This window comes from Bradyrhizobium sp. HKCCYLS3070 (assembly GCF_051167575.1).
GTDB lineage: Bacteria > Pseudomonadota > Alphaproteobacteria > Rhizobiales > Xanthobacteraceae > Bradyrhizobium.
In genome coordinates, this window is sequence record NZ_JBNPTI010000002.1 from 396764 (window position 1) to 454434 (window position 57671).

Below are 57671 nucleotides of genomic sequence, written 5' to 3' on the forward strand. Positions count from 1 at the left end.
CCAATGGCCGAGCTTGTAGTGCTGTCGCTCCAGCAGATGATGCAGAGCGAGCGTCTGCGCACCACGGTCGGGGCCGGCCTTATAGGCCGCGATCCCCTGGGCAATGACGTCGGCCGCGCCGGGAATGGCCTTGAGGGCCGCCTTGAACGCCGGCGCTTCCTTGCGGTTCGGATGGCGCAAGCCGCGATAGCGCGACGCCAGGTCGAGAATCGCCTTGCCGGCCTCGCTGCTCTCCTCACCGGCCTCCTTGACGATGATGCGCAATACCTCGCCGTAGCGCTCCGGCGCGATCGGCAACCGATGCTCGAAGTACCAGCAGGAGAACGAGCCTTCGTCCGGGTCATAGCGCAGCTCGATGTCGCCATGTTCGAGCGCGTGGCCGTAGGAGGTGCCGATGATCGGCAGCAGCACGCCGCCGCGCGCGCGGTACGGCAACTGGTCCCAGTCGATGTCGAACGAGGCGGCGTGCGGCGAAGCCTGGCCCCATTCGAGCACGTCGAGCCACCACGGATTGTCGTCGAAATGCACGCCGACATGGTTCGGCACGAAGTCGAGGATGAGGCCGAGATCGTACTGCTTCAGCGCCGCGCTCAGTTTCGCAAAGCCGTCCTCGCCGCCGAGCTCGGGATTGAGCTTGGAATGATCGGTGATGTCGTAGCCATGCGTCGAGCCCTTCCGCGCCGTCATGAAGGGCGAAGCGTAGACGTGGCTGATGCCCAGCGCCTTCAGATATGGCAAGACGCGTGCGGCCGATTCGAAGTTGAAATCACCCGTGAGCTGCAGGCGATAGGTCGCGAGGGGAATGGCCGGAGGCATGCTATCCCCCGATGCTCCAGAACACCGACCACGGCGGCAGGCGGTCTCCAGGCGTGTCGCCCCAGATCGGGGTGCCCGGGACGCCGGTCGGCGAAGCCGCGAGCTCCTTGTCGGAGACGTTGGCAAGCAGATTTAGCCGGCTGCCATCGCCCATCAGCCAATGCGCGCTCAGGCGACCGTCATCGGTCACGTCCGCCTCGCCGAATTTCGCTCCCGGAAGCCGCGGCGCAACCTCCTTGTGACGCACCGCAAGGAGCGCGCGCACCAGCGCGAGACGCTCGCGCCCCGGCGACTCATTGCGGGAGTCCCAGTCGATGATTGCGGACTGGAAGGTTTCGATGTCGAGCGGATCGGGAACCTCGTCGCCATATTTGGCGTACGCCCACTCGTACTCCCTGCGGCGTCCGTTGCGCACGGCATGCGCGAGGTCGCCCTGGAAGTCGCAGAAGAACGGGAACGGCTGCTTCGAGCCCCATTCCTCGCCCATGTACAGCATCGGGACGGTGGGCGCGAGCAGCGTCACCGCGAGTGCCGCCGCGATCCCTTCCGGCGACGCCAGCGCCTCCAGGCGGTCGCCGAACACGCGGTTGCCGATCTGGTCGTGGTTCTGCAGGAAGTTGACGAACGCGCCGGGGGCCAGATGACCGCTCGGCTCGCCCCGCGGATCGCCGCCCCAGAATGCCGCGGGTTCGCCTTGGTAGACGAAGCCGGAGGCGAGCGCGCGAGCGAGATCGCGGCGCGGCGCCTGCTGGTAGTCGCCGTAATAGCCGCCGCTCTCGCCGGTCAGGATCACGTGCCAGGCGTGATGATAGTCGTCGTTCCACTGCGCGCGAAATTTGCCGCGCGGCGGCTCCTCTGCGGAATCCAACATGCTGGCGCGGTTGTCGCCGTTTTCGAGCACGAGATGGATGTGCCGCCCGGTTGCTTCGACCAGCTTGCCCACGGCGGCACTGAGATCGTGCAGCATCGGAATCTCACCCTCGTTGGACAGGATGTGATTCACGGCGTCGAAGCGCAGGCCGTCGAAGCGATAGTCCGTCAGCCAATGCAACGCGTTCTGAATCGCGAAGGCGCGCACTTCGGAGAGCCGGTAGTCGATTGCGCTGCCCCACGGCGTATGCGCGTCGGTGAAGAAGGTCGGCGCATAGCGGCCGATGTAGTTTCCCTCCGGGCCGAAGTGATTGTAGACGACGTCGAGAAACACCATGATGCCACGCAGATGCGCCTCGTCGATCAGCGCGCGCAGATCATCGGGACGCCCATAGACGCTGTCCGGCGCGTAGAGCAGCACGCCGTCATAGCCCCAGTTGCGGGAGCCGGCGAAGTCCGCCAGCGGCATCAGTTCGAGCGCGGTGATGCCGGTTTCAACGAGATGATCGAGCTTGTCGATCATTGCGCGGTAGGTGCCTTCCGTCGTGAAGGTGCCGACATGGCTTTCGAGGAACACGGCATCCTGCCATGGACGACCGCGCCAGTTTTCGGAGCGCCAGGTGTAGGCACGGTGGTCGATGATTTCGCTCGGGCCGGAGACATCCTCCGGCTGGAAATCCGAGCCGGGATCTGGAACGTCGAGCTCATCGTCAATACGGAACTTATACCGCGTGCCGGCGCCGGCGCCGGCGACGTCGAGCGAATACCAACCGCCATCCCCGCGTTGCATCTCATGCTTGACGTCGAGGATCAGATCGACGCGCCTGGCGGCGGGCGCCCACAGCCGGAACGTCGTGCCGTCCTGCGTGAGCCGAGGTCCGAATTGACGGCCGTTCATGACTGGCCCGCATACGCCAGCACGGAGCGGGACGGGGCCTTGAGGTCCGCACCGGACGCGAAATCGATCGGCGTCTGCTGGGCTTCGGTGGTGTTCAGGACCTGTTGCCACGTCTTGTACTCGGCAAGCTTGGGCAATTTGAATCCGATCTCTTCGGGGGCCGCGTTCAGAACGATAAAGATCGGAGCCTGTTCCTGTTCCACCGGAGCGAGCACATAGGCGAGAAATCGTCCGTCGGGAAAGGTCCAGTCGGTTTGCGTCATCTCCTCCGCCGAAGGCGTCAGCCACAGCACGCCGAAGCTGCCGTCCGGGCGGCGGCCATCGAGCCAGCGGCGTGCGCGAATCTGGCCGAAGCGGCGGCGCAGCTCGGTCATGTGCGCGATGAAGTCGATGAGATCATCGCCCTCGCGGCCCATGCCGCTCCAGTCCACCCAGCCGACCTCGTTGTCCTGGCAATAGGCGTTGTTGTTGCCATGCTGCGAGTTGCCGACCTCGTCGCCTGCGAGCAGCAGCGGCAGGCCCTGTGCGAGGAACAGACAGGCGAGCTGGTTCTTGCGCGACTGCCGCCGCAGCGCCGTGATCGTCACGTCGTCGGTCGGCCCCTCATGACCGAAATTGTTGCTGTGGTTGTCGTTGGAGCCGTCGCGATTGTCCTCGCCGTTCGCTTCATTGTGCTTGCTGTTGTAGCTGAAGAGATCGGCCAGCGTGAACCCGTCATGGACGGTGACGTGATTAACGCTGGCGCGCTGGGTGCGGCCGTCATGGTTGAAGATGTCGGACGAGCCGGTCATGCGGCTCGACACCTCGCCGATCAGGCTGCCTTCGCCACTCCAGTAGCGACGCATGGCGCTACGATAGCGGTCGTTCCATTCGGACCATTGCGAGGGGAATGCGCCGACCTGATAGCCGCCGAGACCGACGTCCCAGGGCTCAGCGACCAGCTTGACGCTCGCCAGCACCGGGTCCTGGCGGATCGCGGTGAGAAAGCCGCTGCGCCGGTCGAAGCCGTGCTTCTCGCGCGCCAGGGTGGTGGCAAGGTCGAAGCGGAAGCCGTCGACGTGGCAGACCTCGACCCAGTAGCGCAGCGAGTCCATCACCATCTGGAGCACACGCGGATGCGTCAGGTTAACGGACGAGCCGCAGCCGGTGAAATCGTCGTAGAAGCGCGGATTGTCGGGCTTCAGCCAGTAGTAGGACGCGTTGTCGATGCCGCGATAGCACAGGGTGGGTCCGAGATGGTTGCCCTCGGCGGTATGGTTGTAGACGACGTCGAGCATGACCTCTATGCCGGCATCGTGCAGCCTTGCCACCGTCGTCCGGAAGGCATCGAGCGGATTGTCCTGCGCGTAGCGAAGCTCCGGCGCGAAGAACGAGATCGTGTTGTAGCCCCAGTAGTTGACCAGCTTCTTCTCGACCAGCATGCGGTCGTCGATGAAGGCGTGGATGGGAAGCAGCTCGATCGTCGTGACGCCGAGCCGCTTCAGATGCTTGATCATCGCCGGCGACGACAGCCCGCCATAGGTGCCGCGCAGATTGGGTGGGACGTCGTCGCGCTTGTTGGTCAGGCCCTTGACATGGGCCTCGTAGATGATCGTGTCCTCCCACGGGATCTGCGGCCGCATTTCGCGCCGGCCCCAGTTGAAGGTCTCGTCGATGACGACAGCCTTGGGCATGCCGCGGGCGTTGTCGCGCCGGTCGAACGAGAGATCCTCGCGCGGCGAGCCGGCGCGGTAGGCGAAATGGGCGTCGCTCCAGACCAGCCGGCCGGCGAGCCGCTTGGCATAGGGGTCGAGCAGCAGCTTGTTGGCATTGAAGCGGTGGCCCTGCTCCGGCTCGTAAGGACCGTAGACACGGTAGCCATAGAGCTGCCCCGGCGAGACATCGTTGAGATAGCCGTGCCAGACATCCTCCGTCCGCTCCGGCAGTTCGATGCGCTCGATCTCGCGCCGGCCCTGGCTGTCGAACAGGCAGAGCTCGACCTTCTCGGCATTGGCGGAGAACAGGGCAAAATTGGTCCCCCGTCCGTCCCAGGTTGCTCCGAGACGGGCGTGGCTTCCAGCGGCCAGGCGCATTGCGTCAGGCTTCCGGGAGGAGAAATACCGCTGCCATGGGCGGGAGGATGAGGTTGAGCTGGTGTTCTTCAGAGGCATGGACCTGGCCGACGTTGCCGACATTGCTGCCGCCATAATGCAGGGAGTCGGAATTGAAAGCTTCCCTCCATCTGCCGCCGAACGGCACGCGGACCCGGTAATTGTAATACACGTTGGGCGAAAAGTTCACGACCACGACGCAGCGCGCGTGCTCATCGAAGCCCTTGCGCACCCAGGCGAAGACGTTTCGGTCGGAGTCGTCGGTCATCAACCACTCGAAGCCGTCCGGCTCGCAGTCCCGCTCATGCAGCGCCGGCACGTTGCGGTAGAGGTGGTTGAGGTCGCGGATCAGGGCCTGGATGCCGGCATATTTGGCGTCGCCGAGCAGATGCCAGTCGAGCGAGGTATCGTGATTCCACTCGCGCTCCTGGGCGAGCTCGCAGCCCATGAACAGGAGCTTCTTGCCGGGATGCCCGAACATGAAGCTGTAATACGCACGCAGGTTGGCAAAACGCTGCCAGTCGTCGCCCGGCATCCGGCCAAGGATGGAGCGCTTGCCGTGCACGACCTCGTCATGCGACAGCGGCAGGATGAAGTTTTCCGAAAAGGCGTAGTGCAGGCCGAACAGGATCTCGCCGTGGTGATATTTGCGGTGGATCGGGTCCTTGCTGATGTAGCGCAAGGTGTCGTGCATCCAGCCCATGTTCCACTTGTAGCCGAAACCGAGCCCGCCCATGTCGACCGGGCGAGACACCTGCGGCCACGCCGTGGATTCCTCGGCAGCCGTCGTCGCCTGCGGGAAATGGCCGAACACGTCGATATTGGTCCGGCGCAGAAACTCGATGGCCTCGAGGTTCTCGCGCCCGCCATATTTGTTCGGAATCCAGCCGCCGGACGGACGGCTGTAGTCGAGATAGAGCATCGAGGCGACGGCATCGACGCGCAGACCGTCGATGCCGTAGCGCTCCAGCCAGAACAGCGCGTTCGAGCGCAGGAAATTGGCGACTTCGGTGCGGCCGTAATTGTAGATCAGCGTGCCCCAGTCGAGATGCCGGCCCTGCATCGGGTTGGCGTGCTCGTACAGCGCGGTGCCGTCGAAATGGCCTAGGCCGTGCGGGTCATCCGGGAAATGGCCTGGCACCCAGTCGAGCCACACCGCGAGGCCCTCGCGGTGGCACGCATCAACCAGCGCACAGAAGTCCTCAGGACTGCCGAAGCGGCTGGTCGGCGCGAATAGGCCGGTCGGCTGATAGCCCCAGGAGCCGTCGAACGGGTGCTCGCTGACCGGCAGGAATTCGATGTGCGTGAAGCCCATGTCGCGTGCATAGGCCGGCAGTTGCTCGGCGAGTTCGCGATATGTCAGCCACTGGTTATTGTCCTTGCGCCGCCACGAGCCGAGATGCACCTCATAGATCGAGACCGGCCTGTTCAGCTTGTTGATGTCATGCGGCGCCGGCCGAGGTCGCGGCAGGCTGGACTCGTCGACCACGATCGATGCGGTCTTGGGACGCATCTCGGCCGCGAAGGCCATCGGGTCCGATTTCAGCGGCAGGTGCTCGCCCTGCGGGCCGATGATGTCGAACTTGTAGTGGTCGCCGGCCCTGGCGCGGGGAATGAACAGCTCCCAGTAGCCGTTGCCGCGGACGCGCATCGGGTGGCGCCGCGCATTCCAGAAGTTGAAATCGCCGACCACGCTGACGCGACGCGCGTTCGGCGCGAGCACGACGAAGCCGACGCCGTCGACGCCGTCGAGCACCATTGGATGCGCGCCGAGCTTGTCGTAGAGCCGCTCATGATTGCCTTCGCCGAGCAGATGCAGGTCGAAGTCGCTCAGGATCGGCAGGAAACGATAAGGATCTTCGAGGTCGGTGACGTGGTCGCCGAATGTCGCCCGAAGCCGATAGCGCTGCAGCGACGGCATGGTCCCGGTGAACAGGCCGGCATCATGGATGCGCGTCAGCGCGGCGACGTCGCCGTGCTCGCCGACCACCTCGACGCGGGAGGCCTCGGGCAGGAACGCGCGCACGACCGTCCGCCCGTCGACATTGTGCTGACCGAGATAGCGAAACGGGTCGGCATGCCGACCTTCGATGATCGCAAACGCCTCGGGAGAAAGATGGGTCATGAGGACTCGCTGGCTGATGCTGGCTCGGACAGGACGCGAAGCAGGTTGCTCAATGCGATGCGCAACCAGTCCGGCCGGTGAGCCAGATCATATTCGAGCGCTCCGAGGGCTTTTTCCAGCATGAAAAAGTTAAGGAGCGCCTCCGCCGTATGCGGATCGTCCGGCCAGAGGCGCTGACTGGCCTTGATCTCGCGATAGCCAGCCAAGAAGGCGGTCGCTGCCTGGTCGCGCCATTCCGACAGCGCGGCGGCGATACGGCCGTGATCGTCCTGGCTCGCCCTCAGGGCGCGCTCCTGGGCGACGCGGACCGAGCAATCGATCGAGCGCAGGAAGCCTGCGATGTCGCGCGCCGGCGGCGCCTTGCGCCGACGCTCCGCAAGCGGCTGCTCCTCGTCACCGTCGAAGTCGATGATGAAAATATCGTCTTTGACGATGAGGATCTGGCCGAGATGGAAATCGCCATGCAGCCGGATGTCGCAGCCGCCGATATGGTGCGGGATCAGGCTGCTGAGGCGCTCCGACAGCTCGCCGCGCCTGGCGAGCACCTGGTCGACCAGCCCTCGTTCCGGATCCTTGAGGTGATCGCGGCGCTCGCTCAGGCCCGTGAGGATCCGGTCAGCCTGGCCGCGCAGCCGGTCGATCCAGTGATCGAGATGATCTGCGTTCGTGGGCTCGGGCGCGAAATCGACGATGTCGCTGCGCGAGGCGAGCGCCGCATGCAACTCGCCGACGCGACGGCCTGCCTGCGCCATGTAGCGCAGATAGGGCGACAGCTCCTCGCTCTGCCGCTCGTCGCCGCTCGCGGCGAACACGCGCTGGTCGTCGACGTAGCGATCGAGATAGGCGGCGCTGACGGTCCAGCCGTCGCCCTGGTTCTCGACGAAGCCGTGGACGCAGCCGACGGTCTGCCGCTCGCCCTCCTGGATCACCTCGATACTCCCGAGCAGCGGCGGGACATTGGCGAAGCCCACCGCCTCCGTGAGGAATCGGCCGATCTCGATCTCCGGATGCGGGCCGGCCTCCAGCTCGCGGCGGATCTTGATGAAGAACTCGTTGTTGACGACCGCCTTGCTGCTGCAGCGGTCGGTTTCGACCACGCGCACCTGCTCGGATTCGCGGATTGGCTTGTCCGGAAACCGCGGCGTCGGCCGGAATTCGAGGCGCACACCGTTTTCCTCGACCGTCAGCGATTGCTTCAGATTGTGCAGGAGCAGCGCGAGAAAGATCGGGCTGGTCGCCGCATCGAGCAGCGTTCCCTCGCGGGCGCCCTGGCGCACGGCGGCGAAGGCCTGCGGATTGTAGCGATCGCGATCGAAGCGGACCCATTCGATCTGCATCGGCAGCAGATAGCGCAGCCTGTCGTCGCGCTCCGCGGCCTTGAAGAAGATCAGCCAGGGCCGGTTGTCGCCGATGTCGCAGAACGGGATCGCCGAGGTCAGGGTCGGATGGATCGCGTCCGCCGAGCGCTCGGGGTACCATCGCGCGCGCGCCAGATGCCCGGGCAGAACGTCGCGTTCGAACACGCTGCGGGTGCGGGCCAGCGATACCCAGGTCGAGCCGAGCGGCACGACCAGCGTCTCGAACTCCGGCACCGCGCGCTGGATGATGGGCTCCGACTTCTCGCGCTCCTTGAGCTGGAACCAGTAGAATCCGTAGGGCGCGAGCGTGATCATGTATGGCAGCTCGCCGATCGCGGGAAAGCGCGAGCGGCCGAGCATCTCGATCGGGACGCGATCCTTGAACGGCGAGAGATCGAGCTCGGTCGCCTGCGCCGAGCGCGACAGGTTGGCGACGCAGAGGATGACCTCGTCCTTGTACTGGCGGACGTAGGCCAGAACCGACCGGTTGGCCGGGCGGATGAAGGTCATGGTGCCCCTGCCGAAGGCCAGCGTCGACTTGCGCATCGAGATCAGCTTCTTGGTGGCGTTCAAAAGCGACGACAGGCTGCGCGACTGCGCCTCGACATTGACCGCCTCGTAGCCGTACACCGGGTCCATGATCATCGGCGCGTAGAGCCGCGCCGGGTCGGCGCGCGAGAAGCCCCCATTGCGGTCGGGCGTCCATTGCATCGGCGTTCGTACGCCGTTGCGGTCGCCGAGATAGATGTTGTCACCCATCCCGATCTCGTCGCCGTAATAGATGATCGGCGTGCCGGGGAACGACATCAGCAGCGAGTTCATCAGCTCGATCTTGCGCCGGTCGTTGTCCATCAGCGGCGCGAGGCGGCGGCGGATGCCGACATTGATGCGTGCGCGCGGATCGTTGGCGTAGGTCGACCACAGATAGTCGCGCTCGACGTCGGTCACCATCTCCAACGTCAGCTCGTCATGGTTGCGCAGGAACAGCGCCCATTGGCAGGTCGCGGGGATGTCGGGCGTCTGGCGAAGGATGTCGGTGATCGGGAAGCGGTCCTCCTGGGCGATCGCCATGTAGATGCGCGGCATCAGCGGGAAGTGATAGGCCATATGGCATTCGTCGCCCTGGCCGAAATATTCCTGAACGTCCTCCGGCCACTGATTGGCTTCCGCCAGCAGCAGCTTGTCCTTGGCGTAATTGTCGAGCTCGACACGCAGGCGCTTGATGATCGCATGCGTCTCCGGGAGGTTTTCGTTGTTGGTGCCGTCGCGCTCGCAGAGGTAGGGGATGGCGTCAAGCCGGAAGCCGTCGACGCCGGCATCGAGCCAGCGTTTCATCACCTGGATGATCGCGTTGACCACGCGCGGATTGTCGAAATTGAGGTCCGGCTGGTGCGAGAAGAAGCGGTGCCAGTAGAACTGGCCGGCCTCCGGATCCCAGGTCCAGTTGGACTTCTCGGTATCGGTGAAGATGATTCGGGTGCCGAGATATTTCTGGTCGGTGTCGCTCCAGACGTACCAGTTGCGGGCGCTGGAGCCGGGCGGGCTGCGCCGGGCGCGCTTGAACCAGTGATGCTGGTCGGAGGTGTGGTTGACGACGAGTTCGGTGATCACCCGCAGGCCGCGCCGCTTGGCTTCCTGGATGAAGCGCTTGAACTCCTTCATCGTCCCGAAATCGGGATTGATGCTGCCGTAGTCGGCGATGTCGTAGCCGTCGTCGCGGCCGGGCGAGGGGTAGAACGGCAACAGCCACAGCGTGGTGACGCCGAGGTCCTGCAGATAGTCCAGCTTGTCGGTCAGGCCGGCGAAGTCGCCGACGCCGTCATTGTTGCTGTCGGCGAACGCCTTGACGTGCAGCTGATAGATGATCGCGTCCTTGTACCAGAGACCGTCGCCGTCGGGCTCGGTCTGCAGGCTGGGCGAATCCAGGGATGACATCAGGTTCATGAGGCCCTCACCTAGGAGAGAGGATGATGATGCGGCTGCGATCGGAGGCGTCTCGAAAGATGTCTCGGCCTCGACAGATGCGGCTCTCCTCAAAAGAGGGCAGAATAGGGGAGAAAGCGTCTTTGAGGGCGACGCTCTCGAACGTGTGCGCAAATTTGTTCACGGTGATGCCATTGACAATAAAACGGCGTCCCGGTTCGCTAGAAACCGAGACGACCCCAATTACAAAGCCGCAAGGCTCGTTTTGTTCCCCGGGGAACGACGGCCTTGCCGCGGCGTTAGGGGCTTATCCTCTTGCCGTCCCACAACAATTTTACGACGTACGACTTCCCGTTACGTCCAGATCGCGTGCCGAATGGATCTCTACAGCGAAGCCCATAGTCTCGGAATCCTGACAGAATTCTACGATGGTCAGGGGCACCGTCGTGTGACCGACGAAGCGGCCCTCAAGATCATCGTGGAGGCCTTTCCCCGGCCCACGCCGCATCGGCTGCTGAGCGATGCGGTGGTGATTCGCTCCGGGCAGCCCGCGCGCAGCCGCCTGACCGAGGCGGCGAAGCTGCCGGTCAGGTGGACCATCAGGCGTGGCGACGCTGAGATCGCGAAGGGAGACGCCGGCGAGGCCCTGGTCGAGTGGCCGGGTGATCTGCCGGTCGGCAGCTACCGCCTCGAGCTGGCGGATGCGTCGTCGTACCGCGAGGAGCTGCCGCTGCTCGTCGCACCGGCGAAGGCCTTCGCCGGTGATTTCGACCGTGTCTGGCTGCTGGCGGTGCAGCTCTACGGCATTCGATCCGGCCGCAACTGGGGCATGGGCGATTTCACCGACCTTGCCAATCTCATCACGCTTTGCGCCGAACTCGGCGCCGATGGCGTCGGCCTCAATCCGTTGCACGCGCTGTTCGACGATCGGCCGGGCGATTTCAGCCCTTATGCGCCGAACAGCCGGCTGTTCCTGAATGCGCTCTATGTCGATGTCGAGCAGGCCCCGGGCTTCGCGAAGGGGCCCGGCAGCAAGGTGCTGGAGCCGCTGCGGCAGGCCGAGCTGGTGGACTACAAGGGTGTGGCGGCGTTGAAATGGCCGGCCCTGCGTGCCGCCTTCGACGCTTTCATGGCTGCGCCCGACGCCGCGGCCGCTGCGGAGTTCAAGGCCTATCGGGCCGAGCGTGGCGAGCTGCTGGCCCGCTTCACCTGCTTCGAGGTGTTGCGGCATCGCTTCCAGAAGCCCTGGTGGGACTGGCCCGAGGAGTGGCGGCAGCCCGATGCTGCGCGCTGCGCGGCGCTGCTCAGCGGCCCCGACCGGAGGGAGGCCGAGTTCATCGCCTATGTGCAATGGCTCGCCGAGCGACAATTGCGCCATTGCCGGGATCTCGCGCATCGGCTGGGAATGAAGGTCGGCTTGTATCTCGACGTCGCGGTCGGCGTTCAATCCGACGGCTTCGATGCCTGGAACGAGCAGGGCGCCATTTCGCGCACGCTCTCGGTTGGGGCGCCCCCCGATCCCTTGAACACGGTCGGGCAGAACTGGGGGCTCGCCGGGTTCAACGCGCCCGGACTGGCGCTGAAGAATTTCGAGCCGTTCCGGGAGATGGTTCGGGCGTCGATGCGGCATGCCGGCGCGATCCGGCTCGACCATGTGCTCGGTTTGAAGCGACTCTATCTGGTGCCGCACGGATTTCCGGCCAAGCAGGGCGCGTACGTGCAGATGCCGTTCGAGGCGCTGTTGGCCGCGACCGTCATCGAGAGCGTCGCCAATGAATGCATCGTCATCGGCGAGGATCTCGGCACCGTGCCGGAGGGCTTTCGCGAACAGATGGCCGATTGGGGATTGTGGTCCTACAAGGTGATGATCTTCGAACGCGACGACAACGGCCGCTTCCGCGATGTCGACTTCTATCCGCCGAACGCGCTGGTGACGCTGAATACCCACGACCTCTCGACCTACGCCGGCTGGCGCTCGTTCGGCGATCTCAAGACCAAACGCGGGCTGGGCATCGATCCCGGTGAAAGCGACCAGGATCGCTGGGATGCGTTGGGGCTCTGGGACGAGGTGCTCCGCCAACACGGCATTCAAGCCAACGACGTCCACTCAGCGATCGCCTTCCTGTCGCGGACGCGGTCCCGGCTGCTGGTGATTTCCCTGGAGGATCTGCTGGAGGTGGTCGATCAGCCCAATATTCCCGGCACGATCGACGAGCATCCGAACTGGCGCCGCAAGATGCCGATCAAGCTCGAGGACATCGCCGGTGCGACCAGCGTCGCGGCGTTGAAGGCGGCGACCGCCGAACGGATCAGCCCGGCCGGCGTTTAGAACGGGGGGATTGCTGGGGGGCAGTTGCACGCGGATGCCAAATGTCCTGCAGGATCGAAGACTACGCCCTGATTGGCGATTGTGAGACGGCTGCCCTGGTGAGCCGGAACGGGTCGATCGACTGGCTGTGCTGGCCGGCGTTCGATTCCGACGCCTGTTTCGCCGGCCTGCTGGGTGATCGCAGCCACGGCCGCTGGCTGATCGAGCCGCGCGGCGTCGTCCGATCGACGTCTCGACGTTATCGCGGCGACAGCCTCATCCTTGAGACACGATACGAAACTGCGACCGGCACCGTCGAGATGATCGATTTCATGCCGCCGCGGGGCAGGGCCTCCGATGTCGTTCGGCTGGTCCGCGGCGTCTCCGGCCGGGTCGCCATGCGGATGGAGCTGATCATCCGCTTCGGGTTCGGCATCGAGATTCCCTGGGTCAAGCGTTCCGAGGATCGCTCCGCGCTGCTCGCCATCTGCGGCCAGGACATGGCGGTGCTGCATACGCCCGTCGCGACCCGCGGCGCGGACATGACCACGGTGGCGGAGTTCGAGGTCGCTGCCGGCGAAACCGTGCCTTTCGTGCTCACCTACGGTCCGTCGCATCTGCCGGCGCCCAAGGCGATCGATCCGGATCAGGCGCTGGATGACACCGAAACGTTCTGGGCCGACTGGTCGCGGCGCTGCACCCATCAGGGCGAGCATCGCGCACTCGTGATGCGCTCGCTGATCACCTTGAAGGCGCTCACCTACGCGCCGACCGGCGGCATCGTCGCGGCGCCGACCACCTCGCTGCCGGAGAAGCTCGGCGGCCGGCGCAACTGGGACTACCGATTCTGCTGGCTGCGTGACGCGACGTTCACGCTGCTCGCGTTGATGAACTCAGGCTACACCGAGGAAGCGCTGGCCTGGCACAACTGGCTGCTGCGCGCCGCGGCGGGCGCTCCCGCCTACATGCAGATCATGTATGGCATCATGGGCCAGCGGCGGCTGATGGAGTGGGAGGCCGAGTGGCTGCCGGGCTACGAGGGTGCCCAGCCGGTGCGGATCGGCAATGCCGCGCATGCGCAGCTCCAGCTCGACGTCTACGGCGAGCTGATGGATGCCTTCCATCAGGCCCGCATGACCAAGCTCAAGCTGGACGACGGCACCTGGGACCTGGAATGCGCGGTGCTCGACCATCTCACCGACGTCTGGGACCAGCCCGACCACGGCATCTGGGAACGCCGCGGCGATGGCCGTCACTACGTGTTCTCCAAGGTGATGACCTGGGTGGCGTTCGATCGCGCGATCAAGAGCGCGGAGAAATTCGGGTTCAAGGCGCCGCTGGAGCGCTGGCGGCGGCTGCGCGAGACGATTCATCGCGATGTCTGCGCCAAGGGCTACGACGAAAGCCTCGGCAGCTTCGTCGAGTCCTATGGCTCGCGGCTGCTCGATGCCAGCCTGCTGCTGTTGCCGGCGGTCGGCTTCCTGCCGTGCTCCGATTCGCGCATTCGCGGCACGGTCGACGCGATCGAGGAGCATCTGCTGCGGGACGGCTTCGTGCTCCGGCACGATCCGCGCGAGGTCCCGCCGGACGAGCAGCAGCCGATCGAAGGCGCGTTCCTGGCCTGCACGCTGTGGCTGGCCGACGCCCATGTCCTGGCGGGCGATACGGAGAAGGCCGAGACGCTGTTCCGCCGCGTGGTGAACATCGCCAACGACGTTGGACTGCTGGCCGAAGAATACGACACCGAGGCACGGCGGCAGACCGGCAACTTTCCCCAGGCGCTGACCCATATCGCGCTGATCAACACGGCGCAAAATCTGAGCAGCGCCAAGAAGGCCAGCGACAAACCCGCAAGGCAGCGGTCGGGAGCCTGAGCTGCCGCGCGTCAGCTTGCGGATGAGCCTTGCGCGTTTTCCGCCAGGATCATCTCCATGGCATTGGCAAAGCCTTCGTCCTGATTGGACGTGGTGATGCGCTTGGCCTTGCTCTTCACCTCGTCGCTGGCATTGCCCATGGCGATCGACAATCCGCTCACCTCGAACATCGCGACATCATTGTGCATGTCGCCGATGGTCGCGACCTGGTCGAGCGGAACGCCGAGCCGCTTGGCCATCGCCGTGACGAAGGTGCCCTTGTTGCGCCCGGGCGGAGTGATGTCGAGATAGTAGCTCTGCGAGCGGACCGCCGTCGCCTCGGTCCCCAGCGTCTGCTGCATCTGGCTCTCGCAGTGCGCCAGCAGCTCGAAATCGCTGCTGGCGCCGACGATCTTGCAGGCGTTCGACAGATAGGGGGAGAAATCGTCGACGATCGTCGGCTCCGCGCGTATCGCGCGCCGCTCGTTCGGGACGTATTCGCCGTCCGGATTGCGCGTCAGCCAGGCATCATTGGTGAAGACCCAGATGTCGACCCTGGATTGTTGGAGAAGATCGACGCAGCGCGCGGCGGCGGCGGGCGGGATCAGGCTCTGCTCGAGCGGGCGCATATCGGCGTCGATGATCGAGCTGCCGTTGAACGGGCCGACCGGAAGGCTGATCTGCAGCGGCTCGATCAGAAAGCGCATTCCGATCGCTGGGCGGCTCGAGGTGAGCGTGAAGGCGACGCCACATTCGTGCAGCCGTCGCGCCACCTTCGCGGCCCGCTCGGTCAGAACCTTGTCCTTGGTCAGCAGCGTGCCGTCGACGTCGGATACGACGAGAGCGATGCGGGTCATGAGCCCTTCCTGTTCGCGGGTCAGGCGCAGCCCCGACCGGCGTGAAGCTGTTGCATGATGTCGTCCACGATCGCCGCGACTGGCGCGTCGACCGAGACTGTAATGGGACGCTCGGCGGCGTCAGGTGGTTCCAGGGTGGCGAATTGGCTGGCGAGCAGGCCCGGCGGCATGAAGTGCCCCTTGCGATGGCTCATCCGTCTGCCGATCAGCTCCTGACTGCCTTGGAGATAGACCATGCGGACATCGTTACAGCCGCCGACCAGGATATCGCGATAGGCCTTCTTGAGTGCAGAGCAGGCGATGATGATGTGCTGGCCCGCAGTACGGCAACGCGCGATCTCCTGGGCAATCGCCTGCAGCCAGGGCCAGCGATCCTCGTCCGTGAGCGGGTGGCCGGCGCTCATCTTGGCGACGTTTGCGGGCGGGTGAAAGCTGTCGCCATCCTCGAAGCGCCAGCCGAGGCGTTGCCCCAATGTTTTCCCGATCGTGCTCTTGCCGGAGCCGGACACGCCCATGATGACGAGCGCATGGGGCAGGTCAGATGTCGCCACTTCGCCCCTCCGGCCAGGCCTCGCTGTCGATGAGCAGGATCGTCTCCCGATTTGAGCGGGCGCGATTGGCCGGCAGGTCCTCACCGGCCAGCACCCGCGTCATGATCGCGCGCTTGTCGGTACCGGCGATCTCAAACAGCATGGTTCGGCAGGAGGCGAGCGCAGGCAAGGTCAGGCTGATCCGCGGCACGAAGGGAGCGACGTGAGCCTTGTCGACGCCGACGACCCAGCGATCGGCGACATCAACGGCGGGAAAACCGGGGAATAGCGACGCGACATGGCCGTCGGGGCCGATGCCGAGCAGCACAAGGTCGAACAGCGGCCGCGCGGGGGCGAGCCGCCCGGCGCCGTAGAACGCTTCCAGCGTGCGCTGATAGTCGCGGGCACTGGCCTCCGGGTCCGACCTATCGGTCGCGATCGGGTGGATGTTGGCGGCCGGCGCGCAGGCATCGAGGAACGCGTGGCGGGCCATGGTCATGTTGTGCAGGGGATCTCCGGCCGGAACATAGCGCTCGTCGCCGATGAACCAGTGCACGCGCGGCCATGCAATCCGCTCGCGATAGGCGTCCGTCGCCAGCAGCTGATAAAGCTGCCTCGGGCTCGATCCCCCGGTGAGGCAGACGGCTATGGTCCCCGGATTTGCGTCGATGCGGGCCAGGAGATGTTCGGCCGCGACCCTCGCCATCGTCGCCTGGTCCGCGACTCGCACGAGTTTGCGGTTCTGCGGCCCGACCACGGCTAAACCAGCTTGCGCCAGCTGCGGCCGTCGCGGGCCAGGAGATCGGCCGCCGCCTCAGGTCCCTCGCTGCCGGCCGCGTAGGAATGCAGGCCATCGCGGCCGGCCTTCTTCCACGCCCCGATGAACGGCTCGACGGCCTTCCAGCCGGCCTCGACGCTGTCGGCGCGCTGGAACAGGATGTTGTCGCCGATCATGCAGTCATAGATCAGCGTCTCGTAGCCGGTGGCGGGCTCGGCCTGGAAATAGTCCTTGTAATTGAACTTCATCTGCACGCCATCGGTGCGGATGGTGGGGCCGGGCACCTTGGTGTTGAACTGCAGCGTGATGCTCTGGGTCGGCTCGATGCCGATGACCAGATAGTTCTCGGCCAAGGTCTCGATCGGCGTGCAACTGAACATCGCGAACGGCGCCTGGCGGAACTTGATCGCGACCTCGGTGCGCTTGGCGCCGAGCGCCTTGCCGGTGCGCAGATAGAACGGAACGCCGGCCCAGCGCCAATTGTCGATCGTGAGCTTGAAGGCGGCATAGGTCTCGGTGGTGCTGTTGGGGCGGACGTCCTTGCTCCTCAGATAGTCGGGCAGCTCGGCGTCGCCGATCATGCCAGCCGTGTACTGGCCGCGCACCGAATTGAGCAGCGCCTCCCGTTCGCTCAACGGCTGGATCGCCGACAGCACCTCCGCCTTCTCGGAGCGGACGGTATGCGCATCGAACCGTGCCGGCGGCTCCATCGCCACCAGCGACAGCAATTGGAAGAGATGGTTGGGGACCATGTCGCGCAGCGCGCCGGTCGCGTCGTAGAAGCTGCCGCGCGTGCCGACGCCGAGCTTCTCCTCGACGGTGATCTGCACGTGGTCGATGTGATGCCTGTTCCAGATCGGCTCGAACATGCCATTGGCGAAACGCAGCACCAGGATGTTCTGCACCGTCTCCTTGCCGAGGTAATGATCGATCCGGTAGATCTGGTGCTCGGTCACGAGCTGCAGAAGCTCGTCGTTCAGCTTCTTGGCCGAGGCGAGGTCGGTGCCGAACGGCTTTTCCACCACGAGGCGGCGCCAAGCCTTGCCGTCCTCGCGCAGCAACCCGACGCGCCCGAGCTGTTGCGCGATCGGCGCAAAGGCGCTCGGCGGCGTCGCGAGATAGAACAGCCGATTGCCGTGGGTCTCCCGCGCGGCTTCCAGCTTTTCCAGCTTCGCCTTCAACTGATCGAAGCTTTCCGGCTCCTTCGGATCGGCCTCGATCGCAGTCACGCATTGCAACAGGCGCTGCGCGATCTCATCCTCGATCGGGCGTGTGGCGTATTTGCGTAGGCCTTCCATGAGATTGTCGCGCAGTTGCTCGCTCGACATGCCCTTGCGGGCAATGCCGACGATGCAGAACCTGTCCGGCAGCAGATGATTGGCCGCGAGATTGTAAAGCGATGGCAAGACGAGCCGATGGGTCAGATCGCCGGTCACACCGAAGATCACGAAGGCGCAAGCGTCAGGCTTCTGATGTTGCGGCTGGTGCGGATGCAGCGGGGTCACGCGCGGTCGTCCCTGGGCTTGACGATCTCGGGCGCGCTCTGGCGCGCCGGGTCTGGGTGCTGTTCAGGCTCCTTGTGCCCGCCAAAGCCTTCGCGCATCGCCGAGAGAATCTTTTCCGCGAAGGTGTGCTCCTGGCGCGAGCGGAAACGGGCGAACAAGGCGGCGGTCAACACCTCGGCCGGCACCGCTTCGTCGATCGCCGCATTCACGGTCCAGCGGCCCTCGCCGGAATCCTCGACATAGCCGGAATATTTCTCCAGACCGGGCTGCCGCGCGAGCGCGCTGGCGGTGAGGTCGAGCAGCCAGGACGGAATGACGCTGCCGCGGCGCCACACCTCGGCGATGTCAGCGAGATCGAAGTCGAAGCGATGCGCCTCGGGCAGCGCCGCGCTGTTCGCATTCCTGAGGATGTCGAAGCCCTCGGCATAGGCCTGCATCAGGCCATATTCGATGCCGTTGTGGATCATCTTGACGAAATGGCCGGCGCCAGTCGGCCCCGCATGGATGTAGCCCTGTTCGACGCGCGGGTCGCGGCCGTCACGGCCCGGTGTGCGCGGGATGTCGCCGATGCCTGGCGCTAGCGTCGCGAAGATCGGATCGAGCCGGTCGACGACCGGCTTGTCGCCGCCGATCATCATGCAGTAGCCGCGGTCGAGGCCCCAGACTCCGCCGGAGGTGCCGACGTCGACGTAGTGCAGACCGCGCTCCTTGAGCGCCTTGCCGCGGCGGACGTCGTCCTGCCAGAAACTGTTGCCGCCGTCGATGACGACGTCGTCTCGGCTCATCAGCTTGGTGAGCTGCTCGACGGTGGCTTCCGTGATCTTGCCGGCCGGCAGCATGACCCAGGCGTGCCGCGGGAGGGCGAGTTTGCCGACGAACTCCTCGAGGCTCGCGGCGCCGGTGGCGCCCTCGGAAACCAGCGCGGCGACGGCCTTTGCGTCGCGATCATAGACCACGCAGGCGTGTCCGGCGCGCATCAGGCGGCGCACGATGTTGCCGCCCATCCGCCCGAGACCGATCATTCCCAATTGCATCGACGATGCCCTTCCTAGCTCAGCGCTTCACTGATCGCGCTGTCGAGCATCTTCAGGCCCGATTTCAGATTGCCCTTGAGATGGACCCGAAGAGCCCTACGCCCGCGCTCGGTGAGTACGTCGAAGTCGCCGCGCGCCTGCGCCGCCTTGATCACGCCGAAGCTCGCCTTCTGCCCGGGGATCGGCAGATCCTGGGCATCGTCGGCCGTGATCTGGAGAAACACGCCGCTGTCCGGGCCGCCCTTGTAGGCCTGGCCGGTCGAGTGCAGGAAGCGCGGACCGAACTCGGCGCAGGTGGCGAGGTGCTTGGCATCGCGCAGCCTCAGCCGGATCCGCTGCAGCGTGTCGATATTGCCTGCGTTGCGGTCGATATAGCCGAGCAGGGCGATGTAGTCGCCGTCGCCGGCGCGGCCGAGATGCGCCTTCAGCCAGGACGCGAGCGTGCCGTCGGCGCCATGCTCGCGCAGGCTCTCGACGTTCTGTGCATCCGTGTAGAGCTCGCAGCCCTTGATCGAGACCACCGGCTCCTCGGCCGGCAGCGCGCCGCTCTGCTCGAACGCCGCCGTCAGTTCGCGGGTCTTGATCTTGGCCGATTCGACGTCGGGCTGGTCGAACGGGTTGATGCCGAGCACGGCGCCGGCAACGGCGGTCGCCATTTCGAAGCGGAAGAATTCCTGGCCGAGCTGGTCGATCGACTTCATGACGATGCGCACGACCGGATGGCCGGCCTCCTCGAGCGCGGCGAGCTTTGCATCATGGCCGGCCACGTCGTCGCCGCCGATCCTGATGTCGATGAAGAAGCGATCATGACCGTAGACCTCGGGCGAGGCGACTGGCTCGCCATCGATCGGGATGAGGCCCTTGCCTTCCTTGCCCGTGGACTCCGCGATCAACTGCTCGGCCCAGGCACCGAAATCGGCGATCTTGGGCGAGGCGAAGATCGTTATCTTGTCGCGGCCTTCGAGGCCGGCGAGACCCATCGCCAAGCCGAGCTGAACGCCCGGGTTCTGCAGCGGCGGCACGTCGGGCCCGCAGGAGCGCACCATTGACAGCGCCTGCGTAATCAGCCTGCGCACGTCGATGCCGGCGGTGGCGGCCGGCACCAGGCCGAACGGCGACAGCACCGAATAGCGGCCGCCGATGGTCGGCTCGCCGTGGAAGATGCGGGCGAAGCCTTGCGCCTTGGCCGCCTTCTCCAGCGACGAGCCGGGATCGGTCACGGCAATGAAGCGATGGCCGGCCTTCTTCGGCCCGATCGCCTCGGAGACGCGCGCGAAGAAGTAGTCCTTCATCGCGTTCGGCTCGGTGGTGCCGCCCGACTTCGAGGAGACGATGAACACCGTACGGGTGATGTCGATCGCCTTCTCCATCGCGCGCACCTGCGCGGGATCGGTGGAATCGAGCACGTGCAGCCTGGGGAAGCCGGCCCTGCGCGGGAACGTCTCGGCGAGCACTTCCGGCCCGAGGCTGGAGCCGCCCATGCCGAGGACCACGGCGTCGGAAAACTTCTGTCCCTTCACCCGTTGCGCATAGTCCTCATAATCGGCGATATCGGCTTTCTCCGCGCTGGTCAGCCAGCCCAGCCATTTGTGCTCGTCATGGCCGGTCCAGACCGTCGCATCCTTGTGCCAGAGCCGGCGGATCCTGGCGTCCTTGCGCCAGTCCTCGGTCGCGGAGGCGACCTTCTTCTCGAGATCAGCAGCAACGGCGATCGTCTGCTGCCCAAGTCCTGTCCCCAGCACGACGGCGCGCTTGTGCGCAACCGCGCCGTAGAGCTTGTCGGCGGCGTCCGCGAACTGCCTGACGCCGTCGACCACGAGATCTGCGGTGATGTCGTCGAGCGAGATGCCGGTCTTCGCCAGATCCTCCAGGGCGGCCTGGGCGGCATCGACGTCTTCCTCCAGGCTGTCGCGCACCTCTCCGTGATCGCGGAAGGCGTCCAGCGTGGCCGGCGGCACAGTGTTGACGGTGTTCGGCCCGATCAGCTCCTCGACATAGAGGACATCGCTGTAATCCTTGTTCTTGGTACCTGTGGAGGCCCAGAGCAGCCGCTGCGGCTTGGCGCCTTGCTCGGCCAGCCGCTCCCAGCGCGCGCCTGCGAACAGCCGCTTGTAATCCTGATACGCCATCTTGGCGTTGGCGATGGCGATCCTGCCCTTGAGCGCCGCCAGCCGCTCCTTCTCCGAGGGATCGTTGGCCTGGGCGATCTTCTCGTCCAGTTGCTTGTCGACCACGCTGTCGATGCGGCTGACGAAGAACGACGCCACGCTGGCGACATGCGACGGATCGCCGCCGGCGCCGACGTAGGCCTCGAGGCCGGCAATGTAGGCTTCGGCGACCTGCCGGTAGACGTCTTGCGAAAACAGCAAGGTGATGTTGACGCTGATGCCCTTGGAGATCAGGTGCTGGATGGCCGGCAGGCAGGCGTCGGTCGCCGGCACCTTGATCATCAGATTCCTGCGGTCGACCGCCTTCCAGAGCTGTTCGGCCTCGGTGATGGTCGCTTTGCTGTCCATCGCCAGATAGGGCGAGACTTCGAGGCTGACGAAGCCGTCATTGCCATCGAAGCGGTCGTAGACCGGCCGCAGCACGTCGGCAGCATTCTGGATGTCCTCGACGGCGACGGCCTCGAACAGCTGCGTCGGCGATCGATCGCCGTTCTTCAGCGCCGTGGCGATCGGCGCGTCATATTCATCGGAGCTGCCGATCGCCTTCTCGAAAATCGCGGGATTCGAGGTGACGCCCTTGACGCCATCCTCATCGATCAGCCGCTTCAGGTCGCCTTTGGCGACGAAGCCGCGTGCGAGGAAATCGAGCCAGACCGCCTGGCCGTGTTCTTCGAGAGCTTTGACCGGATTCATGATGCCTATCTATGTGCGTCGGCTTGCTTTTTCGGGTTCCCGCCTGGCGGCCTGCCAGGTCGTGGACCTCACATGAACAACTATGCGCCAGCCCACAGGAGAACGCCATTCATAATGGATTGATCCCTCTGGAATCCCAAGAGCTTCGCGCCGGGCTCGACGTGCCGGCGGCGCGCGCCCCGCGGGAGACGTGCAGGCAGCCTGAAGCCTGCTGCCGACCGTTCGACCAAGGCGTGGCGAAGGTTCGCCAAGCGCGGCCAGCGTTCGGCTCGCGTCGGCCTCCGCGACACCCGCGCGCCGGAGGTCTCCCATCGTGGCGAGCAAATGCCGTCGATCAAACCTTCTCCGCCTTGCAATGCCGGAAAGCGGCCACATGTGTTCTGGGTAATGGTGCCTCACGTCACGGATCAAGGCGAGCGTCATGCGATTGTCGCGTCGGCTGCGGCTCGTGATCGGCGGATAACCCATGATGCTTTCTGCTTGCAGACATTCGGTGGCGAGCCGCAAGCTGATCATGGCAATGATCAGCATCGAGTGATCCGTCCGGGTTCGGCCGCGCGTTACGTCACGACATTCGGTTCTAGCGGTGAACATGTGTGCGGATGGCTGTGAGATGCGCGCGTTCATCGCTCGCCTGATCACGATGGCGTCGCGTGAGCGATGGCTGACGTGCTCGCAGCGGGGCCATTGGTTCGACCACAGTGGCCGGCGCGCATCATGTCGCGCCACGAATGAGACATTCGCTGCCTGGCGCAGCTGCGCGACCGTTGGCGTTCACTCGCGGTTCACTTCCGGAAGACAGACTGATCCCGGAGCTGTCACGCCACCAGTTCACGTGGCTTCACAACACCTTGTGCGGCGCAGGAAGACTACGGTGCCGGGGTATTGCGGATGTTGCGAAGCAGAGACAATGGGGTACAAATGGGGAGAGTCGGCCGGCTTTTGCCGAACTATTGAGCGAAGTGCATGTTGATAGGGCATATGCTGCATGCACTTTGCGTTGCGGAAAAGGACGAAGACGGTGCCCAATGGGGGCTAGCGCGCTTCACTCTGAGTCGGTTCGGGATCAGCAGGAACGTACTTGGATCTCGGCCCGTTGCAGCAGTGCAGCGGAACCTACGTGGAGAGGGATCATGTACAACGATTCGTTGTTCAACGCGTTCGCAAGGTCGTTCGAGGCACGCAGCCAGACCGACATGTCGATGCAGGAATATCTAGAATCGTGTCGAACCGACCCGATGCGATACGCGAACGCCGCTGAACGACTACTAGCTGCGATCGGTGAGCCTCAGATGATCGATACGGCCAAGGACCCACGCCTTGGCCGTATTTTTTTGAACCGGACGGTTCGGCTGTATCCCGCGTTCGCCGGCTTCTACGGCATGGAAGACACGATCGAGCGCATCGTCGGATTCTTCCGTCACGCCGCGCAGGGTCTCGAAGAGCGCAAGCAGATCCTCTATCTGCTCGGACCGGTCGGCGGCGGCAAGTCGTCGCTCGCCGAACGGTTGAAGCAGTTGATGGAAACTCATCCGATCTACGTGCTCAAGGCGGGAGATGAGTTGAGCCCCGTGTTCGAGTCGCCGCTCGGCCTGTTCGATCCCGACACGCTGGGCCCGATGCTCGAGGAGAAATACGGCATTCCGCGCCGCCGCCTGTCGGGCCTGATGAGCCCGTGGTGCTACAAGCGGCTCGAAGCCTTCGGCGGCGACATCTCGCAGTTCCGCGTCGCCAAGATCCAGCCGTCGCGGCTGCGCCAGATCGGCATCGCCAAGACCGAGCCCGGCGACGAGAACAACCAGGACATCTCCTCGCTGGTCGGCAAGGTCGACATCCGCAAGCTCGAAACCTACGCCCAGAACGATCCCGACGCCTACTCCTATTCGGGCGGCCTCAACCGCGCCAACCAGGGCATCCTCGAATTCGTCGAGATGTTCAAGGCGCCGATCAAGATGCTGCATCCGCTGCTGACGGCGACGCAGGAGGGCAACTATATCGGCACCGAGAACATCGGCGCGATTCCCTACAATGGCGTGATCCTCGCCCACTCCAACGAGGCGGAGTGGCAGAGCTTCAAGACCAACAAGAACAACGAGGCCTTCATCGACCGCATCTGCGTCATCAAGGTGCCGTACTGCCTGCGCGTCACCGAGGAGCGCAAGATCTATGAGAAGCTGATCCAGGGCTCCGAGCTCTCCGCCGCGCCGTGCGCGCCCGCGACCTTGGACACGCTCGCCAGATTCTCGGTGATGTCGCGCCTGCGCAAGCACGAGAATTCGACGTTGTACGCCAAGATGCGGGTCTATGACGGCGAGAGCCTCAAGGAGTCCGATCCGAAGGCGCGCAGCGTGCAGGAATATCGCGACGCCGCCGGCGTCGACGAGGGCATGGACGGCATCTCCACCCGCTTTGCCTTCAAGGTGCTGGCTGCGACCTACAATCACGACACGGCGGAAGTGTCGGCCGATGCCGTGCATCTGATGTACGTGCTGGAACAGTCGATCAAGCGCGAGCAACTGCCCGAGGAGATCGAGAAGCGCTACCTCGAATTCATCAAGGCGGATCTGGCGCCGCGCTACGCCGAGTTCATCGGTCACGAGATCCAGAAGGCCTATCTGGAATCCTACTCCGATTACGGCCAGAACCTGTTCGACCGCTACGTCGACTACGCCGACGCCTGGATCGAAGATCAGGACTTCAAGGATCCCGATACGGGACAGCTGCTCAATCGCGAGCTGTTGAACCAGGAGCTGACCAAGATCGAGAAGCCGGCCGGGATCGCCAACCCGAAGGATTTCCGCAACGAGGTTGTCAAGTTCTCGCTGCGCTTCCGGGCCCAGAATGGTGGCAAAAATCCGTCCTGGACCTCCTACGAAAAGATCCGCGAAGTCATCGAAAAGAGGATATTCTCGCAGGTCGAGGATCTGCTTCCGGTCATCTCGTTCGGTACCAAGAAGGACGGCGAGACCGAGAAGAAGCACGACGACTTCGTCGCGCGCATGGTCGAACGCGGCTACACCGAGCGGCAGGTCCGCCGGCTGGTCGAGTGGTACATGCGCGTGAAGCAGGCGGGTTGATCGTGGTCCGGCGCCGATGTTCACTGCAGGTGCGGCAGGCCATCGGTCTGACGTCGGCGCCAGGGCTACGAAACGAGCGAAACGTTCGACGCTGAGCTTCGCTGGGAGGCGTCGGACAGGCAGAGGGTGCCGTTGCAGTGTCGGGTCCGATACTGCACCGCGGCATCGCGGCGGGGGAGAGCAGGAGTCGAAGCCGCTGCAGCAGGAGGCGTATGGAACGTGGTCATGCACATCATTGATCGGCGCCTGAATCCGGGCGGCAAAAGTCTCGAAAATCGCCAGCGATTTTTGCGCCGCGCCAAGGCCCTGGTTCAGGGAGCGGTCAAGAAGACCTCGCAGGACCGCGACATCAAGGACGTGCTGGAGGGCGGCGAGGTCTCGATCCCGCTCGACGGCATGGACGAGCCTCGCTTCCGCCGCGAGGGCGGCACCCGCGACATGGTGTTGCCCGGCAACAAGAAGTTCGTCGAAGGCGACATCCTGCCGCGCTCCGGCGACGGCAGCGGCCGCAAGTCGGCGCCCGGACAAGGCGACAGCGAGGACGCGTTCCGCTTCGTGCTGAGCAAGGAGGAGTTCGTCAACCTCTTCCTCGACGATCTCGAACTGCCCGATCTCGCCAAGCGCAAATTCGCCGAGGCCGAGAGCGAGGGGCTGGTACGCGCGGGCTATTCGACCTCGGGTTCGCCGGCCAATATCTCGATCAGCCGCACCGTCACCCGCGCCTTGGCCCGCCGCGTCGCGCTGCGCCGTCCGCGGCCGGAGGCGATTGCCGAGCTCGAAGCCCAGCTGGAGCAGGAGACCGACGACGACAAGCGCGCCGCGCTTCTGGCCGAGATCGAGGCGCTGAAGGCGAAGGCCAAGCGCATCCCCTTCATCGACCCGATCGACATCCGCTACCGGCGCTTCGAGGCCGTGCCGAAGCCGATCGCACAGGCCGTGATGTTCTGCCTGATGGACGTGTCCGGCTCGATGTCGGAGCACATGAAGGACCTCGCCAAGCGATTCTACATGCTGCTCTACGTGTTCCTGACCCGGCGCTACCGCCATGTCGAGATCGTCTTCATCCGCCATACCGATCGCGCCGAGGAGGTCGACGAGCAGACGTTCTTCTACGGACCGGCGTCCGGCGGCACCTTGGTGTCGAGCGCCTTGCAATGCATGCACGACATCGTCCGCTCGCGCTTCCGCCCGTCGGACTGGAACATCTACGCGGCGCAGGCCTCCGACGGCGACAACGCCACCTCGGATTCCGAGAACGTCGCGCGGCTCTTGACCGACAACATCCTGCCGGTGTCGCAGTTCTTCGCCTATCTCGAGGTCGGCGAATCCGGCACCTATTCGTTCGAGATGCCCGACTCGGCGCTGTGGTCGCTGTATGAGCGGCTGCGCGCCAATGGCGAGCCGCTGTCGATGCGCAAGGTCCGCGACCGCAGCGAGATCTTCCCGGTGTTCCACGACCTGTTTCAGCGTCGCGGCACCACGCAGGAGAGGGCGGCGTCATGAGCGGGTTGCTGTTCGAGGGCGCAGACTGGAATTTCCTCACCCTGCAGCGCATCCACGATGCCTGCGAAGCCGTCGCCGAGAAGGAGCTCGGGCTCGACACCTATCCCAACCAGATCGAGGTGATCACGGCCGAGCAGATGCTCGACGCCTATTCCTCGGTCGGCATGCCCCTGTTCTACAAACACTGGTCGTTTGGCAAGCACTTCGCCTATCACGAGGCCTCGTACCGCAAGGGCCTGATGGGCCTCGCCTATGAGATCGTGATCAACTCCTCGCCCTGTATCTCCTATCTGATGGAGGAGAACACGGCGACGATGCAGACCTTGGTGATCGCGCACGCGGCGTTCGGCCACAACCATTTCTTCAAGAACAACTATCTGTTCAAGCAGTGGACCGACGCCGACGGCATCCTCGACTATCTCGATTTCGCCCGCGGCTACATCGCGCAATGCGAGGAGCGTTATGGCCGGCTCGCGGTCGAGCATACGCTCGACGCGGCGCATGCGCTGATGTCGCACGGCGTCGACCGCTATCCGGGCAAGAAGAAGCTCGACTTCCGCGAGGAGGAGAAGCGCGCCGGCAAGCGCAGGCTCTACGAGGAGGGCCAGTTCAACGATCTCTGGCGCACGGTGCCGACCGGCCCGGTCAAGACCAATGCGATGCTGAACGTCGAGCGGCGCCGCGCGCTGCTCGGCCTCCCGCAGGAGAACCTGCTCTATTTCCTGGAGAAGACCGCGCCGCGGCTGGCGCCCTGGCAGCGCGAGTTGCTGCGCATCGTTCGCCACATCGCGCAGTATTTCTATCCGCAGGGCCAGACCAAGGTCATGAACGAGGGCACGGCGACCTATGTGCACTATCGCATCATGAACCGGCTGCACCAGGACGGCCGCCTCACCGACGGCAACTTCCTGGAGTTCCTGCAGTCGCACACCAACGTCGTGTTCCAGCCGGAGTTCGACGATCCGCGCTTCTCCGGCTTCAACCCATATGCGCTCGGCTTTGCGATCATGCAGGACATCGAGCGCATCGTGAAGGACCCGACCGACGAGGATCGCGAATGGTTTCCGGACATCGCCGGCACCGGCGACGAAATGGCGGTGCTGCGTGACGTCTGGGCGAATTATCGCGACGAGAGCTTCATCAGCCAGTTCCTCAGCCCCAACCTGATCCGGCGCTTCAAGCTGTTCCATTTGCATGACGATCCGGCCGAACGCGCCGGCATCCTGGTCGACGCCATCCATGACGAGCGCGGCTATCGTCGCATCCGGCGCGAGCTGTCGAAACAGTACGATGTCGGCTACATCGACCCGAACATCGAGGTGGTCGATGTCGATCTCGCCGGCGATCGCCGCCTGATGCTGCGACATACGGTGGTCAAGGGCGCCCAGCTCAACGAGACCGACACCAAGCGCGTGCTGCAGCATCTCGCCGATCTCTGGAGCTACGACGTGTCGCTGGTCGAAGTCGACGCCGCCACCGACAAGGTGCTGAAGGAGTACGTGCTCAATCCCCGGATACAACCGGCGGCCGCCTAGCGCGGCCGCCAAGCCCTGAGCGACGTCAGATTTCCGCGAAGATCTCCAGCAGATTGCCGTCGGGATCCCTGAAGAACAGCGTCCGATGGCCGAAGGGCTGGTCCCTCGGCTGCTCCAGGAGCGCGACGCCCTTCTCCGTCAGCTCGGCCGCGCAGCGGTCGACGTCGACGCGTCCCACCTTGAAGGCGAGTTGAAGCGCCGCGCTTCCCGGCGGTGTCGGCTGGTGCGATGTCAGCCGCTGCGGCCGAGCGAGCGCGAGCGTGTTGGAGCCGATCTGAAATTCGATCCACCCCTGCGACAGTTCCCGGAGCAGCGGAAAGCCCAGGACCTCCTCGTAGAACTGCCGCATGACGTCCCAGTCGCGGGCGAGGATCACCGTGTAGTCGATGGCGCGAATGGCGCGAAATGCGGACACCCTCTTTACATCATTGGTCACGATCTCTCCCTCCCGGCCGGCCTCACCAAGCTTTTCCATCCCGCGTCGAGTGGCGCAAGGCTGATGAGCCCGCTATGGTGCCCGCCGTTGGCCGGGTGGTTGCAGCCGGCCGTTGCGGACGATGATCAAAGCTCGGGCGTAAGGCGCGTGGTTGGACCAAAGGAGACGGCGGCAACGGATCGGCGGGACCGGTTCATTCCGATACGCAAGTCCGACGTCCTGGACACCGTCATTTCGCATGGCGGCCTGGATGACGCCCTGGCGGCCGACCTGCGCCAGCTGGCGCACATGCTCGGCGCCATCCTGCACCACGAATATTTCGACGAGCTCGATCGGCTGCGCGACGTCTATTTCGACTTCGATCCCGAGGTCCCCGCCGGCCGCCATCGCTCCGCTCAGGAGCTCGACACCGCCTATTGCAACCTCACCGACGAATTCGTCCGGGTGCTGAGCGAAGCGAACTTCATCGAGATCAGCCACGATGAGATCGAGCGCGCCTTCGCCGAGCACGCGCTTGTCAGGGTCAAGCTGAGGGCGCCGGTCTCCGACTTTCGCGCCGTCCGCATGTTCCGGCGCGGCACGCATCAAGAGACCATCGAGGTCCCCATGCTGTATGGCCTGCGGAGGCGCAAGCAGGAGATCGAGGTCTACGACGACATCATCCTGATGGTCGCGACCAGGCCAGACGAGCCGTCTCAGAAGAAGCGCAAGACCGCCGCCTGGCGTGGCCGCAACAAGATCCGCGGCGGCGCGGTGCTGTTCAAATATTTCCGCCACATCGCGCGCTTCGACCTCGAGGCGCTGCTGCCGAACGTCCGCGTCGTCATGGGCCTGCGCGAGCAACTGACGCTGGGCGTGCCGGCGCTGGTCGGCGGCGTACCGATCCTGCTCAAGCTGGCTTCGACGCTCACCGTGCTGTTCATCGTCGCCGGCTTTTATCTCGGCCTCAGCGGCACCGTGCACGACAACGATACGGAGCAGGCGCTGGCGGCGCTGTCGGGCCTGTTCGCGCTCGGCGCCTTCATCCTGCGGCAATGGGGCAACTTCCATCGCCAGTCGCTGATCCATCAGAAGCAGGTCACCGACAACATCTACTTCCGCAACGTCAACAACAATTCCGGCATCTTCAACTATTTGATCGGCGAGGCCGAGGACCAGGACTGGAAGGAAGCGATGCTGGCCTATGGCGGCCTGCTGCTGGCGTCGGTGCCGCTCTCGCGTGCAGCATTGTGCAGCCATGTCGAGGAGTTGCTGCAGCAGATGTTTGGATTGAGCCGCGCGTTCAATGTCGAGGAGGCCTTGATCAGGCTGCGGGAGTTCGGCCTTGTGACCGGCGGAGATGACGCGCTGTCCGCGCTGCCGCTGCGCGAGGCGATCGCGCAGCTCGATCGCGTCTGGGCAAGCGCGTTGCGGGCGTAATCGTCATCAACGATGACGGGCCTCATGGTTCAAGACGCGCCTGCGGCGCTCCTCATGATGAGGAGCGAGGGCGCGGCTCACCAGGATATGCCGAGCTGTCGCAACGAACGATCTGACAGTTAGTTACTCCGTCATGGCCGGGCTTGTCCCGGGCATCCACGTGGTTATCAGCGTGCCGAACGACGTGGATGGCCGGGACAAGCCCGGCCATGACGTGGAGATAGACAAGCGCAAAACTCCGATTGTGAAATGCGATAGCCCCGCCAGAAGCGGGCGCAATGCACTCCACCTTTGTCCTGAGGAGCCCGCCGGAGGCGGGCGTCTCGATGGACGGCTACAGAGCACACGCTTTCCACGCAGCGGTCTGCCTAGCGCAGACTCGCATTGATTTTGTCGAGCGCGGCCTGCCCAGGGCACAGATCCGCTGCCTCCAGCCGGTTGAGCGGTCGCTCCACCGTGTTGAGGTGGCTGTGCAGATCGTCGGCCTCAGGGTCGACATAGAGCAGGCCGGTCACGATCTGGCCTTGCGCGGCATGTTTCTGGAGGAAGGTCATGGCGCCGAGCCGGTCGTGCGGGTCGTAGTCGGCGTCGATCTTGCGCAGCGCCAGCCTGGAGCCGTCGTGCTGCTCGACGATCTGCACCGTGCCCGGATCCTGGTCGATCTCGATCGGATCGCGCCCGGTCAGCACGTCCAACCGGTTCACGGCATCGTTGTGCTCGCGGACATAGTCGAAGCTCTTGGTTGAGCCGGCGTGATTGTTGAACGCGATGCACGGGCTGATGACGTCGATGAACGCCGCGCCCTTGTGCCGGATGGCGCCCTCGATGATCGGCACCAGCTGCTTCTTGTCGCCGGAGAACGACCGCGCCACATAGGTGGCCCCGAGCTGCAGCGCGATGCCGACCAGGTCGATCGGATTGTCGGTGTTGGTGACGCCCTTCTTCGACTTCGACCCGCGGTCGGCGGTCGCCGAGAATTGGCCCTTGGTCAGGCCGTAGACGCCGTTGTTCTCGACGATATAGGTCATGTTCACGCCGCGCCGGATCGCGTGGGCGAACTGGCCGAAGCCGATCGAGGCGGAATCGCCGTCGCCGGAGACGCCGAGATAGATCAGCTCGCGGTTGGCGAGGTTGGCGCCGGTCAGCACCGAGGGCATGCGGCCGTGCACGGTGTTGAAGCCGTGCGAATTGCCGAGAAAGTAGTCCGGTGTCTTCGACGAGCAGCCGATGCCGGAGATTTTTGCCACCCGATGCGGCTCGATCGACAGCTCGAAGCAGGCCTCGATGATCGAGGCCGTGATCGAATCGTGGCCGCAGCCGGCGCACAAGGTCGAGATCTTGCCCTCGTAGTCGCGATGGCTGTAGCCGAGTGCGTTCTTCTTGATGCCGGGATGCTGGAATTTCGGCTTTGCGATGTAGGTCATGAGAGCACCCTGTCGCCCAGTGCCGTCATGGCCGGGCTTGTCCCGGCCATCCACGTGGGAGTCCGAGGAAAGAGAGGCGTGGATGCCCGGGACAAGCCCGGGCATGACCGTGGAGAGAGTGGCTGTAAAGTCATGACACCGCCTTGCGCAGCGGTGTGACCTTGATGTGGTCCTGGTGGTCGCCGATCGCATCGGCGATGAAGCGCGCCGTGATCGGCGTGCCGTCATAATGCAGAATCGGCACCAGCCGGACCGGGTCGATGCCGTTCTCGGTGACGATCAGCTGGCGCAGCTGCGCGTCGCGGTTCTGCTCGACCACATAGACGAAGTCGTGCTCGGCGATGAAGCTCGCCACGCTCGAATGGAACGGGAAGGCGCGGATGCGCAGGCGGTCGAGCTGACAGCCGCGCGCCTCTAGCAGTCCGATTGCCTCGTCCATCGCCGGCGCGGTCGAGCCGAAATAGATCACGCCATATCTGGTCGGCTTGCTCGCATTGGCCTGCAGCGGCCGCGGCACCATGTCCTGCGCGGTCTGGAACTTGCGCAGCAGGCGCTGCACGTTGTCGGCATAGACGGCGCCTTCCTCGGAATAGCGCGCGTAGCGGTCACGCGAGGTGCCGCGGGTGAAGTAGGAGCCCTTCGTCGGATGCGTGCCGGGGTAGGTGCGGAACGGAATGCCGTCGCCGTCGACGTCGAGATAGCGGCCGAAGTCGCGGCCTTCGTCGAGCATTTCCGCCGTCATCACCTTGCCGCGGTCATACTGCTTGGCGTCGTCCCACTTCAGCGGCCGGGACAGCCGCTGGTTCATGCCGATGTCGAGATCGAGCATCAGGAAGATCGTGGTCTGTAGCCGCTCGGCGAGGTCGAACGCCGCAGCGGCAAACTCAAACGCCTCCGCCGGATCTTCGGGGAACAGCATCACATGCTTGGTATCGCCGTGCGAGGCATAGCCGCAGGCGATCAGGTCGCATTGCTGCGTCCGCGTCGGCATGCCGGTCGAGGGGCCGGCGCGCTGCACGTTCATGATCACGGCCGGGATCTCGGCAAAGTAGGAGAGGCCGATGAACTCGGTCATCAGCGACACGCCGGGGCCCGATGTCGTGGTAAAGGCGCGGGCGCCGTTCCAGGACGCGCCAACCACCATGCCGATCGAGGCGAGCTCGTCCTCGGCCTGCACGATCGCGTATTTGGCCTGCCCGGTTTCCGGATCGTGCCGCAGTTTCTTGCAGTGGTTGCTGAACGCTTCGGCCAGCGACGACGACGGCGTGATCGGGTACCAGGCGCAGACCGTGGCGCCGCCATAGACGGCGCCGAGCGCGGCGGCGTTGTTGCCCTCGATGAAGATGCGGTCGCCGACCTTGTCGGCCTTCTTGATGCGCAGGCCGATCGGGCACTTCAAATTCTGCAGCGCCCAGTCGCGGCCGAGATGCAGCGCGTGGACGTTGGAGGAGAGCAGCTTCTCCTTGCCCTTGTACTGCTCACCGATCAATTGCTCGATCAGCTTCGGATCCATGTCGAGCAGCGCTGAGAGCGCGCCGAGATAGATGATGTTCTTGAACAGCTGGCGCTGGCGCGGATCCGAATAGGTCGAGTTGGTGATCGCGGTCAGCGGGACGCCGATGACGGTGATGTCGTCGCGGAACTTGGTTGCCGGCATCGGCTTGGTGGAATCGTAGAACAGATAGCCACCCGGCGCGATACCGGCGACGTCCTTGTCCCAGGTCTGCGGGTTCATCGCCACCATCAGATCAGTGCCGCCGCCGCGGGCGCCGAGATGGCCCGCTTCGGTGACGCGCACCTCGTACCAGGTCGGCAGGCCCTGGATGTTCGACGGGAAGATGTTGCGCGGGCTGACCGGCACGCCGTGGCGGAGCACGGCGCGCGCGAAGAGTTCGTTCGCGCTGGCCGAGCCGGAGCCGTTGACGTTGGCGAAGCGGACGACGAAGTCGTTTACGCTGCTGAGCGGCGCTTGCTGGGACATGCGTTACCTGCGTGAGTCGTCTCGATGAAGTATTTCTGCATGTCCCACGCACCGGTGGGACAGCGCTCGGCGCACAGGCCGCAATGGAGGCAGACGTCCTCGTCCTTCACCATCACCCGCCCGGTCTTCAGATCCGAGGACACGTAGAGGCTCTGGTCGGGATGCGGCGCCGGCGCCTTCAGGCGCGAACGCAGATCCGCCTCTTCGCCGTTGTCGGTGAAGGTGATGCAGTCCATCGGACAGATGTCGGCGCAGGCGTCGCATTCGATGCACAGCGTGTCGGAGAATACCGTCTGCACGTCGCAATTCAGGCAGCGATGCGCCTCGCCGAGCGCAAGCTTGACGTCGTAGCCGAGCTCGACCTCGGCGCGGATGTCCTTCAGCGCGACCACCTTGTCGCGGTGCGGCACCTTGAAGCGCTTCTCGGACGAAACGTCGTTGTCATAGCTCCATTCATGGATGCCCATCTTCTGCGAGGAGACATGCACCTCGGGCAGCGGCCGCTCGGTGATGTCCTCGCCGGACAGCAGGCGGTGGATCGACAGCGCGGCCTCGTGGCCCTGGGCGACCGCCCAGATGATGTTCTTCGGACCGAACGCCGCATCGCCGCCGAAGAACACTTTCGGGTTGGTCGAGACGAAGGTTGTCGGATCGACCACCGGCATGTGCCATTTGTCGAACGCGATGTCGCAATCGGCCTCGATCCAGGGGAACGCGTTCTCCTGGCCGACGGCGACCAGCACGTCGTCGCAGTCATAGGTCACATCGGGCTCGCCCGACGGCACCAGCGAGCGACGGCCGCTGGCGTCATATTCGGCCTTCACCTTCTGGAAGGTGACGCCGGTGAGCCTGCCATTGTCGTGATTGAAGGCGACCGGCACGAGATAGTTGAGGATCGGAATGTCCTCGTGCAGCGCGTCCTCCTTCTCCCAGGGCGACGCCTTCATCTCCTCGAAGCCGGAGCGCACGATGACCTTGACGTCCTCGCCGCCGAGCCGTCGCGCGGTGCGGCAGCAATCCATCGCGGTGTTGCCGCCGCCGAGCACGATCACGCGCTTGCCGATCTTGTCGGTGTGTCCGAACGAGACGCTGGAGAGCCAGTCGATGCCGAGATGGATGTTCGCGGCGGCTTCCTTGCGTCCGGGAATGTTCAGCTCCCGGCCGCGCGGCGCGCCGGAGCCGATGAAGATGGCATCATAGTTCTCGGCCAGCAGCGTCTTGAGGCTGTCGACGCGATGGCCGGCCTTGTAGTCGACGCCGAGGCCGAGCACGTAGCCCGTCTCCTCGTCGATGACGCTGTCGGGCAGGCGGAATTTGGGGATTTGCGAGCGCATCATGCCGCCGGGCTTTGGGTCGGCATCGAACACGGTGCAGTGATAGCCGAGCGGCGCGAGATCGCGCGCCACCGTCAGCGAGGCCGGGCCGCCGCCGACCAGCGCGATGCGCCGGCCGTTCTTCGGGGCAGGGCGCGGCAGGCGCTGATGGATGTCGTCCTTGAAATCGGCCGCAACGCGCTTCAGGCGGCAGATCGCGACCGGGCTTTCCTCGACACGCCCCCGTCGGCAGGCGGGCTCGCAAGGGCGATCGCAGGTGCGTCCGAGAATGCCCGGGAATACATTCGATTTCCAATTGATCATGTAGGCGTCGCTGTAGCGACCCTCAGCGATCAGGCGGATGTATTCAGGGACCGGAGTGTGTGCGGGACAAGCCCATTGGCAGTCGACCACTTTGTGAAAGTAGTCGGGGGCCGAGATATCAGTCGCTCTCATTCATACCCTGTCCGCGCGGCGAACCATGAGCGCGCGGCCTTCCTGACGTGAGGACGACTGCTTGTTCAGGATCGGCTAGGGATCGATGTGGGTCCGGAGCAGGTCCTGTTCGTCGCCCTTCTGTTTTTTGAATGGCTCAATTGAATAGTCTTATCAGACTAGAGCCATTCCAAGGCGCGCACAAAGGCAAATTTGCAAAGCTGCCCCTCATGCACAGTGTGCGGCGCCGCATTGCCGGCCTGATGCTGCCACGTGTTGCGATGCGGCATTTTCGGTGACGATAGATTGCGAGGATGACGATAAATTAAAGAATGGAGGGTGGAGCACGCGGGCTGCCACGCACTCCGCCGTCATGCCCGGGCTTGTCCCGGGCATCCACGTCGTTCCCAGGATGCCGCACAACGTGGATGGCCGGGACGAGCCCGGCCATGACGATGTGGAGAGAGGCGGGATCTAACTCACTTCGCCGCCGCGATGTCGGCGCGGCTCAAGTCCCACATCAGGCGATAGATGCCGGCCGAGATCTGCGTCGCCAGCGGACCGTCGATCGCCGCGAAGCGGGTGGTCATCAAGGTGGCGATGGCATGACTGTCGGTACCGTCGATGAGGATGAACCAGTCGGCATCGCGCGAGCTCGCAGGAACTCCAGCGGCGGGACCGGAGAGGTCGGCATCGCCTTCGAGCAGATGCATCGAGATGATGCCCCTCAGCTTGCTTGGGTCGAGCTCGATCTGCAGCGCGTCGCGCAACGCTTTGTCCTGCCCGGGTTTGGGCCGCAGGCGGATGATGCCCAGCACGGCGCCGCGACCGGCGCCGATCGAGATCGTGATGCGCGCGACGCTGCGGATCATGTTCTTGAACCGCGCCATCACCGCCTTCGACCATTCCGTCGGCGACTCCAGCCGGGCGCGGTAGGCCGCGCTGTCGAGCACGTCGATCGTTTCGGTCGAATATAGGCAGAGATATTTCGGGCTGCCCTGCTCGGCGACATAGCGTCGCGCCTCGATGAAGCCGGGGATGGCCACGCGCTCTTCGAGATGTTCGCTGTCATACCAATTGTTGAAATCGGCTTCATGCTCAGCATCGATGTTCATCGATGTCAAAAGCATGCCTTTCCCGGCGATGGGCATTGCAGATGTCCTTGTTCAGCGGCCAATTCCTCATGGTGAGGGCGTCACTTGGCGCGTCTCCCGGACAATGCTGCGCATTGCCCGGTGAACCATGAGGCGGGGGGATGTCTGGGGCCTCATCCTTTGAGACGCCATGCCGCGCATGGCTCCTCAGGATGAAGAGAGATGACCATGTGTTTAAGGCGCAGTCGTGCGCGTCGCCATATCGCAGATGGCTTTCATGACCGCATCGCGGATGCCGGGATCATAAAGATTGTGACCTGCGGCTTCGACGACACGGATTTCGGCGTCGCGCCAGATTTCGGCCAGGCGCGCGGCGGTGGAGGGCGGACAGAGCAGGTCATAGCGGCCCTGCACGATGATTCCGGGAATCCCGCTGAGCCTGCTCGCATCCCGCAGCAACTGGCCTTTCGCCATGAAGCTGTCCTGCGAGAAGTAATGCGCCTCCATGAACGGCGTCGCCGGCAAGGCGGTGCCGGAGCGGATGGCGAGCCGATCCAGATGGGCGCGGGCCGGTTTGATCTCGGACAGCGCCCGCTCGGTGTCGTGCCAGGCGCGCGCAGCTGGGCCATGAATCGCCGGATCGGGATCGAGGATGCGCCGGAAGTAGGCGTCGCACGGGTTGGCGCGTTCGTTCTCCGGCAGCATTTCCAGGAAGTCGCGGTGCAGGGCAGGGTGAAAGCGCGCCAGCGTCTCGCCGAAGGCCGTCTCCACTTCCGCACGGGTGCCGAGGAACGTCGCTCGCAGCACCAGCCCCGTGACGCGCGTCGGGTGCGCCTGCGTATAAGCCAGCGCCAAGGTGGCGCCCCAGGAGCCGCCGGCGACGATCCAGCGGTCGAAACCGAACTTTTCGCGGATCGCCTCCATGTCGGCGATCAGGTCGGGCAGGGTGTTGTTGTCGCGGCTGCGCGCAGGACGCGAGCGGCCGGCGCCGCGCTGGTCGAACAGCACGGCATGGAAGCGCTCGGGATCGAACAGGCGGCGGTGATCCGGCTGGCATCCGGAGCCCGGCCCGCCATGAAGATAGACCGCGGGAATGCCGCCAGCGCAGCCGCTGCTCTCGACATAGATCTGGTGACCGCCGGAGACATCCAGCCATTCCGACGTCAGCGGCGCGAACGGATCGCTGCGGCGCGCGGAGGCGCGGCCGGCTTCGGCGTCAGGCATCATTGCTCTCAGGCGTGCCGCCGGCGAAGTTGCGATAGAGGAAGCGGTCCTGGCCCGAGGCCGCGTCACGCTCGGCCTGCTTGAAGATGCTCTCGTGCAGCGGCGACAGCGTGCAGGCCGGATCGGTATTCCCTGCATCGCCGGTCAGCGCGAACGCCTGGCAGCGGCAGCCGCCGAAATCGATCTCGCGGAACTCGCAGGACTTGCACGGCTCCTTCATCCAGCCGGTGCCGCGGTAGCGGTTGAAGGCCTCGGAGTTCTGCCAGATCCAGGCGATCGAATGGTTCGACCGCACGGACATGAAGTCGAGCCCGGTGATGCTCTCGGCGGCGTGGCAGGGCAGGATCTTGCCCGAGGGAGAGATGTTGAAGAACTGCCGGCCCCAGCCGCCCATGCACTTCTTCGGCCGCAGCGCGTAATAGTCCGGCACGACGTAGTCGATCGTCAGCGTGCCCTTCAGCCGCTCGCGCGCCTCCTCGACCAGGCGGTCGGTCTCTTCGAGCTGGGCGTAGGTCGGCATCAGGCTGGCGCGATTCTTCAGCGCCCAGCCGTAATATTGCACGTTGGCGACCTCGAGCCGGTCGGCATCGAGATCGACCGCCATCTGGATGATGTCGGGCAGCTGATGCAGGTTCTGCCGGTGCATCACGGCGTTGACCGTCAGCGGCAGGTCGAGCTCGCGGGTCCAGCGCGCGACCTCGAGCTTCTTGACGTGGCCGCCCTTGTAGCCGCCGACGCGGTCGGCGATGCCGGCCTCGCTGCCCTGGAAGCTGATCTGGACATGGGACAGCCCGGCATCGGCCAGCTCCTTCAGCCGCTCCCGCGTCAGCAGCACGGCCGAGGTGATCAGGTTGGTGTAGAGGCCGACGTCGTTGGCATGCTGCACCAGCTCGACCAGATCCTTGCGCGCGGTCGGCTCGCCGCCGGAGAAGTGGATCTGCAGCACGCCGATCTCGGCGAGCTCGGACAGCACCTTCTTCCACTCCGCCGTCGTCAGCTCCTGCCCGGCGCGATCGAGCTCCAGCGGGTTGGAGCAATAGGGGCATTGCAGCGGACAGCGATGCGTGAGTTCGAGCAGCACGGCGAGCGGAATGCCGTAGGTTTCGGCCACGGAACCGCGCCGCTCCAGCACGGCGAGGCCGTCATTGCTGTCGATGGGCGGTGAGGTGTCGGTCAGCTCGGTCATGATGTCGTCTCCCGAACCTCGGTCAGGAATCCCTTGTCGGCGAGATCCTGCAGCATGGCAACCACATCGGTCGCGATGACGTCGCGAGGCGCGGCATATTTCGCCGCGAGCTCGTCGATGATATCAGCAACGCTGCGCGCGCCATCGCACAGCTTGAGCACCTCGATTGCGATCTCGTCCGGCGCCAGCACGCGTTCCGGCGCCAGGATCACCCAGACCTGCCGGGTCTCGTCGAACTTCAGCTTCGCATGCCGCGGCAACACCACGCGGCTGGTCTCGGTGACTTGGATATGACGCGGGGCCATGGCGGGTCTCTAGCCGATGATTGTTGCGTTCGGTCCGATGCCGCGGCATCGGCGGTGCCCACCCTCCCCTGGAGGGGGAGGGTCGTTGCGCATCGCCCGCGATGCGCAACGGGGTGGGGCGATCTCTCCATGCGCACCGCGGCAGGTGGCTTCACCCCACCCCGCCTCGCGCTTCGCGCGAGCCGACCCTCCCCCTCCAGGGGAGGGTGGCACCGGTACACTTGAGAGAGCCGCGAAGACCACGCTCAGCCCTCCTTCGGCACGAAGGCGCCGGGCGGGATGTGGCCCTCGACATAGGCATGATACAGCGCGTCGAGCTGCACCCACAGCACGTTGGTCTTGAAGATCAGCGCGTTGCACACGGCGGCGCGCTGCTCCGGCGTGGTGGCGTGCTCCTTGACGTAATGCAGCGCGAAGTTCGCGTCGCGCGGCGCCTGGGTGAGACGGCGCTTGAAGTAGCTCATCGTATCGTTGTTGACGAAATCGTAGTGCTCGAGCATGCCGGAGATGCGCTCTTCATGGATGCTCGGCGCGAACAGCTCGGTCAGTGACGAGGCGATCGCCTCTAGCGGCGAGCGGTCGCGGCAGAAATGCACATAGGCTTCGACCGCGAAGCGGGTGGCCGGCAAGATGCCTTCGGTCGATTCGACGTAGGCCGTGTCGAGGCCGAGGCCTTCGGTCAGCTTGATCCAGCGCTCGATGCCGCCCTCGCTGCCGACATCGCCATCATGATCCTCGATGCGGTGCCGCCATTCCAGCCGCGTGGCGCGGTCGCGGAAACGCGTCATCACCATCGCGTCCTTCAGCGGGATCGTCGACTGATAGTAGTAGCGGTTCAGCGCCCAGGCCTGCACCTGGCCCTTGTTGAGCTTGCCGCCGTGCAGCAGCTTATGAAACGGGTGGTGGTTGTGATAGCGCGTCGCGCCGATATGGCGAAGTGCTGCTTCCAATTCGCTTGCATTGTTCAGCGTCACGCCGTGTCCGATCGACAGCGCCGTCATTCCGCTCAGATTGACCTCACTCACAGTACGATCTCCATCCCTTCAGCGGGGATTTCCCATCCCTCGCGTTCCAACGTTTGCCGCTCGGGTGAGGCGTGCAGCCACGCCGGATTGGAGTTGTTGATGTGCAGGAAGATCTTCCTGCCGATCGCGAGGTCCGCCAGCTGCTTGATCGCGCCGCTTTCTCCGGACATCGCGATATGTCCCATGCTCTGCCCGGTCTTGTTGCCGAGTCCGGCCTGGATCATCTCGTCGTCGCGCCACACCGTGCCGTCGAACAGCACCAAGGGCGCGCCCCTCAATCTCGTTCTCAGATCATCGTCCACGCCGGCACAGGCGGCGATGACGTAGCAATATTGCCCGCCTTCGAGATCGGCGATCTTCAGGCCCAGCGTGTCGCCGGTCGAGGAGCTGCCGCCGGGATGTTGCTTGTCGCGCAGATACCACGCGCTCGTTCCCGAGACGGCGAAGGCCGTGATCTCCAGGCCCGAGGGCCGGCCGTCCTGCAGCAGCGGCCGGAACGGTACGTCGATCACGATCGGCACGCGCTTGACGGTCTCGTCCTTCAGCACATCGAAGATGTTGTTCGATCTGAGGATCGCAAGCACCTTGGGGTGCGCATGGATCGAGAAAGGTGAACTCTCGCGCATCGACAGCAGCCCCGTGACCGCGTCGATCTCGCCATTGGTCAGGATCACGCCCGCGATCGGACTGTGGCGCAGGGTGCCGGGCTTCGGATGCAGTTGCGGCGTGCGGGTAACCTGCTGGCGCAGATCGGGCGAGGCGTTGATCAGGAACCAGTTGGCGCCATCAGCGCTGACCGCGACCGAGGCTTGGCTGTTGCTGATCTCGGGATGATCGGTGCGCGCGGCACGGCACACGGCGCAGCCGCAATTCCACTGTGGCACTCCACCGCCCGCGGCGGCGCCCAGGACGACGAGGCGAAGCATGAGCCGTCTCCTGGAATTCAGCTGTGGTGGCGCACGCGATTACCAGCGGCAGGATCACCGACAGGCAGGCTGACCAACGGTCAGGACCGCCCGCAGGGAAGGTGACGAGGGGGGGACATCCGACCAGCGTACGGGCTGGCACATACGCGGTCGCTGATCCCCACCCTCAAGCGTCGACGTCCTGATCGCCGAGACCTGGACGTCACACCCGCGAATTATTTGCGGGCCGCGCAGGCGTACATGTTGATTTCCATGCCGACCGGCACTTCAACGATCTTCGGTGCTTTCCAGGCCATTGTCCTCTCCTTCAAGTCGGGACGGTTATCGTCCTCAGCAATAAACTACCGTGCTACGAAAAGTTCGCCAGTGGAATCTTTTTGTTTGAGCCTCTCAGGCCTGTTTATTGCAGTGCGAAGTTGCAGATGCGAGTTGCTGCCGTTTTCGTCGGAACGAGCCGTGAAAACAACGAATTCGTGATCGATGGCTTCGCAACACCGTTCAATTCGGTCCCTAGCTTGGGGGGCTGAGCTGGCCGGATAAAGCAGTCGTGAGATGTTCGAGACTTCAAAACCCCAGCGCGCGACCCCATTGGAAGCTGATGATGCCTAGATATTTCTTCAACACACGGATCGGCGAGGAACTGGTCTCCGACACCGACGGCGAGGTGCTGCGCAGTCCCGACCGCGCCTGGGAAGTCGCGCGCGACATGATCAAGGAACTGCTGCGGACCGAAGGCGGCAACGCGGCGCTGATGACGGCCGTCATCGAGGTGACCGACGAGGACGGTGAGATTGTGCTGGAGTTCCCGTTCTCCGAAGCGATCTTCAACATGCCGGCGCAATCGATGACGCGCCATTGAGCGCAGAACGGCCGCATCGCCGCTTCCCGAACGCCCGCGTGCTTGCGGCCGAGATCAGACCGAATGGCGCGGGCGCGCGATGTCGCCGCGCGTGCTGGCGATGCCCATCTCGAAACTGTCGGCGATGCGGCGGGCGCGGACGATGAAGAGCTCCGCGAGCTCCGGCGCGAGCAGGTCCTTCGCCGTCGCCTCGAACAGTTGCAGCCAGCGGTCGAAATGCGGCCCCTGCAACGATAGCAACAGATGCGGCCGCATCGGCGCGCCGCTGTAGCGGCCGGTCTTCAGGAACATCGACGACCAGAAATCGCTGATCCTGCCGATATGTTCGTCCCAATCCTCCACGGTACGGTTGAAGATCGGGCCGATCAGCTCGTCCTCCCGTGCGCGCCCGTAGAAGGTCTCGACCAGCAGGCGGATCGAGGCGTCGTCGAGTTCCGGATGTTGAACTGCGAGGGGATGGCGGTCAGGCTGGGCGGCAGGCATCGTCATGGCGTTGCATATAGGCACTCGCAGCGCCGATGGAAACGCCGGGCCGCCACGTCCGATCTCGTGGCGGCCCTGTCGTTCGCTCACGGCAGGCTGACGAACTCCACCCAGTTCGGCTTCTTGCCCACGGCGTAGGATTTCGGGCTCGTGAGCGCGCCGCTGGCCGGGTCGATCCGATACACCGTCATCCCGTTCGACACTTCGCCGACGGCGGCGAGATAGCGCCCGGTGGGATCGATGGCGAAGCCGCGTGGCTGGGTCTCGGTCGGCACGCTGCCGATCAGGCTCAGGCGCCCGCTGGCCGCATCGACCTTGAAGCCGGCAATCGTGTTCGAGCCGCGCTCCGAGGCGTAGAGGAACTTGCCGTCCGGCGTCACGTGCAGATCGGCCGCCCAGGGCTTGCCGGTGAAGCCTGAGGGCAGGGCGGTGGTGCGCTGCTGCTCGCTCCAGCTGCCCTTCTCCGCGTCATAGGCATAGACCGCGAGATCCGCGTTGAGCTCGTGCAGAAGGTAGATGAACTTGCCGTTCGGGTGGAAGATGAAGTGGCGCGGCCCTGACTTCTCCGGCGTCTTCACCGTCAGCGCCTCCCTGGCCGTCAGCGTGCCCGTCGCGGCGTCGAAGGCGAATCCGAGCACCTGGTCGGAGCCGAGATTGGTCGCGAACACGAAGCGGTTGTCGGGCGAGGGCAGGAAGGCGTGGGCGTTCAGCCCGGTCGGGATCACCTGGCTCGGCGCCGCGACGACGCCATTGGCCTGGATCGGATTCACCGTCACCTTGTTGCCGCCATAGGAGGCGCTGAACAGCACCTTGCCGGTGCGGTCGAAGGCGATGTTGGCCATGCTGTCGGCGAGCGGGCCGTTGCCGAGGTGGCTGAGCTGACCGGTCTTGGCATTGATCGCAAAGCTCTCGGCCTGGAACGGTTGCGACCGGATGCCGGCGATCAGCACCGTCTTGTCCGGGCTGACCGCGAGCGGGGTCGACGAGCCCGGCTTCTCGACGCCGACGAAGGAAGCCGTCTGCACCGGGATCATCTCGCCGGTCGCGGCATCGAACTTGAACACGTTGATGTCGTTGCTGTCGGCGTTGCCGACATAGGCATAGGTCTCGGCGTGGCCCGCGCGCGGCGCCAGCGTTGCTGCAGCGGCGAGAACGAATGTTGCGGCCATGATGGTGCCCGGTCTGATCATGTGGTTTCCCCCTTTTGTGATGTGCTTGCTTCAGCTCTTAAAGTCGAACGTGAAGCTTGACCAAGCCTGATTCCGGATCGATCGATGCAGGATGGGTATTGATCGCGACCGCACTTCGCACCCATGACACGCGGCCAGTTTGTCTCTCCGTCATGCCCGGGCTTGTCCCGGGCATCCACGTCGGTCCACGCGCGCTGCACGACGTGGATGGCCGGGACAAGCCCGGCCATGACGAGGAGGCGAGGGCGAGTGCAACAAGACCCATGCGGTTTGCTGCCGAAGCTATGCTGGAGTGCCGCGCCGCGACGGCTTTCTCCCGGTAAGTGCTCGCGCTAGAACAAGCCCCGACACCACGGAGCTTCCCATGACCGATCTCTGGCGCCTGCCGGCTGCCGACCTTGCCGCCCTCATCAAGTCGAAGCAGGTCTCCGCCCGCGATGCCGCGACCGCGGCGCTGGCGCGGCTCGATGCGGTCAATCCGGCGATCAATGCCGTGATCGACCATCGCCCCGAGGACGTGCTGCAACAGGCGGATGCCATCGACGCCGCCTTGGCGCGCGGCGAGGATCCGGGGCCTCTCGCCGGCGTGCCGGTGACGATCAAGGTCAATGTCGACCAGGCCGGCTTCGCCACCACCAACGGCCTCAAGCTGCAGAAGGACGCGATCGCCTCGGCTCACAATCCGGTCGTCAACAACCTGGTCAAGGCCGGTGCCGTGCTGCTCGGCCGCACCAACACCCCGGCGGTGTCCTATCGCTGGTTCACCAGCAACCTCATCCACGGCCACACCAAGAATCCGCGCGACCCCAGCATCACGCCGGGCGGCTCCTCGGGCGGCGCAGGATCGGCCACCGCGGCGGGCATCGGCCATATCGGTCATGGCACCGACATCGCCGGCTCCGTCCGCTATCCCGCCTATGCCTGCGGCATCCACGGCCTGCGCCCGACGGTCGGCCGCATCCCGGCCTTCAATACACAGTTCCCCGAGCGCCCGATCGGCCCGCAGATCAGCGCCGTCTCGGGCCCGCTCGCCCGCACGGTCAACGACGTCAGGATCGCGCTGGCCGCGATGTCGGCGCGCGACGTCCGCGATGTCTGGTGGATGCCGGTGCCGCTCGAGGGCCCGCCGCTGCCGAAGCGCGTCACCCTCTGCGTCAACCCGGACGGGCTGAACCCGGTGCCGGAGGTCGTGGCCGCCTTGCGCGATGCCGCCGGGCGGCTGGAAGCCGCCGGCTGGACCGTCGAGGAGATCGCGGACACGCCGCCGATGCAGGAGGCCGCGCTGCTGCAGACCCGTCTCTGGCTCGGCGACGGCTACGAGGCGCAACTCGCAGCGGCCGAGAAGGAGGGCGACCCGGGTGCGCTGGCCTGCCTGCGCGGCGTCAGTGACAAGGTTCACCCATTCGACCTGTCGCAGACGCTCGCGCGCCGCGCCGCGCTGACCCGGCAATGGCTCCTGTTCATGGAGCAGCATCCGCTGCTGCTGATGCCGGTGTCGGGCATGCTGCCGTTCGCCGATCAGCTCGACCGCAAGGACGAGGAGTCGTTCCAGCAGGTCTGGCACGCCCAGCTCACGCAGATCGCGATTCCGTTCTTCGGCCTGCCGGGCCTGACGGTCTCGACCGGCATGGTCGGCCGCGTCCCGGTCGGCGTCCAGCTTGTCGGCCAGCGCTTTCGCGAGGACGCGTGCCTTCTCGCTGGCGAAGCGATCGAGGCTGGCGGTACCCCGGCTTCGCCGATCGATCCGGTGCTGGGCTGATGGCCAGCATCTATGATTTCACCGCGACCTCGCTGAAGGGCGAGGAGGTGCCGCTGAAGCGCTTCGCAGGCCAGGTGCTGCTGATCGTCAACACCGCCAGCGCCTGCGGCTTCACGCCGCAATATCGCGGCCTCGAGGCGCTGCACCGCGCCTATGCGGACAGGGGCTTTGCCGTGCTCGGATTTCCCTGTAACCAGTTCGGCGCCCAGGAGCCCGGCACGGCCGAGGAGATCGGCGCGTTCTGCGCCGGCAAGTACGACGTCACCTTCCCGCTGTTTGCGAAGATCGACGTCAACGGTACCGATGCACATCCGCTCTACAAGTTCCTGAAGGGCGAGAAGACCGGCCTCTTGGGCTCGGCGATCAAATGGAATTTCACCAAATTCCTGGTCGATCGCCATGGGAATGTGGTGTCGCGCCATGCGCCGACCACCACGCCCGAGGCGTTGAAGAAAGAGATCGAGGCACTGCTGTGAGCGACAACGAGACGACTGCGACCCCATTTCCTGACCGGCTGTCGGTCGATCCGAAGAGCCCCTATTACAATGCGGAGATCCTGTCGCGTGACGTCGGCATCCGCTTCAAGGGCGCCGAGAAGACCAATGTCGAGGAATACTGCATCAGCGAAGGCTGGATCCGCGTCGCCGCAGGGAATGCCAAGGACCGCCACGGCAACCCGCTGACCATCAAGGTCCACGGCCCGGTCGAGCCGTATTTCAAGGATTGAGGCGACTGCGCTGCGGGCCTCTGGTGGTCGTATCCGCCAACCTCTGGCCTCAGCGATGAGGCAAACCGCCAACCCAGGACTCGTCATGCCCGGGCTTGTCCCGGGCATCCACGTCGTCATTCCAGGCGCACGACATGGATGGCCGGGACAAGCCCCGGCCATGACGGTGTGGAGAAGGGCGGGGTCGAAGCAGCTTTAGCCCCCGCGTCGCGATGGGTAATTTAGAATGTTGGTCGTAGATATTTGAGCGTCGTTCAAAATTATATTGAACGTCGCTCACATTCCGCTACACTCACCCATATCCGCCCCGTCGGCACCGGTCCCGACGCGCGACGTCCCCAGGCGTTTGCGCGATCGGACCCCTGCGTGCCGTCTCCCGGCGGGGTCACAGAGGGTGATGACGATGGCCTATTCGGAACAAGATCTGCGCGCCGCCGCCGGGGCAGGCGCGATCGGACCCGACGAGTTGCAGCGGTTGCTGACCTACCTCGAGCAACAGGCGAAGGCGGGTCCGGCGGCGCACGCCAAATTCGATGCCGCGCATCTGCTCTGGTACGCCGGCGCGCTGATCGTGATCGGCGCCATGGGCCTGTTCTCGACGGTGGCCTTCTCGCAGATGGGGGGCCGCGCCCTGACGGCCTGCGCGCTCGCCTATGCCGCCGCGTTCGGCTTCGCCGGCGACCACCTCTGGCGCCGGAGCTTGCGCGTCCCCGGCGGCCTGCTGATCGCCATCGCCGTGTCGATGGCACCGCTCGCCGTCTACGGCGTCCAGGCCGAATTCGGCTGGTGGGGCAAGTTCGGCAAGCCCGGCACGGTTCATGACTTCTACGTCTGGATCAAGGGCAGTTGGCTGTTCATGGAGATCGCCACGATCGCGGCGGGCGCGATCGCGCTGCGCTTCTATCGCGTGCCCTTCATCGTCGCGATCATGTCGGTCGCACTGTGGTTCATGTCGATGGACCTCACGCCCTGGATCTTCAATGTCAGCCATTTCGACTGGGAGATGCGCCGCATCGTGTCGATCTGGTTCGGCCTCGGCATTCTCGCGGTGGCGTGGATCGTCGACTACACCAGCCACAGCCGCGACTTCGGCTTCTGGCTGCACCTGTTCGGCCTGATGGCCTTCTGGGGCGGCGTCAGCGCCACGGAAGGCGCGACCGAGCCGGGCAAGGCCATCTACTGCCTGCTGAACGTCGGCCTGCTCGCGATCGCCGTCATCATCGTCCGCCGCGCCTACGCCGTGTTCGGCGCCATCGGCATCACCATGTATCTCGGCCACCTCGCCGACGTCGTCTTCAAGGACTCGCTGCTGTTTCCCTTCGCGCTGTCGCTGATCGGCATCGCGGTGGTCGCGGTGGGACTGGCGTATCACCGGAAGCAACGGGTCATCTCGGAATGGCTCACGGCCAATCTGCCGGCGGCGGTGCTGCGGCTGCGGCCGCAGGGCGCGTTGGGGTGAAGTGGCGGGATTTCGGTTACGGCGTCACGGTGCATCGAGAACGCCAGAATTGATAGTTGTGAACCTACCTGAAGGATAAGCATCGGCGCGCCGCGCCGGGGGCGGCAATCGCAAGACTGGTATTCACCGGAATTGGTGGGCACACCCAAATCTTCCCTCAGGCTCGGCTCTCGCAAATGGGCGTACAAGGCCAACATCTTCGGCTTCGAGTGGCAGTTGGACCGCAGCCAGTGCTGGCGCAACGTCAATCCGGCGCCCTAAGTTCTGTACCCGCTTGTATATAAAGGGCGGCGCACCAGTGGTTTGCGTGCCGGACAACTGGATTTCGTGTTCAGAGCTCTTGCCTTCGCGAGTGGAAGTTCCCACCTATCGCAAAGGTTGTGCTTATACCCCATTTTTCTCGTGTTAGGTCATGCCGCGGAAAAGCGAGCCTTCGTTCGTGTCCGACGCGCGTCTGCGCTTAGCGCAGGCCAAAAAGCGCATCGTGCGACAGCAGCGCCGCATCGAGAGGATGAGCGCTGCGGCACCGAACCGCGTTCGTGCCGAGACGCTGCTCCAACTGCTGCGGCGACGCGAACACAGGGCGACCCAGTATTTGGGCATGGTTTCTGGCTGGTCGCGAAAGCACCGCCGCAGCAGGTTTCCCCGGAATATCAAGAATAGATTTATTGGTCCCCCAAAGGCGCGCGAAACCACAGAACAGCGTAAAGCGCGATGGGATCAGAACGTCCGCAGTTTCCTGGACAAGCAATATGAGGCCGCGCCGCACTACAAGTCGTGCGTTCTCATGGCGTGGGAGAAGTTTCTTGCCCTCAACTTGCCGTCAGAGCACTTCGTCACGGAGCTCGTAAGCGGCAACAAAGCTAAGATCCTGCAGCGAGTGTGGGAAATGATGATCGCGCGTCATCTCGATGCGCTCGGCTTCAAAATCACAACCGCTGCTAAGGGGCCGGACTTTAGGTTCGAGCACGAAAATAAGGTTTATTGGATTGAGGCCGTTTCACCGGAGCCCATGGGAGTACCCGAAGACTATTTGGAGTTTCCGAAGCCTGGCGAATTTAAGGTTGGGGATGTAACGCATGAGGAGGTACGGCGACGATGGATCGCAGCGGTTGATGAGAAGGCGAAGAAGCTAAAAAAATATCGTGCCAAGGGCATTGTTGGTAGCAAGGATGCATACGTCATTGCTGTGAATGGCTGTCAACTTGGTGCACTCCCAATTGATCACGGGCTCTCAGGGCTTCCCTACGCTGTTGAAGCAGTTTACCCAGCAGGCCCTGTTACCATCCCCGTTGAAAGAGCTACCGGTGCGTTTGGAAAACCGTACATAGGAAGCCAGTGGTCTATAAAAAGTGCGAACGGAAGCCCGGTACCGACCTTGATGTTTGTTAACAGAGAGCAAGCTGGGGTTTCTGCTGTTATCGCGTCGTCTTCCGATCGTTCTGAAGACCCCATCTTACCGCTCGACGTCGTGCACAACAATTTCGCCGAAGTGCCGGTTGGTCGCGGCCTGTTGGGCGCCAAGTCGGACGAGTGGGTACCATCTCCCGACGGCAAAGGAGGTATCAACATAACGAAGGTTGAACTCAAGTCACAAATGGTAGCCGGAGCGGTGACAGGTAGCGTGGAAGGCACGGAGATTTCTCTCGGGCATGACCTGAACTGTGACAGTGCACAAGACTCCCTGTCGGGACGATGAAGTGAGGTAGTCAATACGTTAAGTGTCATCGAAACCCAATCGGGCGCGTGACCACGTCGGAAAGTGCGCTAACGCAGCGGGAGGCTGCTACGTGAACATCGAAGAGTTTCTGAAGGCTCATCAATATACGATTGCCGCCCTAGGCGTCTTAGGCACGTTCTCGGCCGTCTTAGTCGCTCTGTTTAGCTCGATCGCTGCAATGAGAACATCCCGTACGAGAATAAGTGCGCGCGCCTCCATAAATGTCATCCACCACTCTTCCTTGGAAGGAAAGGAGCGACCGAAGTATCTGGTCGTATCCATTCGCAACTTAGGCGCGATGCCCGTCCATATTCCGATGGGGTTCTTTCATTGGAAGCTACCTCTCCAGCGCGGAGTTTACGAGGTGTTGCCTCTAGACTACTCGGCTGCAGATGAATGGATTGCCCAGAAAAGGTACCCAGTTGAAATCAGGGCCCGCGGGTCTGAGATCTTCTTTCTCTCGCCTATCTCGGTTTTTCAGGAAGATGCATTAAAGACATTTATTGGAACATCCGTTTGGAGCAGATTTCGCTACCGATTTCTTTCCGCGATGGTGTTTACAGACGAAGGCAGGACCTTCAACGTTAAGCTCGAGAGTTCGTTGCGCAAAGAGATGGTGCGTCTTTGCGATCATCGGAGCAACTCAACGTAAGTTTGGTAAGAATATGGTAGGGGCCACCTAGTTCTCGGCTCTTTCAGTGACAGTGCACAAAACTCGTCCTTGAGCGCGCTGATCGACGCGAAGACGGCGGAAGCGATTGGGTTCCGAGCTGGGGCGCCAACAGACGCCGACCGCATGCTGACCGTGCACACCGGCGTCTTTTTCATTTTTCGACGCATTGAGGGCTCGCGGGTGTCGGGACCGGCCAGTCTGGCTCGTCTTTTAACCGACACCACCCCCTGCGCTCATGCAGTGAGCCGTCCAAATGCAACCAGGAGCAATGTTTCATGAGGATCACCGTCGAAACCACCGTCGCAGCCCCGATCGATCAGGTTTGGCGTGCCTATACGACGCCGGCCGACATCGTGAAGTGGAACGCTGCTTCCGACGACTGGCATACGACCAAGGCGACGGTCGACCTGAGAGAGGGCGGCGCGTTCTCGTCGCGGATGGAGGCCAAGGACGGCAGCATGGGCTTCGACTTCGCCGGCACCTACACCAAAATCGTCGAGCACAGGCTGATCGAGTACGCCTTCGGCGATCAAGGCCGAAGTTCACTTCGAGCCCGGACCGAAGGGCGTCGTCGTTCGCGTTGTCTTCGATGCCGAAACGACGCACCCGGTCGAGCAGCAGCAGGGCGGCTGGCAGTCGATTCTCGACAGCTTCGCGCGATACGTCGAGGCGAAGCAGAAGACCTCGTGATGACGCATTGAGGGCAAGGCCGAGGTCCTGGAAGGGCGTCGGCCCTTCCGCGAATAACAATCGCTGATCCCGCCGCAAAATTCCCTCTTGACAATTTCCGAAAATCAGCAATACTGCGCGCGTCCCGCCTCATCGCAGAGGGGCGTACGCGTCGTCACGAACGTCGGGGTGGGATGCGGTGGCCGTGGAGGTGCTGGGCGACGACCGGCACTTGCGCGGACGGAGAAGTCGTGTGGTCCTGGCCTCTCGACGCTGAGGTCAAGTCCGTGTCGTTGCTTATGGGCACGCGCGGGCGATGGGGGCAAGAACGCCGATCCCCAGGGAGAGCACGAAGGACACCGTTCCAACCATCGCGCAGGGAAGGCCGGAATGCACCGGTCGTACCTGTGGTTCCTGCCCCGTGCATTTTCTCACGCACGGGGGCCATGGGTGTGGCCAGCACCCGGTCTTCCCTGCGCCCTCTGTATTTGTCGGAGGGACATGCTTCGCAGCAACTCGGGCGCCATGCGCCGCGAGGCTATGATCGCGCGTCCCCAAGCTGTTTGAAATGTGAAACCGGTCCAACCTCATCGTCGTCCCGGCGAACGCCGGGACCCATACGCCGCGGCGGATGTGGCTTGGCGAGGTCTAACGACTGGCCTGCCTCAAACGACGACCTGTGGTTATGGATCCCGGCGTTCGCCGGGATGACGACGGTGGCTGTGGCGTAAGCACAGTCTCTCACCGGCGTCATTGCGAGCGAAACGAAGCAATCCAGGGCGACGCGAAAGACTCTGGATTGCTTCGTCGCTTCGCTCCTGGCAACGACGGAGTTTGGAGTGGGCGGCGTGCCCAGCAATGGCGCGAGGTGGATGTGAGACAGTGCTGCAGTCTGCCGCAAGCCCTACGACGACAACCGCATATCCAGCAGCCGCCGGCCCTCGGCGCGCAGCAGCTTCTTGACCGCGCTCGAGGCCACGACCTCGCCGTCATTGGCATAGGCTTCGTGGTTCTTCTCGATGTCCTCGAGCCGATACAGGTAGTTCACCATCACGGTCGCGGATTCGCGCTGGCCCTTGGACGAGAGGTCGCCGAGCCAGTTGATGCGCTCGAGTCTCGCGCCGTTGCCGAGGTGGAAGCGGGCGACGGGATCGATCACTTTGCCCTTCGACGTCCGCGCCTTCAGGAAGTAGTGCGCGGCGAGCGGCTCGATCACCGGGCGCAGCTCGGCGGTCATCTCGGCATCCTCGACCCAGCGCGGCTCGTTCAGCAGCTTGAGCACGTTGCGATCCTCTTCGGTCGCATCGGTCGTCGACTTCAGCCAGTGCATGAAGCCGGGCACCGGCGACAGCGTGACGAAGGTGTCCAGCTTCGGCAGCTCGCGCCGCAGCTCCTCGACCACCTGCTTGATCAGGAAGTTGCCGAACGAGATGCCGCCGAGGCCGCGCTGGGTGTTGGAGATCGAATAGAATACGGCGGTGCGGGCGCGGTCGGCCGGCACCGGCGGACGATCGACCGCGAGCAGCGGCGCGATGGCGCCGGGGATGGTCTCGGTCAGCGCGATCTCGACGAAGATCAAGGGCGCATCGGGCATCGCCGGATGGAAGAAGGCGTAGCAGCGGCGATCGACCGGATCGATGCGGCGGCGCAGATCGTCCCAGTCGTGGATCTCGTGCACTGCCTCGTAGCGGATGATCTGTTCCAGAATGTTCGCCGGCGTCGACCAGTCGATCTTACGCAGCACGAGAAACCCCCTGTTGAACCATGAGCTCAAGAGATGCACGACGTCGCGATCGAGCGCGGCGAGTTCCGGATTGCCCTTGATGAGATCCAGGAGATCGGTGCGCATCGCCACCAGCTCGGGCGTGCCGCCCGGCGCGCGGTTGAGCCGGCGGATCAGCTCCTGCCGGCGCGGCTCGGAGGCGAAATGCAGCGCGCTCGCGCCTTCGTCCGAAGGCGTCGCGCGCCAGTCGTCGATCGCCTTGGCGAGCCTGGCCTTGTCCGGCCCGAAATCATGCACCAGCGCGGTGAAGAACGCCTTGCGGCCCTCGGGGTCGAGATCGTGATAGCCGTCGAGAACGTCGCGGGCCATCGCCGTGCCCGAGGCCTCGCCGGCGCCGGACACCAGCGCCTCGCACAGCTCGGCCAGGCTTTTCGCATCATGCTTGTCGACAGGGGCGCCGCCGCCGCGCAGCAGCGTCCGGCCTCGCTCGGAAATTGTGGTGATCAGGTCGGTGAAAAAGGCGTTGGCCATCTGATGTCGGTCGAATCCCGGAGCGTGATGAAGGCGATGTTACATGGATTTATGGCAAAGCTGGCGACATTCAAACATAACAAATCGTCAACGCCGCCGTCGCGGTGTGCATATGCGGCCGGCGAGTCATGCACCTGTCTGCTCCGCGAATTCGGTCGGAGTGCGGCCGGTGACCTGCCTGAAGGCATGCGAAAACGCCGGTACGCTGGCATAGCCGAGATCGGCGGCGAGCTGCTTGACGGAGAGGTGACGGTCGGTGGACAGCCGCTCGATCGCGGCGGCGATCCGGGCGCGCTGGCACCACGCCTTGAAGCTCAGCCGCGTCTCCGCCGCGAACAGCCGCGACAAAGTGCGGGCCGAGCTGCCGACCTTGCCCGCCAGGGTCGCCAGGTCCTCCTCGCTCGCGGGAGAGGCGAGGACGAGGTGGGCGGCACGTCTCGCGCGCGGATCCTGCGGCAAGGGGATGAAGGTCGAGGAATCCTCGGCGCGGCGCAATTCGAGCAGAGCGAGCCGCACCAGCAGCGCCGTGCGCTCCGGCCCGCCGTCCGCCGCGAACAGCGCCAGGATCGCCTGATGCAGCAGCGGCGACACCTGCACGACGAACTCGCGGTCGAGCCGCGCGCCCCGCGTCTCCCGCTTCAGCCAGTCCAGCTCGAAATACAGCGTCCGCATCTGGCTGTCGGCCAGCATGTCGATGGCGTGGCCATGGCGCGCCGGCACCCAGACCGCGCGGTCCGGTGGCACCAGCCAGCGTCCCCGCGGCGTCGTCACCTGCATCGTGCCGCGCGAGGCGTAGATCAACTGGGATTCACGGTGCATGTGCGGATCGAGCCGCGCACCTTTTTGATAGAGGCGCGCGATCAGATGGACGCCGGGCTCGGTCGTCACCCGGTCGGCGCCGAGCGGCTTCAATGGCGTGTCCACGATGGTCATTGGCGGCTTCTCGTTGGTCGCGTCGACTATAACCGATCCGTCAGGAATCGAGGACAGCTCCCATGAACAGCGCCCGCCGCGTCATCGGCTTCGTCAACGCGGCCCATTTCATCGACCATTATGCGATGCTGATCTTCGCAGCCGCGGTCATCATCATGGGCCCGGCGCTCGGCATGGCCTATGCGGACCTCTTGCCCTATGCGACGCCGGGCTTCATCGCCTTCGGCGCCGGGTCGCTCCTGACCGGCTGGCTCGGCGACCGCTGGAGCCGGCGGCACATGATGCTGATCTTCTATCTCGGCATCGGCTTGTCGATGATCTCGGTCGGCCTGGTGCGGACGCCGTGGCAGCTCGGCGCGGCGCTGCTTTCGATCGGCCTGTTCGCCTCGATCTATCATCCGGTGGGAACGGCGATGCTGGTGTCCTATGCCGACCGGCTCGGCCGCGACATGGGGCTGAACGGCGTGTTCGGAAATCTCGGCGTCGCCTCGTCTGCGCTGGTCACCGGCGTGGTCGGGCAATATCTCGGCTGGCGCTTCGCCTTCATCGTACCCGGGGTGATCACGGTGGCGATCGGCGTGGTATTCGCGCTGGCGGTCGTGCATGAGGACCGCCGCGGATCGAAGCAGGCGGCGGCGCAGGCCCGCGTCGCGCGCGACCAGATGTGGCGCGTGGTGCTGGCGCTGCTGCTGGTGGTGATCGCGATCTCGACGACGTTCAACGCGATCACCGTGGCGCTGCCAAAACTGTTCGCGGAACGGCTGGCGGGGCTGACGCAGAGCCCGGCACTGCTCGGCGTGATCGCGGCCGGTGTCTACGTGTTCGGCGCGATGACGCAGTATACGATCGGCCGGCTGCTCGATCGCCACGCGCTGAAGACGATCGCGCTGCCGCTGTCGCTGGTGCTGGCGCCGCTGCTGTATCTCGCCGCCGACGCGCGCGACTGGGCGCTGATCCTGGCCTCGATCGGCATCGTCATGGGTGCGTTCGGGCAGGTCACCGTCAACGACGCCATGGTCGGCAAGTACACCGCCGAGGAATGGCGTTCGCGCGCCTATGCGGTGCGCTATTTCATCGGCTTCACCGCGGCCGGCGCCTCCGTCGGCCTCGTCGCCTGGCTGTATGAGCGCGGCGGCTTCGTCACCATGCTGCAGGCCTTCGCCGCGCTCTGCCTGGTCGCGGTCATCGCCGCGCTGATCCTGCCGCCGGAGCTTCCGGCGGCGCAGCCGGCGCTGCGGCCGGCGCCGGCGGAGTGAGGATGCGATCCACCCAAATTTTCCCAATTGTCAGGCATCCGCCGCCGGCGCAGCCTGGGCCGATATGCACGTGCGCATACTGATGAGACCCGATTGGCCACCATGCGGGCGGCTGCGCTGGCGACAAGTCATTGAAGCACGACACCATTGAGGATCGACCGATGATCAATCGCTTCAGGAGAATGCTGGTGCTCGGGATGGCCGCGGCGGCCGGCCTTGCAGCAACGCAGGCGCTGGCGCAGAGCGATGCGCAGCGCAACGCGATCAAGTCGGCGTGCCGGTCCGACTACATGGCGAAATGCGCGAGCGTGCCGCCCGGCGGCACGGCGGCGTTCCAATGCCTGCAGAAGAACATCGCGAGCCTGTCCTCATCTTGTCAGACGGCGGTCAAGGCGCTCGAGCCTGCCGCGGAGGCCAAGCCCGCGGCAGAGGCCAAGCCTGCGGCAGAGGTCAAGCCCGCGGCAGAGACCAGGCCCTCGGCGGAGGCCAAGCCGCCGGCGGAAACCAAGCCTGCCGCGGAAGCTAAGCCGGCTTCGGCGCCGTCCGCCCCGGCCAAGCCGGCCGTCGCCGAGGCGAGCAAGCCTCCCGAGCCTCCGAAGTCAGCGGCGCAGCCGGCCGCGGCCGTTGCGGCCGTGCCTACGCAGTCCCCGGCGGCCAAGCCGGCTGCAGCGGCGTCAGCGCCCGCAGCCCAACCGAGCGAGGCGCAGGTGGCCGCGATCCGGAGTGCCTGCGGCTCCGATTACCGCAAGGTCTGCAGCAGCGTGCCGCCGGGCGGCGCCGCGGCGCTGCAATGCCTGGAGCAGAACAAGGCCAAGCTGTCCGCTCCCTGCGCCCAGGCGATGGCGTCTTCGCGCGGCGGCGCCGCGCCGGCGACTGCGGCTGTCGCCGCGCCCGCGGTGACAACCACTGCTGCACCGCCGGCGCTGGTGCTGCGACCGCTGCGGCCGCTCGAGGAGTTGCGCATCGTGAGGGCCGCCTGCGGCGCCGACGCGCGGGCGTTGTGCAGCGGCATCGAGCCGGGTGGCGGTCGAATCGCGCAGTGCCTCGCGGCCAATGCCGGCGCGCTGACGCCTGGCTGCAAGGGCATGCTCGCGCAGTTCGCGGCCAATCGCTGATGCGGAGCGGCTGCCGTCCATGGTTACCATCCGAGATGCATACGAGCGCGATCCACCCAAATTGTCACAATTGTCGGGCGGGGGAGTCCCAGGCAAGGTCGCGACGGGGTGGATATTTGACCAATCAGATCATGATCAGGAGTTTGAAGATGAGCGCCATTGTCTCACGTGCCATTATTTCCACGCTGTGCGGATTGTTCATCCTGGCGGCGATGCCGTTCGTGTCGATGTCGGATGCCAACGCCGTGGTCTGCGCTCGGGGCGTCGTGCGGGCCGGCTGCGCCGGTGCGGCGGGCGCCGTGGTGGTTCGCAAGCCGCCGGTGGCGGCTGCGGCGTGCCGCACGGTCATCGTCAATGGCGTCGCGGTTCGGCGCTGCGTTTAAGCGACGCTTAATCGGTTTTCGGTATCGAGTTATTTGAAACCGTAATTGCGACGCGCAAGTTTTGCGCGTCGCATGCTGCTTTGCGCAAGCGAGGTAAGTTGTATTTAACGGTGCTCCCGGCAAGGTGCGGCTCGTATCCAACCTGCAATCCAATGGGAGAGGGCCATGGCGTTTTGGCGCTGGCTGCGTGACGCAGCCCTGGCAGCTGCGGTAGTCACGTTTGCCGGCAACGCCGCCGGCGCAGCCGGCTTGAAGGAAGAAATCGCGCCGACCGGCAAGCTTCGTGTCGCCATTGCCGTTGGCCCCGCCGGCGGTGCGTTCTGGTGCGTCAAGTCGGACAGCGGCTATTCAGGCGTTCCGGTCGAACTCGGCAAGGCCATGGCCGCGCAGGTCGGTGTGCCCGTCGAGTTCGTCGAGCATCCGAATTCCAATGCGATCACCGATGAAGCTGCTCGGGGCGTCTGGGATGTGGCCTTCATGCCGAAGGACGCGGAGCGCGAAACCAAGGTCTCGTTCGGTCCGGTCTACGATTCGGTCGAGACCACCTTCATCATCCGCGCCGGTCTCGACGTCGCCAACATCGCGGCGCTGGACCAGGCCGGCACCGAGGTAGCGGCCATCAACGACACGACCGTGCTGCGCGGTGCCAAGGCTTTCCTGAAGAAGGCGACCGTCACCGGCTTCAAATCCTACGAGGAAGTCTATGCGCTGCTCAGCGCCGGCGAGATCGACGCGCTCGCGCTGGCGCGCGATCAATTGAATCTCATCGCCAAGCAGATTTCCGGCACCAAGGTGCTCGCCGAGACCTTCAAGAAGACGGACACCGCGGTCGCGGTGCCGCTGAAGCATCCGCAGTCGCTGGCCTTCGTCACCAAGTTCATGACGGATTCCAAGGCGAACGGTCTGCTCAAGAAGGCCTACGGCGCCAACAATCTGAGCGAGTCGACTTTGCTCACCCAGTAAGCGCACCCGACGCTGCTTGGCCGACTCTCCCACGCCACCGGCGGGGGAGAGCCATCGTCTCAGCCGGCACGCTTCATCGTCAGTTCGGCGCCCGCCTCACAATCGGATCGAGGCCGCTTTCCGCGATGACGTGACGCGCGTCCGGTGATTGCAGGAACTTGATGAGCGCCTCGCCGGCCTCCGGCTCCTTGGCGGCCGTAGCGATGCCGGCGGAGAACACGGTGATCTTCTGCAGTCCGGCCGGCAGCGGCCCGACGATGTCGATGCCCTTCACCGGCTTGAGCTCGCTGATCTGCTGAAAGCCGATCTCCGCTTCGCCCTGGGCGACGATCTCGCCGACGGGAGTGGCCGGAATCATCCGCGCCTTGCCTTTCATCTCGTCCTTGATGCCAAGCTTGTCGAACATCTCGGTGGAGACGTAGACGCCGCTCGCGCTGTCCGAATAGGCGATGGTCTTGGCGGCGATCAGCATGCGTCTCACGGCTTCCGCGTTCGAAATATCGGGATGCGGCGTCCCCGACTTGACCGCGACGCCGATC

Annotated in this window: 45 protein-coding genes and 1 pseudogene (2 of these 46 running past the window's edge); 18 read left to right on the forward strand and 28 right to left on the reverse strand. The window is 64.6% G+C overall.

Annotated features, from left to right (window positions below; translation table 11 throughout):
• The 5 genes in view from treY to treS are tightly spaced (at most 4 nt apart) and all read right to left on the reverse strand, a layout consistent with a single transcriptional unit that may run on beyond the window.
• Positions 1 to 816 carry the start of a malto-oligosyltrehalose synthase gene (gene treY, locus ACQR03_RS10500; protein ID WP_434841315.1) on the reverse strand. It extends 1986 nt beyond the left edge of the window, so 816 of the gene's 2802 nt are visible here — the first part of the coding sequence; its start codon is at positions 814 to 816; its stop codon lies off the left edge, out of view.
• Position 817: 1 nt separating this feature from the next.
• Positions 818 to 2584 (reverse strand): malto-oligosyltrehalose trehalohydrolase, encoded by a 1767-nt coding sequence (gene treZ, locus ACQR03_RS10505; RefSeq protein ID WP_316172479.1) that lies wholly within the window; start codon positions 2582 to 2584, stop codon positions 818 to 820.
• A complete protein-coding gene (glgX, locus tag ACQR03_RS10510; RefSeq protein WP_315750201.1) occupies positions 2581 to 4656 on the reverse strand; it encodes a glycogen debranching protein GlgX in 2076 nt (691 codons plus the stop codon). The genes treZ and glgX overlap by 4 nt, the downstream gene beginning before the upstream one ends.
• A gap of 4 nt (positions 4657 to 4660) precedes the next feature.
• Positions 4661 to 6799 (reverse strand): 1,4-alpha-glucan branching protein GlgB, encoded by a 2139-nt coding sequence (gene glgB / locus ACQR03_RS10515; protein WP_316201193.1) that lies wholly within the window; start codon positions 6797 to 6799, stop codon positions 4661 to 4663.
• A complete protein-coding gene (gene treS / locus ACQR03_RS10520) occupies positions 6796 to 10101 on the reverse strand; it encodes a maltose alpha-D-glucosyltransferase (RefSeq protein ID WP_316201192.1) in 3306 nt (1101 codons plus the stop codon). Before treS ends, glgB begins: the two co-directional genes overlap by 4 nt.
• A 355-nt stretch (positions 10102 to 10456) precedes the next feature.
• On the opposite strand from treS, the gene malQ reads away from it, so the two are divergent.
• Positions 10457 to 12409: a 4-alpha-glucanotransferase gene (gene malQ / locus ACQR03_RS10525; protein ID WP_316201588.1), complete on the forward strand. Its 1953-nt coding sequence runs from the start codon at positions 10457 to 10459 to the stop codon at positions 12407 to 12409.
• Positions 12410 to 12450: 41 nt separating this feature from the next.
• Positions 12451 to 14262, forward strand: a complete 1812-nt coding sequence (locus tag ACQR03_RS10530) for a glycoside hydrolase family 15 protein (protein ID WP_316172476.1) — start codon at positions 12451 to 12453, stop codon at positions 14260 to 14262.
• Between the two features lie 11 nt (positions 14263 to 14273).
• Here the strand turns inward: ACQR03_RS10530 and ACQR03_RS10535 are convergent, their stop codons facing one another.
• The 7 genes from ACQR03_RS10535 to ACQR03_RS10565 are packed head-to-tail and all read right to left on the reverse strand — an operon-like array spanning position 14274 to position 22337.
• Positions 14274 to 15098 carry an HAD family hydrolase gene (locus ACQR03_RS10535; RefSeq protein ID WP_316172475.1) on the reverse strand — a complete coding sequence of 275 codons (825 nt, stop codon included), beginning with the start codon at positions 15096 to 15098 and terminating at the stop codon, positions 14274 to 14276.
• A gap of 20 nt (positions 15099 to 15118) precedes the next feature.
• Positions 15119 to 15613 (reverse strand): gluconokinase, encoded by a 495-nt coding sequence (locus ACQR03_RS10540; protein ID WP_316166626.1) that lies wholly within the window; start codon positions 15611 to 15613, stop codon positions 15119 to 15121.
• A 22-nt stretch (positions 15614 to 15635) separates the two neighbouring features.
• Positions 15636 to 16385: a 6-phosphogluconolactonase gene (gene pgl, locus ACQR03_RS10545; protein WP_316172474.1), complete on the reverse strand. Its 750-nt coding sequence runs from the start codon at positions 16383 to 16385 to the stop codon at positions 15636 to 15638.
• 2 nt (positions 16386 to 16387) lie between these two features.
• Positions 16388 to 17911: a glucose-6-phosphate dehydrogenase gene (gene zwf, locus ACQR03_RS10550; RefSeq protein ID WP_316172473.1), complete on the reverse strand. Its 1524-nt coding sequence runs from the start codon at positions 17909 to 17911 to the stop codon at positions 16388 to 16390.
• Complete coding sequence (gnd, locus tag ACQR03_RS10555; protein WP_315718007.1) at positions 17908 to 18945, reverse strand: phosphogluconate dehydrogenase (NAD(+)-dependent, decarboxylating); 1038 nt, start codon at positions 18943 to 18945, stop codon at positions 17908 to 17910. Before gnd ends, zwf begins: the two co-directional genes overlap by 4 nt.
• Before the next feature lie 14 nt (positions 18946 to 18959).
• Positions 18960 to 21806, reverse strand: coding sequence for a bifunctional transaldolase/phosoglucose isomerase (locus ACQR03_RS10560; RefSeq protein ID WP_316172472.1), 2847 nt, complete (start codon positions 21804 to 21806; stop codon positions 18960 to 18962).
• 9 nt (positions 21807 to 21815) lie between these two features.
• Positions 21816 to 22337 carry a hypothetical protein gene (locus tag ACQR03_RS10565; protein WP_316172471.1) on the reverse strand — a complete coding sequence of 174 codons (522 nt, stop codon included), beginning with the start codon at positions 22335 to 22337 and terminating at the stop codon, positions 21816 to 21818.
• A gap of 602 nt (positions 22338 to 22939) precedes the next feature.
• Here ACQR03_RS10565 and ACQR03_RS10570 point away from each other — a divergent pair.
• The 3 genes from ACQR03_RS10570 to ACQR03_RS10580 all read left to right on the forward strand — a co-directional run bounded on the left by ACQR03_RS10570 (position 22940) and on the right by ACQR03_RS10580 (position 27921).
• Positions 22940 to 24883 carry a PrkA family serine protein kinase gene (locus ACQR03_RS10570; protein WP_315718010.1) on the forward strand — a complete coding sequence of 648 codons (1944 nt, stop codon included), beginning with the start codon at positions 22940 to 22942 and terminating at the stop codon, positions 24881 to 24883.
• Positions 24884 to 25108: 225 nt separating this feature from the next.
• On the forward strand, positions 25109 to 26386 hold the full coding sequence (locus ACQR03_RS10575; protein WP_315718011.1) for a YeaH/YhbH family protein: 1278 nt from the start codon (positions 25109 to 25111) through the stop codon (positions 26384 to 26386).
• Positions 26383 to 27921, forward strand: coding sequence for a SpoVR family protein (locus tag ACQR03_RS10580; RefSeq protein WP_315750207.1), 1539 nt, complete (start codon positions 26383 to 26385; stop codon positions 27919 to 27921). The genes ACQR03_RS10575 and ACQR03_RS10580 overlap by 4 nt, the downstream gene beginning before the upstream one ends.
• 25 nt (positions 27922 to 27946) lie before the next feature.
• Here the strand turns inward: ACQR03_RS10580 and ACQR03_RS10585 are convergent, their stop codons facing one another.
• A complete protein-coding gene (locus ACQR03_RS10585) occupies positions 27947 to 28357 on the reverse strand; it encodes a VOC family protein (RefSeq protein ID WP_315750208.1) in 411 nt (136 codons plus the stop codon).
• A gap of 147 nt (positions 28358 to 28504) precedes the next feature.
• On the opposite strand from ACQR03_RS10585, the gene ACQR03_RS10590 reads away from it, so the two are divergent.
• Positions 28505 to 29776 (forward strand): TMEM143 family protein, encoded by a 1272-nt coding sequence (locus ACQR03_RS10590; RefSeq protein ID WP_315750209.1) that lies wholly within the window; start codon positions 28505 to 28507, stop codon positions 29774 to 29776.
• Between the two features lie 368 nt (positions 29777 to 30144).
• Here ACQR03_RS10590 and ACQR03_RS10595 read toward each other — a convergent pair whose 3' ends face one another.
• The 10 genes from ACQR03_RS10595 to pqqA form a co-directional block, all read right to left on the reverse strand.
• Positions 30145 to 31200 (reverse strand): 2-oxoacid:ferredoxin oxidoreductase subunit beta, encoded by a 1056-nt coding sequence (locus ACQR03_RS10595; RefSeq protein WP_315718016.1) that lies wholly within the window; start codon positions 31198 to 31200, stop codon positions 30145 to 30147.
• A 130-nt stretch (positions 31201 to 31330) separates the two neighbouring features.
• Positions 31331 to 33181, reverse strand: a complete 1851-nt coding sequence (locus tag ACQR03_RS10600; protein WP_315718017.1) for a 2-oxoacid:acceptor oxidoreductase subunit alpha — start codon at positions 33179 to 33181, stop codon at positions 31331 to 31333.
• On the reverse strand, positions 33151 to 34950 hold the full coding sequence (locus ACQR03_RS10605; protein WP_316193161.1) for an FAD-dependent oxidoreductase: 1800 nt from the start codon (positions 34948 to 34950) through the stop codon (positions 33151 to 33153). Before ACQR03_RS10605 ends, ACQR03_RS10600 begins: the two co-directional genes overlap by 31 nt.
• 458 nt (positions 34951 to 35408) lie before the next feature.
• Positions 35409 to 36080, reverse strand: a complete 672-nt coding sequence (locus tag ACQR03_RS10610; RefSeq protein ID WP_316226453.1) for a DUF4286 family protein — start codon at positions 36078 to 36080, stop codon at positions 35409 to 35411.
• A 177-nt stretch (positions 36081 to 36257) separates the two neighbouring features.
• Entirely contained in the window at positions 36258 to 37247 is a 990-nt protein-coding gene (pip, locus tag ACQR03_RS10615; protein ID WP_434841314.1) for a prolyl aminopeptidase, read from the reverse strand.
• Positions 37240 to 38433 (reverse strand): pyrroloquinoline quinone biosynthesis protein PqqE, encoded by a 1194-nt coding sequence (gene pqqE, locus ACQR03_RS10620; RefSeq protein WP_434841313.1) that lies wholly within the window; start codon positions 38431 to 38433, stop codon positions 37240 to 37242. The genes pip and pqqE overlap by 8 nt, the downstream gene beginning before the upstream one ends.
• Positions 38430 to 38738 carry a pyrroloquinoline quinone biosynthesis peptide chaperone PqqD gene (pqqD, locus tag ACQR03_RS10625; protein WP_434841312.1) on the reverse strand — a complete coding sequence of 103 codons (309 nt, stop codon included), beginning with the start codon at positions 38736 to 38738 and terminating at the stop codon, positions 38430 to 38432. Before pqqD ends, pqqE begins: the two co-directional genes overlap by 4 nt.
• 245 nt (positions 38739 to 38983) lie before the next feature.
• Positions 38984 to 39739 (reverse strand): pyrroloquinoline-quinone synthase PqqC, encoded by a 756-nt coding sequence (pqqC, locus tag ACQR03_RS10630; RefSeq protein ID WP_434841392.1) that lies wholly within the window; start codon positions 39737 to 39739, stop codon positions 38984 to 38986.
• Between the two features lie 20 nt (positions 39740 to 39759).
• A complete protein-coding gene (gene pqqB, locus ACQR03_RS10635) occupies positions 39760 to 40689 on the reverse strand; it encodes a pyrroloquinoline quinone biosynthesis protein PqqB (RefSeq protein ID WP_434841311.1) in 930 nt (309 codons plus the stop codon).
• 215 nt (positions 40690 to 40904) lie between these two features.
• Complete coding sequence (gene pqqA, locus ACQR03_RS10640) at positions 40905 to 40985, reverse strand: pyrroloquinoline quinone precursor peptide PqqA (RefSeq protein ID WP_012029362.1); 81 nt, start codon at positions 40983 to 40985, stop codon at positions 40905 to 40907.
• 305 nt (positions 40986 to 41290) lie between these two features.
• On the opposite strand from pqqA, the gene ACQR03_RS10645 reads away from it, so the two are divergent.
• The gene (locus tag ACQR03_RS10645; RefSeq protein ID WP_315718026.1) at positions 41291 to 41548 is read left to right on the forward strand and encodes a DUF6894 family protein; all 258 of its coding nucleotides are present in this window, start codon (positions 41291 to 41293) and stop codon (positions 41546 to 41548) included.
• 54 nt (positions 41549 to 41602) lie between these two features.
• Here ACQR03_RS10645 and ACQR03_RS10650 read toward each other — a convergent pair whose 3' ends face one another.
• Positions 41603 to 42037 (reverse strand): group III truncated hemoglobin, encoded by a 435-nt coding sequence (locus tag ACQR03_RS10650; protein ID WP_434841310.1) that lies wholly within the window; start codon positions 42035 to 42037, stop codon positions 41603 to 41605.
• An 80-nt stretch (positions 42038 to 42117) separates the two neighbouring features.
• Entirely contained in the window at positions 42118 to 43221 is a 1104-nt protein-coding gene (locus ACQR03_RS10655) for a lactonase family protein (RefSeq protein WP_434841309.1), read from the reverse strand.
• 364 nt (positions 43222 to 43585) lie between these two features.
• Here ACQR03_RS10655 and ACQR03_RS10660 point away from each other — a divergent pair, with 364 nt between their 5' ends.
• From ACQR03_RS10660 to ACQR03_RS10690, 7 genes and pseudogenes are all read left to right on the forward strand, one after another.
• The gene (locus ACQR03_RS10660; RefSeq protein ID WP_434841308.1) at positions 43586 to 44980 is read left to right on the forward strand and encodes an amidase family protein; all 1395 of its coding nucleotides are present in this window, start codon (positions 43586 to 43588) and stop codon (positions 44978 to 44980) included.
• Positions 44980 to 45456 carry a glutathione peroxidase gene (locus ACQR03_RS10665; RefSeq protein ID WP_316172464.1) on the forward strand — a complete coding sequence of 159 codons (477 nt, stop codon included), beginning with the start codon at positions 44980 to 44982 and terminating at the stop codon, positions 45454 to 45456. The genes ACQR03_RS10660 and ACQR03_RS10665 overlap by 1 nt, the downstream gene beginning before the upstream one ends.
• A complete protein-coding gene (locus tag ACQR03_RS10670) occupies positions 45453 to 45707 on the forward strand; it encodes a DUF3297 family protein (protein WP_315718031.1) in 255 nt (84 codons plus the stop codon). The genes ACQR03_RS10665 and ACQR03_RS10670 overlap by 4 nt, the downstream gene beginning before the upstream one ends.
• Before the next feature lie 403 nt (positions 45708 to 46110).
• On the forward strand, positions 46111 to 47166 hold the full coding sequence (locus tag ACQR03_RS10675) for a hypothetical protein (protein WP_434841307.1): 1056 nt from the start codon (positions 46111 to 46113) through the stop codon (positions 47164 to 47166).
• A 439-nt stretch (positions 47167 to 47605) separates the two neighbouring features.
• Positions 47606 to 48865 (forward strand): hypothetical protein, encoded by a 1260-nt coding sequence (locus ACQR03_RS10680; RefSeq protein ID WP_434841306.1) that lies wholly within the window; start codon positions 47606 to 47608, stop codon positions 48863 to 48865.
• 91 nt (positions 48866 to 48956) lie between these two features.
• Positions 48957 to 49538, forward strand: a complete 582-nt coding sequence (locus ACQR03_RS10685) for a hypothetical protein (RefSeq protein WP_434841305.1) — start codon at positions 48957 to 48959, stop codon at positions 49536 to 49538.
• Positions 49539 to 49834: 296 nt separating this feature from the next.
• A pseudogene (locus ACQR03_RS10690) lies at positions 49835 to 50249 on the forward strand (SRPBCC family protein).
• 883 nt (positions 50250 to 51132) lie between these two features.
• On the opposite strand, the gene ACQR03_RS10695 reads toward ACQR03_RS10690, so the two are convergent.
• Together ACQR03_RS10695 and ACQR03_RS10700 are read right to left on the reverse strand one after the other, a co-directional pair.
• Positions 51133 to 52482 (reverse strand): malonyl-CoA decarboxylase, encoded by a 1350-nt coding sequence (locus ACQR03_RS10695; protein ID WP_315718038.1) that lies wholly within the window; start codon positions 52480 to 52482, stop codon positions 51133 to 51135.
• A 126-nt stretch (positions 52483 to 52608) separates the two neighbouring features.
• Positions 52609 to 53415, reverse strand: coding sequence for an AraC family transcriptional regulator (locus ACQR03_RS10700; RefSeq protein ID WP_316169164.1), 807 nt, complete (start codon positions 53413 to 53415; stop codon positions 52609 to 52611).
• Between the two features lie 62 nt (positions 53416 to 53477).
• On the opposite strand from ACQR03_RS10700, the gene ACQR03_RS10705 reads away from it, so the two are divergent.
• The 4 genes from ACQR03_RS10705 (at position 53478) to ACQR03_RS10720 (ending at position 57132) form a co-directional block, all read left to right on the forward strand.
• A complete protein-coding gene (locus ACQR03_RS10705) occupies positions 53478 to 54671 on the forward strand; it encodes an MFS transporter (protein WP_434841304.1) in 1194 nt (397 codons plus the stop codon).
• A 161-nt stretch (positions 54672 to 54832) separates the two neighbouring features.
• On the forward strand, positions 54833 to 55786 hold the full coding sequence (locus ACQR03_RS10710; protein WP_316226441.1) for a cysteine rich repeat-containing protein: 954 nt from the start codon (positions 54833 to 54835) through the stop codon (positions 55784 to 55786).
• Positions 55787 to 55935: 149 nt separating this feature from the next.
• A complete protein-coding gene (locus ACQR03_RS10715) occupies positions 55936 to 56169 on the forward strand; it encodes a hypothetical protein (protein ID WP_315718042.1) in 234 nt (77 codons plus the stop codon).
• Between the two features lie 165 nt (positions 56170 to 56334).
• Positions 56335 to 57132, forward strand: coding sequence for a transporter substrate-binding domain-containing protein (locus tag ACQR03_RS10720; protein ID WP_315718044.1), 798 nt, complete (start codon positions 56335 to 56337; stop codon positions 57130 to 57132).
• A gap of 79 nt (positions 57133 to 57211) precedes the next feature.
• Here ACQR03_RS10720 and ACQR03_RS10725 read toward each other — a convergent pair whose 3' ends face one another.
• On the reverse strand, positions 57212 to 57671 hold the 3' portion of the coding sequence (locus ACQR03_RS10725; protein WP_315718045.1) for a substrate-binding domain-containing protein. Its footprint extends 335 nt past the window's final position; only the last 460 of its 795 coding nucleotides appear in the window; the start codon falls outside the window, past its right edge; the stop codon is at positions 57212 to 57214.

What these genes read in the sequence shown, in the direction of transcription:
- treZ (WP_316172479.1), bottom strand. Translation starts at nt 2,584, where the DNA reads ATGAACGGCCGTCAATTCGGACCTCGGCTCACGCAGGACGGCACGACG.
- glgX (WP_315750201.1), bottom strand. Translation starts at nt 4,656, where the DNA reads ATGCGCCTGGCCGCTGGAAGCCACGCCCGTCTCGGAGCAACCTGGGAC.
- glgB (WP_316201193.1), bottom strand. Translation starts at nt 6,799, where the DNA reads ATGACCCATCTTTCTCCCGAGGCGTTTGCGATCATCGAAGGTCGGCAT.
- treS (WP_316201192.1), bottom strand. Translation starts at nt 10,101, where the DNA reads ATGAACCTGATGTCATCCCTGGATTCGCCCAGCCTGCAGACCGAGCCC.
- malQ (WP_316201588.1), top strand. Translation starts at nt 10,457, where the DNA reads ATGGATCTCTACAGCGAAGCCCATAGTCTCGGAATCCTGACAGAATTC.
- ACQR03_RS10530 (WP_316172476.1), top strand. Translation starts at nt 12,451, where the DNA reads ATGTCCTGCAGGATCGAAGACTACGCCCTGATTGGCGATTGTGAGACG.
- ACQR03_RS10535 (WP_316172475.1), bottom strand. Translation starts at nt 15,098, where the DNA reads ATGACCCGCATCGCTCTCGTCGTATCCGACGTCGACGGCACGCTGCTG.
- ACQR03_RS10540 (WP_316166626.1), bottom strand. Translation starts at nt 15,613, where the DNA reads ATGGGCGTGTCCGGCTCCGGCAAGAGCACGATCGGGAAAACATTGGGG.
- gnd (WP_315718007.1), bottom strand. Translation starts at nt 18,945, where the DNA reads ATGCAATTGGGAATGATCGGTCTCGGGCGGATGGGCGGCAACATCGTG.
- ACQR03_RS10560 (WP_316172472.1), bottom strand. Translation starts at nt 21,806, where the DNA reads ATGAATCCGGTCAAAGCTCTCGAAGAACACGGCCAGGCGGTCTGGCTC.
- ACQR03_RS10565 (WP_316172471.1), bottom strand. Translation starts at nt 22,337, where the DNA reads ATGCTGATCATTGCCATGATCAGCTTGCGGCTCGCCACCGAATGTCTG.
- ACQR03_RS10570 (WP_315718010.1), top strand. Translation starts at nt 22,940, where the DNA reads ATGTACAACGATTCGTTGTTCAACGCGTTCGCAAGGTCGTTCGAGGCA.
- ACQR03_RS10575 (WP_315718011.1), top strand. Translation starts at nt 25,109, where the DNA reads ATGCACATCATTGATCGGCGCCTGAATCCGGGCGGCAAAAGTCTCGAA.
- ACQR03_RS10580 (WP_315750207.1), top strand. Translation starts at nt 26,383, where the DNA reads ATGAGCGGGTTGCTGTTCGAGGGCGCAGACTGGAATTTCCTCACCCTG.
- ACQR03_RS10595 (WP_315718016.1), bottom strand. Translation starts at nt 31,200, where the DNA reads ATGACCTACATCGCAAAGCCGAAATTCCAGCATCCCGGCATCAAGAAG.
- ACQR03_RS10600 (WP_315718017.1), bottom strand. Translation starts at nt 33,181, where the DNA reads ATGTCCCAGCAAGCGCCGCTCAGCAGCGTAAACGACTTCGTCGTCCGC.
- ACQR03_RS10605 (WP_316193161.1), bottom strand. Translation starts at nt 34,950, where the DNA reads ATGAGAGCGACTGATATCTCGGCCCCCGACTACTTTCACAAAGTGGTC.
- ACQR03_RS10610 (WP_316226453.1), bottom strand. Translation starts at nt 36,080, where the DNA reads ATGCCCATCGCCGGGAAAGGCATGCTTTTGACATCGATGAACATCGAT.
- pip (WP_434841314.1), bottom strand. Translation starts at nt 37,247, where the DNA reads ATGCCTGACGCCGAAGCCGGCCGCGCCTCCGCGCGCCGCAGCGATCCG.
- pqqE (WP_434841313.1), bottom strand. Translation starts at nt 38,433, where the DNA reads ATGACCGAGCTGACCGACACCTCACCGCCCATCGACAGCAATGACGGC.
- pqqD (WP_434841312.1), bottom strand. Translation starts at nt 38,738, where the DNA reads ATGGCCCCGCGTCATATCCAAGTCACCGAGACCAGCCGCGTGGTGTTG.
- pqqC (WP_434841392.1), bottom strand. Translation starts at nt 39,739, where the DNA reads ATGACGGCGCTGTCGATCGGACACGGCGTGACGCTGAACAATGCAAGC.
- pqqB (WP_434841311.1), bottom strand. Translation starts at nt 40,689, where the DNA reads ATGCTTCGCCTCGTCGTCCTGGGCGCCGCCGCGGGCGGTGGAGTGCCA.
- pqqA (WP_012029362.1), bottom strand. Translation starts at nt 40,985, where the DNA reads ATGGCCTGGAAAGCACCGAAGATCGTTGAAGTGCCGGTCGGCATGGAA.
- ACQR03_RS10645 (WP_315718026.1), top strand. Translation starts at nt 41,291, where the DNA reads ATGCCTAGATATTTCTTCAACACACGGATCGGCGAGGAACTGGTCTCC.
- ACQR03_RS10650 (WP_434841310.1), bottom strand. Translation starts at nt 42,037, where the DNA reads ATGACGATGCCTGCCGCCCAGCCTGACCGCCATCCCCTCGCAGTTCAA.
- ACQR03_RS10655 (WP_434841309.1), bottom strand. Translation starts at nt 43,221, where the DNA reads ATGATCAGACCGGGCACCATCATGGCCGCAACATTCGTTCTCGCCGCT.
- ACQR03_RS10660 (WP_434841308.1), top strand. Translation starts at nt 43,586, where the DNA reads ATGACCGATCTCTGGCGCCTGCCGGCTGCCGACCTTGCCGCCCTCATC.
- ACQR03_RS10665 (WP_316172464.1), top strand. Translation starts at nt 44,980, where the DNA reads ATGGCCAGCATCTATGATTTCACCGCGACCTCGCTGAAGGGCGAGGAG.
- ACQR03_RS10675 (WP_434841307.1), top strand. Translation starts at nt 46,111, where the DNA reads ATGGCCTATTCGGAACAAGATCTGCGCGCCGCCGCCGGGGCAGGCGCG.
- ACQR03_RS10695 (WP_315718038.1), bottom strand. Translation starts at nt 52,482, where the DNA reads ATGGCCAACGCCTTTTTCACCGACCTGATCACCACAATTTCCGAGCGA.
- ACQR03_RS10700 (WP_316169164.1), bottom strand. Translation starts at nt 53,415, where the DNA reads ATGACCATCGTGGACACGCCATTGAAGCCGCTCGGCGCCGACCGGGTG.
- ACQR03_RS10705 (WP_434841304.1), top strand. Translation starts at nt 53,478, where the DNA reads ATGAACAGCGCCCGCCGCGTCATCGGCTTCGTCAACGCGGCCCATTTC.
- ACQR03_RS10710 (WP_316226441.1), top strand. Translation starts at nt 54,833, where the DNA reads ATGATCAATCGCTTCAGGAGAATGCTGGTGCTCGGGATGGCCGCGGCG.
- ACQR03_RS10715 (WP_315718042.1), top strand. Translation starts at nt 55,936, where the DNA reads ATGAGCGCCATTGTCTCACGTGCCATTATTTCCACGCTGTGCGGATTG.
- ACQR03_RS10720 (WP_315718044.1), top strand. Translation starts at nt 56,335, where the DNA reads ATGGCGTTTTGGCGCTGGCTGCGTGACGCAGCCCTGGCAGCTGCGGTA.